The organism is Streptomyces sp. NPDC001532 (genome assembly GCF_040298625.1).
GTDB lineage: Bacteria > Actinomycetota > Actinomycetes > Streptomycetales > Streptomycetaceae > Streptomyces.
Map to the genome: position 1 here is coordinate 57672 of NZ_JBEPAL010000024.1, position 56083 is coordinate 113754.

General features: G+C 73.5%; 51 protein-coding genes and 1 pseudogene (2 of these 52 only partly in view). 26 read left to right on the forward strand and 26 right to left on the reverse strand.

Annotated features, from left to right (window positions below; genetic code table 11):
* A protein-coding gene (locus tag ABT232_RS22220) for a PP2C family protein-serine/threonine phosphatase (RefSeq protein ID WP_351842502.1) crosses the window boundary here: on the reverse strand, positions 1–1220 show its 5' portion. 211 nt of this gene lie to the left of the window's left edge; 1220 of the gene's 1431 nt are visible here — the first part of the coding sequence; it begins with the start codon at positions 1218–1220; its stop codon lies beyond the left edge, outside the window.
* Positions 1221–1629: 409 nt separating this feature from the next.
* Between ABT232_RS22220 and ABT232_RS22225 the strand changes: the two genes are divergently transcribed.
* Entirely contained in the window at positions 1630–2043 is a 414-nt protein-coding gene (locus ABT232_RS22225) for an SsgA family sporulation/cell division regulator (protein WP_351842504.1), read from the forward strand.
* Between the two features lie 24 nt (positions 2044–2067).
* On the opposite strand, the gene ABT232_RS22230 is transcribed toward ABT232_RS22225, so the two are convergent.
* From ABT232_RS22230 to ABT232_RS22240, 3 genes are all read right to left on the reverse strand, one after another.
* Positions 2068–3093, reverse strand: coding sequence for a Gfo/Idh/MocA family protein (locus ABT232_RS22230; protein ID WP_351842506.1), 1026 nt, complete (start codon positions 3091–3093; stop codon positions 2068–2070).
* 61 nt (positions 3094–3154) lie between these two features.
* Positions 3155–4249, reverse strand: coding sequence for a baeRF3 domain-containing protein (locus ABT232_RS22235; protein ID WP_351842508.1), 1095 nt, complete (start codon positions 4247–4249; stop codon positions 3155–3157).
* 110 nt (positions 4250–4359) lie between these two features.
* Positions 4360–5970, reverse strand: a complete 1611-nt coding sequence (locus ABT232_RS22240; RefSeq protein WP_351842510.1) for an alpha/beta hydrolase — start codon at positions 5968–5970, stop codon at positions 4360–4362.
* 270 nt (positions 5971–6240) lie between these two features.
* Between ABT232_RS22240 and ABT232_RS22245 the strand changes: the two genes are divergently transcribed.
* Positions 6241–6987 carry a chaplin gene (locus ABT232_RS22245; RefSeq protein ID WP_351842512.1) on the forward strand — a complete coding sequence of 249 codons (747 nt, stop codon included), beginning with the start codon at positions 6241–6243 and terminating at the stop codon, positions 6985–6987.
* A gap of 86 nt (positions 6988–7073) precedes the next feature.
* On the opposite strand, the gene ABT232_RS22250 is transcribed toward ABT232_RS22245, so the two are convergent.
* From ABT232_RS22250 to ABT232_RS22265, 4 genes are all read right to left on the reverse strand, one after another.
* Positions 7074–7817 (reverse strand): class I SAM-dependent methyltransferase, encoded by a 744-nt coding sequence (locus ABT232_RS22250; protein WP_351842514.1) that lies wholly within the window; start codon positions 7815–7817, stop codon positions 7074–7076.
* Between the two features lie 7 nt (positions 7818–7824).
* On the reverse strand, positions 7825–12363 hold the full coding sequence (locus ABT232_RS22255; RefSeq protein WP_351842622.1) for an aminotransferase class I/II-fold pyridoxal phosphate-dependent enzyme: 4539 nt from the start codon (positions 12361–12363) through the stop codon (positions 7825–7827).
* Positions 12364–12650: 287 nt separating this feature from the next.
* Entirely contained in the window at positions 12651–13748 is a 1098-nt protein-coding gene (gene galE, locus ABT232_RS22260) for a UDP-glucose 4-epimerase GalE (RefSeq protein WP_351842516.1), read from the reverse strand.
* The gene (locus ABT232_RS22265) at positions 13745–14311 is read right to left on the reverse strand and encodes a hypothetical protein (protein WP_351842518.1); all 567 of its coding nucleotides are present in this window, start codon (positions 14309–14311) and stop codon (positions 13745–13747) included. The genes galE and ABT232_RS22265 overlap by 4 nt, the downstream gene beginning before the upstream one ends.
* Before the next feature lie 117 nt (positions 14312–14428).
* Between ABT232_RS22265 and ABT232_RS22270 the strand changes: the two genes are divergently transcribed.
* Complete coding sequence (locus ABT232_RS22270) at positions 14429–15265, forward strand: TetR/AcrR family transcriptional regulator C-terminal domain-containing protein (RefSeq protein WP_351842520.1); 837 nt, start codon at positions 14429–14431, stop codon at positions 15263–15265.
* Positions 15266–15325: 60 nt separating this feature from the next.
* On the opposite strand, the gene ABT232_RS22275 is transcribed toward ABT232_RS22270, so the two are convergent.
* From ABT232_RS22275 to ABT232_RS22295, 5 genes are all read right to left on the reverse strand, one after another.
* On the reverse strand, positions 15326–15805 hold the full coding sequence (locus ABT232_RS22275) for a nucleoside deaminase (protein WP_351842522.1): 480 nt from the start codon (positions 15803–15805) through the stop codon (positions 15326–15328).
* Between the two features lie 202 nt (positions 15806–16007).
* On the reverse strand, positions 16008–16277 hold the full coding sequence (locus tag ABT232_RS22280) for a GlsB/YeaQ/YmgE family stress response membrane protein (RefSeq protein ID WP_351842524.1): 270 nt from the start codon (positions 16275–16277) through the stop codon (positions 16008–16010).
* Positions 16278–16527: 250 nt separating this feature from the next.
* The gene (locus tag ABT232_RS22285) at positions 16528–16968 is read right to left on the reverse strand and encodes an SPW repeat protein (protein ID WP_351842526.1); all 441 of its coding nucleotides are present in this window, start codon (positions 16966–16968) and stop codon (positions 16528–16530) included.
* A gap of 102 nt (positions 16969–17070) precedes the next feature.
* On the reverse strand, positions 17071–18150 hold the full coding sequence (locus ABT232_RS22290; RefSeq protein ID WP_351842528.1) for an acyl-CoA dehydrogenase family protein: 1080 nt from the start codon (positions 18148–18150) through the stop codon (positions 17071–17073).
* Positions 18151–18467: 317 nt separating this feature from the next.
* Positions 18468–19055: a sigma-70 family RNA polymerase sigma factor gene (locus ABT232_RS22295; protein ID WP_351842530.1), complete on the reverse strand. Its 588-nt coding sequence runs from the start codon at positions 19053–19055 to the stop codon at positions 18468–18470.
* 169 nt (positions 19056–19224) lie between these two features.
* On the opposite strand from ABT232_RS22295, the gene ABT232_RS22300 reads away from it, so the two are divergent.
* Positions 19225–20346, forward strand: a complete 1122-nt coding sequence (locus ABT232_RS22300; RefSeq protein ID WP_351842532.1) for a MerR family transcriptional regulator — start codon at positions 19225–19227, stop codon at positions 20344–20346.
* Between the two features lie 81 nt (positions 20347–20427).
* Here ABT232_RS22300 and ABT232_RS22305 read toward each other — a convergent pair whose 3' ends face one another.
* Positions 20428–21798 (reverse strand): cryptochrome/photolyase family protein, encoded by a 1371-nt coding sequence (locus tag ABT232_RS22305; RefSeq protein ID WP_351842534.1) that lies wholly within the window; start codon positions 21796–21798, stop codon positions 20428–20430.
* Positions 21799–21935: 137 nt separating this feature from the next.
* Positions 21936–23486, reverse strand: coding sequence for an SDR family oxidoreductase (locus ABT232_RS22310; RefSeq protein WP_351842536.1), 1551 nt, complete (start codon positions 23484–23486; stop codon positions 21936–21938).
* A gap of 213 nt (positions 23487–23699) precedes the next feature.
* Between ABT232_RS22310 and ABT232_RS22315 the strand changes: the two genes are divergently transcribed.
* From ABT232_RS22315 to ABT232_RS22340, 6 genes are all read left to right on the forward strand, one after another.
* On the forward strand, positions 23700–24206 hold the full coding sequence (locus ABT232_RS22315) for a MarR family winged helix-turn-helix transcriptional regulator (protein WP_450871672.1): 507 nt from the start codon (positions 23700–23702) through the stop codon (positions 24204–24206).
* Positions 24207–24754: 548 nt separating this feature from the next.
* Positions 24755–26869, forward strand: a complete 2115-nt coding sequence (locus ABT232_RS22320; protein ID WP_351842538.1) for an MMPL family transporter — start codon at positions 24755–24757, stop codon at positions 26867–26869.
* 92 nt (positions 26870–26961) lie between these two features.
* The gene (locus ABT232_RS22325) at positions 26962–27750 is read left to right on the forward strand and encodes a SigB/SigF/SigG family RNA polymerase sigma factor (protein WP_351842540.1); all 789 of its coding nucleotides are present in this window, start codon (positions 26962–26964) and stop codon (positions 27748–27750) included.
* A 162-nt stretch (positions 27751–27912) separates the two neighbouring features.
* Positions 27913–29235 carry an aldehyde dehydrogenase family protein gene (locus ABT232_RS22330; protein WP_351842542.1) on the forward strand — a complete coding sequence of 441 codons (1323 nt, stop codon included), beginning with the start codon at positions 27913–27915 and terminating at the stop codon, positions 29233–29235.
* Between the two features lie 53 nt (positions 29236–29288).
* The gene (gene polX / locus ABT232_RS22335; protein WP_351842544.1) at positions 29289–31049 is read left to right on the forward strand and encodes a DNA polymerase/3'-5' exonuclease PolX; all 1761 of its coding nucleotides are present in this window, start codon (positions 29289–29291) and stop codon (positions 31047–31049) included.
* Between the two features lie 37 nt (positions 31050–31086).
* A complete protein-coding gene (locus tag ABT232_RS22340) occupies positions 31087–32499 on the forward strand; it encodes an RtcB family protein (RefSeq protein ID WP_351842546.1) in 1413 nt (470 codons plus the stop codon).
* 93 nt (positions 32500–32592) lie between these two features.
* Here ABT232_RS22340 and ABT232_RS22345 read toward each other — a convergent pair whose 3' ends face one another.
* Positions 32593–33048 carry an archease gene (locus ABT232_RS22345; RefSeq protein WP_351842548.1) on the reverse strand — a complete coding sequence of 152 codons (456 nt, stop codon included), beginning with the start codon at positions 33046–33048 and terminating at the stop codon, positions 32593–32595.
* Positions 33049–33159: 111 nt separating this feature from the next.
* Between ABT232_RS22345 and ABT232_RS22350 the strand changes: the two genes are divergently transcribed.
* Positions 33160–34074: an aldo/keto reductase gene (locus ABT232_RS22350; protein ID WP_351842550.1), complete on the forward strand. Its 915-nt coding sequence runs from the start codon at positions 33160–33162 to the stop codon at positions 34072–34074.
* Here ABT232_RS22350 and sph read toward each other — a convergent pair.
* The 3 genes from sph to ABT232_RS22365 form a co-directional block, all read right to left on the reverse strand.
* Complete coding sequence (gene sph, locus ABT232_RS22355) at positions 34062–35090, reverse strand: sphingomyelin phosphodiesterase (RefSeq protein WP_351842552.1); 1029 nt, start codon at positions 35088–35090, stop codon at positions 34062–34064. The genes ABT232_RS22350 and sph overlap by 13 nt on opposite strands.
* 98 nt (positions 35091–35188) lie before the next feature.
* Positions 35189–35647, reverse strand: coding sequence for a pyridoxamine 5'-phosphate oxidase family protein (locus tag ABT232_RS22360; protein ID WP_351842554.1), 459 nt, complete (start codon positions 35645–35647; stop codon positions 35189–35191).
* A gap of 72 nt (positions 35648–35719) precedes the next feature.
* Positions 35720–36037: a hypothetical protein gene (locus ABT232_RS22365; RefSeq protein ID WP_351842556.1), complete on the reverse strand. Its 318-nt coding sequence runs from the start codon at positions 36035–36037 to the stop codon at positions 35720–35722.
* 350 nt (positions 36038–36387) lie between these two features.
* Here ABT232_RS22365 and ABT232_RS22370 point away from each other — a divergent pair, with 350 nt between their 5' ends.
* From ABT232_RS22370 to ABT232_RS22385, 4 genes are all read left to right on the forward strand, one after another.
* The gene (locus ABT232_RS22370) at positions 36388–38133 is read left to right on the forward strand and encodes an RNA polymerase sigma factor (protein ID WP_351842558.1); all 1746 of its coding nucleotides are present in this window, start codon (positions 36388–36390) and stop codon (positions 38131–38133) included.
* Between the two features lie 122 nt (positions 38134–38255).
* On the forward strand, positions 38256–38417 hold the full coding sequence (locus ABT232_RS22375) for a hypothetical protein (protein WP_351842560.1): 162 nt from the start codon (positions 38256–38258) through the stop codon (positions 38415–38417).
* A 211-nt stretch (positions 38418–38628) separates the two neighbouring features.
* The gene (locus ABT232_RS22380) at positions 38629–39027 is read left to right on the forward strand and encodes a VOC family protein (RefSeq protein ID WP_351842562.1); all 399 of its coding nucleotides are present in this window, start codon (positions 38629–38631) and stop codon (positions 39025–39027) included.
* A 59-nt stretch (positions 39028–39086) separates the two neighbouring features.
* Entirely contained in the window at positions 39087–40157 is a 1071-nt protein-coding gene (locus ABT232_RS22385) for an adenosine deaminase (RefSeq protein WP_351842564.1), read from the forward strand.
* Here ABT232_RS22385 and ABT232_RS22390 read toward each other — a convergent pair.
* On the reverse strand, positions 40139–40654 hold the full coding sequence (locus ABT232_RS22390) for a mycothiol transferase (protein WP_351842566.1): 516 nt from the start codon (positions 40652–40654) through the stop codon (positions 40139–40141). The genes ABT232_RS22385 and ABT232_RS22390 overlap by 19 nt on opposite strands.
* Positions 40655–40679: 25 nt before the next feature.
* Positions 40680–41564, reverse strand: a complete 885-nt coding sequence (locus tag ABT232_RS22395; protein ID WP_351842568.1) for a LysR family transcriptional regulator — start codon at positions 41562–41564, stop codon at positions 40680–40682.
* Positions 41565–41695: 131 nt separating this feature from the next.
* Here ABT232_RS22395 and mgrA point away from each other — a divergent pair, with 131 nt between their 5' ends.
* Positions 41696–42688 carry an L-glyceraldehyde 3-phosphate reductase gene (gene mgrA / locus ABT232_RS22400; protein ID WP_351842570.1) on the forward strand — a complete coding sequence of 331 codons (993 nt, stop codon included), beginning with the start codon at positions 41696–41698 and terminating at the stop codon, positions 42686–42688.
* Positions 42689–42783: 95 nt separating this feature from the next.
* Here mgrA and ABT232_RS22405 read toward each other — a convergent pair whose 3' ends face one another.
* Entirely contained in the window at positions 42784–43065 is a 282-nt protein-coding gene (locus tag ABT232_RS22405) for a DUF1905 domain-containing protein (protein ID WP_351842572.1), read from the reverse strand.
* A 213-nt stretch (positions 43066–43278) separates the two neighbouring features.
* Between ABT232_RS22405 and ABT232_RS22410 the strand changes: the two genes are divergently transcribed.
* From ABT232_RS22410 to ABT232_RS22425, 4 genes and pseudogenes are all read left to right on the forward strand, one after another.
* Positions 43279–43689, forward strand: coding sequence for a hypothetical protein (locus tag ABT232_RS22410; protein ID WP_351842574.1), 411 nt, complete (start codon positions 43279–43281; stop codon positions 43687–43689).
* Between the two features lie 86 nt (positions 43690–43775).
* A complete protein-coding gene (locus ABT232_RS22415; protein ID WP_351842576.1) occupies positions 43776–46115 on the forward strand; it encodes an FHA domain-containing protein in 2340 nt (779 codons plus the stop codon).
* A gap of 9 nt (positions 46116–46124) precedes the next feature.
* Positions 46125–46631, forward strand: a pseudogene (locus ABT232_RS22420) (SH3 domain-containing protein); the annotation flags it as partial.
* A 530-nt stretch (positions 46632–47161) separates the two neighbouring features.
* Positions 47162–48154, forward strand: a complete 993-nt coding sequence (locus ABT232_RS22425) for a serine/threonine-protein kinase (RefSeq protein WP_351842578.1) — start codon at positions 47162–47164, stop codon at positions 48152–48154.
* Between the two features lie 91 nt (positions 48155–48245).
* On the opposite strand, the gene ABT232_RS22430 is transcribed toward ABT232_RS22425, so the two are convergent.
* Positions 48246–49523: a streptophobe family protein gene (locus ABT232_RS22430; protein WP_450871674.1), complete on the reverse strand. Its 1278-nt coding sequence runs from the start codon at positions 49521–49523 to the stop codon at positions 48246–48248.
* A gap of 172 nt (positions 49524–49695) precedes the next feature.
* Between ABT232_RS22430 and ABT232_RS22435 the strand changes: the two genes are divergently transcribed.
* On the forward strand, positions 49696–50886 hold the full coding sequence (locus ABT232_RS22435; protein ID WP_351842580.1) for a DUF6777 domain-containing protein: 1191 nt from the start codon (positions 49696–49698) through the stop codon (positions 50884–50886).
* Positions 50887–50977: 91 nt separating this feature from the next.
* Positions 50978–51433, forward strand: a complete 456-nt coding sequence (locus ABT232_RS22440; protein WP_351842582.1) for an ATP-binding protein — start codon at positions 50978–50980, stop codon at positions 51431–51433.
* A gap of 108 nt (positions 51434–51541) precedes the next feature.
* Here ABT232_RS22440 and ABT232_RS22445 read toward each other — a convergent pair whose 3' ends face one another.
* Positions 51542–52429 (reverse strand): RNA polymerase sigma factor SigF, encoded by an 888-nt coding sequence (locus tag ABT232_RS22445; protein WP_351842628.1) that lies wholly within the window; start codon positions 52427–52429, stop codon positions 51542–51544.
* A gap of 221 nt (positions 52430–52650) precedes the next feature.
* Here ABT232_RS22445 and ABT232_RS22450 point away from each other — a divergent pair, with 221 nt between their 5' ends.
* The 3 genes from ABT232_RS22450 to ABT232_RS22460 all read left to right on the forward strand — a co-directional run bounded on the left by ABT232_RS22450 (position 52651) and on the right by ABT232_RS22460 (position 54127).
* On the forward strand, positions 52651–52938 hold the full coding sequence (locus tag ABT232_RS22450) for a hypothetical protein (RefSeq protein WP_351842584.1): 288 nt from the start codon (positions 52651–52653) through the stop codon (positions 52936–52938).
* A gap of 495 nt (positions 52939–53433) precedes the next feature.
* Complete coding sequence (locus ABT232_RS22455) at positions 53434–53643, forward strand: hypothetical protein (protein WP_351842586.1); 210 nt, start codon at positions 53434–53436, stop codon at positions 53641–53643.
* A gap of 82 nt (positions 53644–53725) precedes the next feature.
* Positions 53726–54127 carry a helix-turn-helix domain-containing protein gene (locus ABT232_RS22460; RefSeq protein ID WP_351842588.1) on the forward strand — a complete coding sequence of 134 codons (402 nt, stop codon included), beginning with the start codon at positions 53726–53728 and terminating at the stop codon, positions 54125–54127.
* Between the two features lie 21 nt (positions 54128–54148).
* On the opposite strand, the gene ABT232_RS22465 is transcribed toward ABT232_RS22460, so the two are convergent.
* Entirely contained in the window at positions 54149–54751 is a 603-nt protein-coding gene (locus ABT232_RS22465; protein WP_351842590.1) for a ClpP family protease, read from the reverse strand.
* Positions 54752–54753: 2 nt separating this feature from the next.
* A complete protein-coding gene (locus ABT232_RS22470) occupies positions 54754–55392 on the reverse strand; it encodes an ATP-dependent Clp protease proteolytic subunit (RefSeq protein WP_351842592.1) in 639 nt (212 codons plus the stop codon).
* A gap of 233 nt (positions 55393–55625) precedes the next feature.
* On the opposite strand from ABT232_RS22470, the gene ABT232_RS22475 reads away from it, so the two are divergent.
* A protein-coding gene (locus ABT232_RS22475) for a VOC family protein (protein ID WP_351842594.1) crosses the window boundary here: on the forward strand, positions 55626–56083 show its 5' portion. It continues 25 nt past the right edge of the window; 458 of the gene's 483 nt are visible here — the first part of the coding sequence; it begins with the start codon at positions 55626–55628; its stop codon lies off the right edge, out of view.

Below are 56083 nucleotides of genomic sequence, written 5' to 3' on the forward strand. Positions count from 1 at the left end.
GTCTCCTCGGCCTCGCCGTAGACGGCTCCGGAGGTGGCGCCGAGCAGCACGCCGTCGGGCGCGCCCAGCCTGCGCCCCGTCCCGTCACGGAACAGCAGCGGGGCGGGGTGTCCGGCCTGGGACCACCGCAGGGTGCGGGTCCGCGGCCGGTAGCGGCAGCAGACGGCGCTGCCGAGGGCCGGCTGGACGGTGGTGTCCAGTAGCTGGTTGAGCCAGGCCATCAGCTGTCCCGGCCGGGTGCCGGCCATCGCCATGCCGCGCAGCGCGCCCAGCAGCATCGCCATGCCCGAGGTGACCGCGGGGCCGTGCCCGGTGAGGTCGCCGACGCTCAACAGCGTCTCGCCGTCGGGGAGTTCGAGTGCGTCGTACCAGTCGCCGCCGATCAGGGTGCTCGTGGTGGCGGGCAGATAGCGGCCCGCCAGGTCCAGGCTGCGCGGGCCCTGGTGCGGGAGCCGCAGGGTGCCGTGCCACGGCGGCAGCACGGCCTCCTGCGCCTCTACCGCAAGCCGGTGCTCGGTCTGCGCGCGGTGCCGGTGGTGCTGGAGCGAGTCACGGGTCTCGCTCACCTCCTGCTGGCTGCGGCGCAGGGCGCTGACATCGCGCAGCACGGCCCACATGGAGGCGGTGCCGCCGTCGGCGTCGAGCACGGGCTCGCCCATCATGTGCACCGTGCGCACCGTGCCGTCCGGACGGACGATCCGGAACTCGCCGTCGATGCGCTGGGCGTCGACGAGGCAGTCCGTGACCATCGCGGTCAGCCTGGGCCGGTCCTCGTCGAGGACGACGGACGGCAGTTCGTCGAGGGTGAGCGGGGGAGAGGCGGCGTCGCGGCCCAGGATCTCGTACAGCTCGCCGGACCAGGTCGCCTCGTCGGTGAGCAGGTTCCACTCGGCGCTGCCGACCCGGCTGAGCAGGGAGCCGCGCCCGGGTCCGTCGGGCGCGGTCCGGGGTGCCGGGACCGGTTCGGCCGGAACGGCCACGGGCGGCGGACCGTCCCGCAGCTGGGCCAAGTGCTCGTCCAGATCGTTGAGTTGGTGCAGCGCCAGGTCGTACAGGGCGCGCTGCCAGCGGTCCTGCGGGTCCGTGCCGTCGCCTCCGGTGTCCCGCCGGACGGCGTCCACGTCGCCCTTGAGCCGCCGCGCCTGGGTGATGAGGGCATCGACCTGACCGCCTTCCGGCGGCTGGGCGGCTGGGCGGTCCGCAGAGAGAGGGGACGGCATGACGCACTCCGATGAGGGGACGAAACGGCCAGGGCGGACGGTGGGACCGTAATGACTGTGGCACAGCCCAAGACGCCCCGTAAGAGATTTGGCAACACACGTTACGGTGGTGCTTCTGACATATGCCAGGGTCTTCCCGGAGTGGTTGCGGCGTACTCGCGCCCTACGTCCGCAGCGTTGCAAGTCGTAGAGAGCGTACGCGAGTTGACGGACCGTCGGGCGTCCGAAATCGCGCTCATTCGCTTGTTCGACGCGCCTCTGTTCTAGGGGTGGACAGCCGTACGTCGGTGCCGGGCCGCCCGGTCGCTCGGCGACGGCGAATCGAGTGACGCAGATCACAGTATGTGGGAGGCCTCCCCGTGCTCGTACTGGCACAACGGCCCGCTCTCGCACCGCAGGGAGACCGACCATGGACCTCACGTTCCGGCAGTCCGTCCACGCCCGTCTGATCACGGTGGAGGAGCAGGACAAGCCCGTGCCCGCCGTGCTCCGGTACCTCGCCGACGATCCGTTCGCCGTGTACGTGGACTTCCCGCCGCAGGCGGCCCTCGACGGGGAGCCGGTCAGCTGGACCTTCGCCCGCAGCCTCCTGGAGGACGGGCTACGTGGTCCCGCCGGCACCGGTGACGTGCATCTGTGGCCGTGCGGACGGGAGTGCACCGTCGTGGAGTTCCACTCGCCCCACGGGATGGCGCTGCTCCAGTTCGACACGGCCGCCCTGCGCCGGTTCCTGCTGCGCAGCTACGCCCTGGTGGCGGCCGGCCACGAGGACGTCGGCGCGGCCGTCGACCAGGGCCTCAGCGCCCTCTTCGACGAGGTCTAGGGGGTGTCTCGTCGATCAGGCCGGTCAGCGGCCGGTGCCGGCGTACAGCGCCGGACGCGGGGCCAGCTCCACGGTCACCCGGCCGCCGCCCTCCAGCGAGCGGACCCCGGCCTCGGCGACCGCGGACGCCGCGTACCCGTCCCAGGCGCTGGGCCCCGTCACCCGCCCGCGCCGGGTGGCGTCCACCCAGGCCTGCACCTCGCGGTCGTAGGCGTCCGCGAACCGGACGAGATAGTCCTGCGGCACCTCTGCGCGGGCCTCGCCGCCGGAGGTGACGACCACCGCGTGCTCCTCACCGATCCGCGCGCTGCCCGACTCGCCCACCGCCTCGCAACGGACCTGATAGCCGAAGCCGCAGTTGACGAAGACCTCCACGTCGACCAGCGCGCCACCGGCCGTCTCGAACAGCACGAACTGCGGGTCCAGCAGGCCCTCGGGGGCGAGGGCGGACGGGCGGGGCCGCAGCACGGTCACCGCCGTCAGCTCCTGCCCCAGCAGCCAGCGGGCCGCGTCGATCTCGTGCGACACCGAGCTGTTGACGACCATGGCGCTGGTGAAATCCGGCGGGGAGGAGACATTGCGGTGCACGCAGTGCAGCATCAGCGGCCGGCCCAGCCGGCCGGCGTCCAGCAGCCGCTTCAGCCGCAGGTACTCGGTGTCGTAGCGGCGCATGAACCCGATCTGCGCCAGCCGCCGGCCGAGGCGCGCCTCCGCCTCGACCACCCGCAGCGCCCCCTCGGACTCCGGCACCATCGGCTTCTCGCACAGCACCGGCAGCCCGCGCGCGAACGCCGCGCGCAGCGCCTCCTCGTGCGCCGGGCCGGGCGAGGCGATCAGTACGGCGTCCACACCGGGCGCGTCCAGCGCGGCCTCGGTCTCCGTGCGCACCGCCACCCCGTCCAGCCCGGCCACCGCCCGCGCGGCACGGTCGGGGTCGGGATCGGCCACGGCGGCCACTCTGGCACCGCTCACCACCGTGTCGAGGCGCCGCACGTGATCGGCCCCCATGTGTCCCGCACCCAGCACCGCCACGCCCAGCAGGTCGCCCACGCCCGCACTCCCTTGTCGCCGACTGTCCCGGCGTAGCGTACGGGCAGCGACGCGGGCGCCGTCAGTAGCGCAGCACCCCGGCGATGCCGCCAGCCTCGCCGAGCGTGCCGTCGGGGACGAAACGCACCTCGGCGCCGGTCTCCAGGCACTGCTCCACGATCTCGTCCACGATGTCCTCGCGGGCGTCCAGATCGCCGCTCTCGGCCGGGATCAGATGCTCGCCGTCGTCGCGCACGGTCACCCGGTAGTTCTCCTCCACGGCGAGCAGCCGCACCCGGGCCTGCATGGCGTTCTGCCAGATCTCGTCGACGCCGGCGGCGAACTCCCGCTGGCCGCGCGCCGACTCCAGCTGCTCGGCCACGCTGTCCACACCGCGCGCCTCCTCGGCCTCCAGCAGGGGTCGCAGAGCCTGCCACACCGCGTCCGGGCCGGCGTGGGCCAGGCCTCCGCGCGATACCTGCTCGGCCGCCTTCGTGGCCTCGCCGGCATCGGTCAGCGCGGCGAGCGCGGCGGGCTCCCCGGTCAGGTACAGCGGACGGGGGGTGTCCCGCAGGACGGCGCCCATCATGCGGTCCGCCTCGCGCAGGAAGTGGCGGGTGCCCTCGTCGTTGAAGGTGCTCGGCATGTCGCCGAGCCGTTCCATCCGCTCCGGGTCGAAGTTGTCGTTCTCCCTCAGCAGCGGGAAGCCGCCGGAGCGCTCCTCGACCACCCGGTCCGCGCCGCCGTTCCACAGGGTGACGCGGTCGGCCGCGACCGACAGCGCCCAGAACGGGCGCTCGGCGGCCTGCGCGGAGACCAGATTGCGGGTGAGGAAGGTGTCCGAGAGCACCACGCGCTCGGGCACGGTCCGGGCCAGCGACCACACCTGGTGCTCACCCGGCGCCGCGAAGATCACCAGACCGTCCTCGGTGTGGGTCAGATCCACCTCGGTGAGTGCCTGGTCGAGCTGCGCCACGACATCGGCGCGCCGGTCGCGGGGGACCGCGGGGTCCTGCTCCAGTTGTCTCTTCGCCTCCGCGACCACGTTCCGCAGCCGGACCGGATCCTGGGTCTTCTCCGGCTCGCGGCGGTGCGTCGGCGTCAGCACGGAGACCGCGGGATAGGGGCGCGTGCGGCGCAGCTCGGCAAGGGTCGTGGGACTCAGTGCGTGCTCCATGACAGCACCATAGGTCTGAATCCCAACTCGGGCATTCGGGGAGGAAAGGCCCCTGCTCACACGCCTTTTCCGAGCCCGTCCCGGACCTTGCGGGAACCCGTCGCCCGCCGCTACTCCCGGTCCTCCGCGCCGCACGAACTCCCGTTCGCCGGCAGCGTGCCGTACAGCAGGAAGTCGTCGACCTTGCGGTGCACGCACTTCGACGAGCCGTATCCGGTGTGCCCCCCACCCTTGTTGTCGAGGACGACGGCCGACGGACCGAGCCGCCGCGCGGTCTCCACGGTCCAGCTGTACGGCGTCGCGGGGTCGCCTCGGGTGCCCACCAGCAGCAGCTTCGGGGTGTCGACGTTCTTCACCTCGTCGCGGATGAAGTCGGTGCCCGCGGGGCGGCCGTAGCACATCAGCACCTCGGTGAGCCGGTACCGGCCGAAGACCGGCGAGGCCTGCTCGTACACGGCGCGCAGCCGGCCGAGGTCACGGGTGACCTCGGCGGCCGTGGGGCGATCGGGATCGTCCGCGCAGTTGATCGCCATCAGCGCCGCGGCGAGGTTGTCGAGGGGAATCTCCTCCTCGTCGGCCAGATCGCCGCCGGTCTCCGGTCCGGTCGTCTCGCGGCCCGCGCCCGCCAGACGGTGCGGGAGGGTGTAGCCGCCCATGGCGAACGCCTCGATGCGCCGGGTGTCGCCGTCCTCGACCAGCGAGGCCAGCGCCCGCTCCAGCGAGGGCCACAACTCCTCGCTGTAGAGCGCCTGTCCGAGAGCGCCCACCAGGTCCTGGCCGGTGAACTCCTGGCCGAAGTCGGTCGGCACCGGATCCTCGTCCAGCGAGCGGACCAGCCGCAGCATGTCCTCCCGCGCGGTGCGTGCGTCGTGCCCGAACGGACAGGCGATGTCCTCCTCTACACACCAGTCGAGGAACTCCTCCAGCGCCCTCTGCTGTCCCCGCGCGCCCGTCACGCCCTGCTCGGCGAGCGGTTCGGTCAGGGTGTCGACGCCGTCCAGGGCCAGCCGGCCCACCCGGTCCGGGAACTGCGCCGCGTACACCGCGCCGAGCCGGGTCCCGTAGGAGAAGCCCAGGTAGTTGAGCTTCTTGTCGCCGAGCGCCTGGCGGATGACATCGAGGTCGCGGGAGGCGTTCACGGTCCCGATGTGCGGCAGCACCGGACCCGAGTGCTCCTCGCAGGCGTCGGCCTCCTTCTGCAACTGCCGCAGCAGGGCCTGCGGATCCCGCAGCATCTCGTCGGTGTCGTCGATGCTCTCGTCCGTCTCCCAGGCGTCGCCGCAGCTCACCGGGGAGGAGCGGCCGACGCCGCGGGGATCGAAGGCGACCACGTCGTAGCCGTCGGTCAGCTCCATGAAGTCCTTGCCGCCGACGGCGAGCTCGGCCACGCCCGAGGCGCCCGGACCGCCGAAGTTCAGCACGACCGAGCCGTGTCTGTCGCCGGTGGCCCGGTAGCGGGCGACGGCCAGGTCGAGGGTGCCGGCCTTCGGCCGGTCGTAGTCGAGGGGGACCGTGACCTTGCCGCACTGGAGGTCCGTGGGCATCTCCGTGCCCACGCATCTGCCCCAGTCGACCTTCTGGCCGTAGAAACGGCTCAGGTCGGGCCGGTCGTCGTCGCCCGCGGCCGTGGCCGGAAGGCCCGTGCACAGCAGCGTCACGCAGACGGCTCCGATGAGTGCGCAGCGCCGCAGGGCGGGCCGCGTCGACGGCTTTACCTGCATCGATGCCTCCAGGACGCCTGGCTGCGGACCGGTGGACGGCGCCCTCGCTCACGATAAGCGGCCGTCGCGGGGGCCGCCTCCGGGCGGGTGGGAGCGGCGCGATGGCGTACCCTGCGCGCGCTTCTGTCCCCGTGTGCGGGTTTTGCCGTCGGTTCGAGTGCTTGGTCACCCGATGGGGTGAAAGGGCGACAAGCCATAACTCGAACGGGTCGCCCGCGTTTTATCCGGTGCGGGTGAGTGCCCGCGACCATGTCTGGAAGGCAGGGACCCATGAGACGGGTTACCCGAAACGGTGTGATCGCCGTCGCCGCCGCGTCCGGCGCGATGGCCCTGACGATGCCCGCGTACGCCGACTCCGAGGCCGACGGCGGCACGGCCGGCTCCCCCGGGGCGATCTCCGGGAACTCCATCCAGCTCCCGGTGCACGTGCCGGTGAACGTGTGCGGCAACACCGTGAACGTGGTGGGGCTGCTCAATCCCGCCGCCGGCAACACCTGCGTCAACGAGGGCGGCGACGGCAAGGCCGGCTCCTCGGGCACCAACGGCACCTCGGGCAGCAACGGCACCTCGGGCAGCAACGGCACCTCCGGTGGCGGGGCGTCGGCGGACGGGGGTGCGCAGGGCTCCCCCGGCGTGATCTCCGGCAACGGGGTGCAGCTCCCGGTGGACCTCCCCGTCAACATCAGCGGCAACACCGCCAATGTCGTCGGCATCGGCAACCCGGCCTTCGGCAACCAGTCCGTGAACACCTCGGGCGAGAAGCCGGACGTCCCGCGCACCCCGGACCGGCCGGACACCCCGGACGAGCCGAAGGAGCCGGAGCCCCGGCCCGAGGTGAGGACCCCGCCCGCCGCGGAGGAGCCGGGCCCCGCCCCGCACGCCGCGGAGCCGCCCGCTTTCGCCTCCCTCGCCGACACCGGCATGGACGCGGCCCTGCCCGCCGCCGCCGGTGCGGCGGCCCTGCTCGTCGGCGGCGCCACCCTGTACCGCCGGTTCCGGCCGGGCGACACCCGCTGACCAGCACACCGACGACGGAAGGCCCGCCGGCCCGAGCCTGGCAGGGCCTTCCGCCGCTTCCGCCGTGTCCGTCCCGTCCCTGACGCTCACTCCGCGGCGCCCGGCGCCGCCCGCGCCGTGAGCAGCACCATCCCGGTGTCGCCGTAGTCCGGCAGTGTCGGGTCGGCGTCGATCCTCGTCACCTCCAGGTGCCGGGTGAGCGGGCCGAAGACCTCGCGCACCAGCTCGGTGTCCACCGGACAGCCGGGCCAGCGCGACGCCGGCCCGACGCGGTAGGACGGCATGTTCTCCATGAACGCGGCCACCAGATGCCCGCCCGGCGCCACGCACCGTACGAAGACCTGGCAGAACGCCGCGAACTCGGCGTAGTCCTCGGTGGCGCCCTCGGCGACGAAGTGCATGGACGCCAGGTCGTACGTCCCGGGCGGCAGGGCGCGCACATCGGCGTGCACCACTTCCACCGGCGCCAGCGCGGCCGCCAGGGTGGGCGGCACGGCCGGGTTCAGCCGTCGGCACAGCGCGTGGAACGGCAGCCAGCTCGCGTCGGGCGTGTCGAGGATCTGGCGGTGCAGATAGGCCACGTTGCCCGCGCCCGCCTCGACCGCGTCGACCCGGCGGCTCACCGCCGAGGCGAGGAGCAGCGGATACAGATTGGGCCCGGCGCCCAGCTCCACGCTGCGGGCCAGCCCGCGCGGCGGCAGCCGGCGGTAGTAGGCGGAGTGGTGGGCGATGACCGCGACGTCCGCCGGGTGCAGGTCGCGGTAGTTCTCGGCGAGGTAGTCCGCCACCGGCCAGCGGTCCCAGTCCACGTCGTCGTTGTGCCTGCGCATGGGCGGTTCAGCTCCTCGTCTCCCGGGCGGCCCGGCTCCGGCTCCGCGTCCGCAGCGGGAAGCGGGCGGCCAGCCGGGCCAGCACGGTGTTGAGCCGGTCGATGTCCTCGTCCGAGTTGAGCGCGGTGACCTGCACGCGGAAACCGACCCGGTCGCGCGGGACCAGCGGATAGGCCGCGAGCGTCACATAGATGCCCTCGCGCCACAGGAACGCGGCCACCGCGTCCAGGTCGCCCGGATCGGCCAGCGGGATCTCCACGATCGGCAGACCGTCGGTGTTGAGCGTGTCCACGTCCAGCGCGGCGAGCTGGTCCAGCACCCGGGCCGTCTTGCGGTACAGCTCGGCCCGGACGGAATCGCCGCGCCGGTCGTTGACCTCCAGCCCGGCCAGCGCCGTCGCCAGCGACGCGGTCGGGGACGGACCCGAGTACAGATAGGGGCCGGCGGCCGTCTTCAGCCGATTCTTCAGCGGCGTCGGCAGCGCCACGAAGGCCAGCAGCGACGAGTACGCCTTGGAGAACCCGCCGACCAGCACGATCCCGTCGTACGACTCCCCGGTGTGCCGCACCACGCTGTTGCCGCGCGACCCGTACGGGCACGGCTCGCCCGGGCCGCGTTCCCCGATCACGCCGAAGCCGTGTGCGTCGTCCACGTACAGCGTGGCTCCGTGGGCCCGGCAGACCGCGGCCAGCGCCGGCAGGCCGGGCACGTTGCCGCTCATGCTGTCGACGCCGTCCATGCACACCAGCCGGGCCGACCCGGCGGGCACCGCGGCGAGCAGACGGTCCAGTTCGTCGGGCCGGTCGGCGTGGAAGCGGCGCACGGTGGCGCCCTGGCCGCGCGCCACCGCGCAGCCGTCGTACACCGTGCGGTGCGCGGTCGCCTCGACGAACACATGCCCGCGGTCGGCCAGCACCGGGATCACCGAGGCGTGGATCAGCGTCGCCGTCGGCAGCAGCAGGGTGTCGGGGGCGCCGAGCAGTGCCGCCAGCCGCTCCTCGATCCGCGGGTACAGGCGCGGGCTGCCCAGCAGCCGGGACCAGCTGGGGTGCGTGCCCCACCGGCGCAGCGCGGGCTCCACCGCGGCGGTGATCTCCGGGTCCCAGTCGAAGCCCAGGTAGTTGCAGGAGGCGTAGTCGATCAGCCAGTGGTCGCCGCTGCGGATGTGCCGGCCGCGCACCTCGTCGAGCACCGCGTCGCTCATCGGACTGGTGGCGCGCAGGCGTTCGAGGTCGGCCCGGCGGGTGTCGCGCCGGGCGGGAGCGCGGGTGCCGGTGATGCTGGGGGTGCTGGTGGCGCTGGGGGTGCCCGTCCTGGTGGCCGCTCGTCGGGTGCCGTCGGTGCGGCGCAGTACCCGCGCGCTCTGCTCCACCGTCATCGGCCTCGCGAACAGGTACCCCTGCCCGAACCGGCAGCCCATCCCGGCCAGCGCGTCCCGCTGCGCCGGGGCCTCGATGCCCTCGGCGATCACCTGGAGCCCCAGGGTGTCGGCGATCCGCACGATGCCCTCGACCAGCGCGACCTGCCGGGCGTCGGCGGGCAGATCGTCGATGAAGGACTTGTCGATCTTCAGTACGTCGATGGGGAAGTCCCGCAGATAGCGGAGCGAGGAGAAGCCGGTGCCGAAGTCGTCGACGGCGATCTGCACGCCCATCTCCTTGAGCGCGTGCAGCACCGCCTGGATCCGGTCGTCCTGGCGCAGCAGCACCGTCTCGGTCAGCTCCAGCTGGAGCGAGCCCGGCGCCAGCCCCGGCGTGCCCAGCGCCCGCCCGACCTGGTCGAGGAACCCGGCGTCACGGAACTGCCGGGCGGAGACGTTCACACTGACGTACGGCCGACCGGGCCGGCCGTTCCCCCGGCGCCGTGCGTGCGCGTTCTGGAGCTCCGCCATGTCCCGCACCGCGTGTTCCAGCACCCAGCCGCCGAGCGCCGCGATCTGTCCGGTCTCCTCGGCCAGGGCGATGAACTGCTGGGGAGCGACCTGCGGGTGCGGCGGACGGGGCCAGCGCACCAGCGCCTCGAACCCGACGACGTCACCCGCGGTGATGTCCACCACCGGCTGGTAGCGCAGCGCGAACTCCTTCCCGGCGACCGCCCGGGCGAGCCGGCTCTGCAGGTCGTGCCGCTCCACCATCCGGGTGTGCAGCATCGGCCGGAAGCGCCGCCACTGGCGTTTCCCGGCCGCCTTCGCCGCGTACAGGGCGAGGTCGGCGTGGCGCAGCAGTTCCTCGGCGTCGCGGCTGTCGCGGGCGGTGGCCACTCCGACGCTGGCGGAGACCGTCACCGTCCCGTCGCCGAGGACGAAGGGCCGGGTGAGGGTCTGGATCACCTGCGCGGCCAGCAGTTCGGCGTCGACGGGCCGGCGGGCGTCCTCCATCAGCACCGCGAACTCGTCCCCGCCGAGCCGGGCCGCGGTGTCGCTGCGCCGCAGGGTCCTCGTCAGCCGGTCGCCGACCGCGACCAGCAGCCGGTCGCCCGCGGAGTGCCCCATGGTGTCGTTGACCAGCTTGAAGTCGTCCAGGTCCACGAAGAGCAGACAGGTCAGGGACGATCCGCGGCGCCCGCGCAGCAGGGCGCGTTCGACCCGCTCCAGCAGCAGCGTCCGGTTGGGCAGACCCGTCAGCGAGTCGTGGAAGGCCCGCTGGGTCAGCTCGTGCTCCAGCCGCCGCTGCTCGGTCACGTCGCGCAGGGTGACCACCAGTCCGGCGACGGTCGGCTCGTCCCGGAAGTCGCTGCACCGCACCTCGACCTCGACCCGGCCGCCCGGCCGGGGCACCCACCAGTGGTCGTGGCTGTCCCGCGGCCCGCGCTCGCGCACCGCCGTCAGCTCCCGCGCCGCCCGCTCCCGGTCCGCCGGCGCCAGCAGCCCGGGCAGCGACCGGCCGGTCAGCTCAGCGGTGCCGAAGACGCTCGCCGCGGACGGGCTGGCGTACCGGACGGTGTCGTCGTCCTCCAGGATCAGGATGACGTCCGAGGCGTTGCGGACCAGGGTGCGGAAGTAGGCCTCGCTCTCGCGGCGGACGACCTCCTGCCGCAGCACCACACGCTCCATGGCCAGCCCCGCGTGGGAGGCCAGGATGTCCAGCGACCGCCGGCTCTCGGTGAGCCGCCGGGCCGGTCCCGCCACCAGCAGCACACCCGGCAGCTCACCGGGCGGCCCGTCGGGCGGTGTCATCGGGCAGACCAGCACGGCGGGCAGCCGGGGCGTGCCGGGGCGCCCGGCCGGGTCGGCGGGGTCGGCCGGGTCGACGGGGTCGGCCGGGTCAACGGGGTCGGCCGGGTCGGTCGAGTCGGCCGGACTAAGCGGATCAGCCGCGTCGGCCGGATCAGCCAGGTAGGCCGGATCAGCCGACCCGGCCGGATCAGCCGCGACGGCCGGGTCGGCCTGCCCGGTCAGCTCGGCGGCCAGGTCGGGGCCGAGGTCGGCCGGGCTGACCAGGCGGGCCGGCGGCAGGGTGAGGCCGGCGCAGCGCTCGGCGGGCAGCAGCAGGGTGCGGTGCGGGGTGGCGGGGCCCAGCAGGGTGTCCACGGCCGCTTCGCAGGAGCGGCAGACCTCCTCCCGGCGGACCGCCGACATCAGGGAGGCGGCGGCCCGGCGCAGCGCGAGTTCCCGGGCGACGGCCCGGCGGTGGGCCACGACCATGCCGGCCAGCCGCAGGATCACCAGCAGGAACAGCAGCCCGGAGAACACGGCGATCACCGGTGCGTGGTCGGCGGCGCCCGCCAGCCCCTCGTACAGCAGGATGGCCGGGGCGATCAGGGTGGCCAGGGCGAGCAGGACCAGGCGGTGGCGCGGCGGCAGCAGGGTCTCCGGCCGGGGCGCGGGGGCGGTCAGGCGGACCATCGAGGGGTGCAGCGCGGCCAGCCCCCAGGCCGTGTAGAAGACGATCCAGCCGGAGTCGGTCAGCGTGCCGGCCTGCCACATCCCGTTGAGCTGGAGGATGCCGTACGCGATGTCGAAGCCGAGCAGGGTCACCGTGCCGAGCACCAGCAGCTGCACCGAGCGGTTGCCGGCGTCCGCCGCACTCGGTGTCAGCAGCCGGGCCAGCAGGGCGAGGAGCAGGACGTCGCCGAGCGGGTAGGCGATGCTGATGGCGCGTTGCTCCCAGGTCAGCCCCTCCACCTCGGTCAGCGGCTGCACCAGGTACACCCACACGGGCAGGGCCAGTCCGGCGGTGAGGATCAGCGCGTCCAGCAGGCTGGGCAGGTCGCGGCCCGCCCACCGGTGGCGCAGCAGGCCGGACAGGCCGATCGCGAACAGCGGGTAGGTGGCGAGGTAGCAAGCGTCCGCGGGCGACGGGAACGGGTTGGAGGCGTCGAAGTACTCCTCCATGACGTTGTAGTAGGTGTCGCCGCCGACGAAGGCGACCAGCCCGGCCGCCAGCACCCACCAGGGCCAGGGACGGGCGGGGCGGTGCAGGCGGGCTCCGGTGAGGATCGCGCCGGCGCCCGCGAGGCCGATCACGGCCCACAGCGGGGTGCGGGTCGCCGGGACCGTCATGTAGACGACGGCGCAGACCGCGACCAGCGCGACATGAGCGGCCATCAGCCGCCGGGCCGGCAGCAAGGACAAGCGCCTCCCCGCACCGGAGGAGACCGGGCCGTCGGCCAGGTCAGGGTCCTTCCCGATCGTAGGCATCGCCGGCCGGCCCCTGCATCTCGGACGGGCGACGGCGGTCCGGGCGGCCCTGGTGCGCGGTGGCGGGGGAGGGTGCCTGCGGGGCGTGACGCCGGTGTGCCTGGTCCCGTGTGGTGGGGGTGGCGGGTGCCTGCGGGGCGTGACGCCGGTGTGCCTGGTCCCGTGCGGTGGGGGCGGAGGGTGTCCGCGGGGCGTCACGCCGGTGTGCCCGGCCGGCGGGCGGACCCGGCGTAGCCGTCCGGGTTGAGCCGCTGGAACCGCCAGGCGTCCCGGCACATCGCGGCGAGGTCGCGGGCGGGCCGCCAGCCCCAGGCACGGTGCACCGCGCCCGCGTCCGCGACCAGCTCGGGAACGTCGTCCGGGCGGCGCCCGACGATCTCGTACGGGACGGCCCGGCCGCAGACCGCGCCGAACGCGGAGACCACGTCGAGCACCGAACTGCCCCTGCCGGTGCCGAGGTTGAACACCTGCATGCCGGGCCGGTCGGTCAGGTGGTCCAGGGCCAGCCGGTGCGCCTCGGCGGTGTCCATGACGTGCAGATAGTCCCGGACCGGGGTGCCGTCAGGTGTCGGATGGTCGCCGCCGAACACCCGCAGCCGCTCGCGGCGGCCGACGGCGACCTGGGCGACGCGGGGCATCAGATGGCCGGGTTCGCCGCCGGGGTCCTCGCCGAGCAGCCCGCTGGGGTGGGCGCCGGCCTGGTCGGAGTGGCGCAGGCACAGCACGCTCAGGCCGGGCCAGTCGCGGCAGACGCCCGCGAGGATCTGTTCGCACAGCCATTTGGAGGCGGCGTACGGATGGAGCGGGCGGGCCGGCGTCGACTCGTCGAGCGGGCCGCGGCCGGCGGGGCCGTAGAGGGAGCAGGAGGAGGAGAACACCAGCCGGCGCACATCGTGTTCGTGCATCGCCGACAGCAGGGAGGTGGTGCCTCCGACGTTGGTGTCGTAGCACCGCACGGGCGCCCGCGCGGACCCGCCCACGGCCTTGTGCGTGGCGAGGTGCAGCACGGCGTCCACGGGGTGCCGGTCGAAGACGGCCGAGAGGGCTCGCCGGTCACGGACGTCGAGCTCGTAGACGGCACCGACGAAGCGGCCCGCGAGGCGTTCGACCCGGGTGAGCACCTGCGGTGTGCTGTGGGAGAAGTCGTCGACGACGATCACTTCGTAGCCGTGGTCGAGGAGTTCGACGCAGGTGTGGCTGCCGACGAAGCCGGCCCCGCCGGTCACCAGGACCGTCGAGAGCGGATCGGCCCAGGACGCTGCGAAGGCGGTGCCGTCGAGCACCCCGCTCACCCGGCCGCCTGGCGGGAGGGCCGGCCCCGCGCGGCCCGGAGGCCGTGGGCGAAGGCGCCGCATACGCTGGGTGCGGCGCCGTGCCCGGACGCGGGGCCGGCGAACGGGCGGACCGTTCCGGCCGGGTGGTCGTGCCGGGGCACAGGGGCGTACCGCTCGCGCGCCCTGCCCCGGAGCTCGGGGAAGCCGATGGGGGTCCGGTCGAGGATGCGGTCGCCGTCCTCGCAGCGGGGGCGCCGCGGCCGGCCGGCCCGATGCCGGTCCGCGGCTCCGCGCCGCGAGGGCGTCCGCGCGAGATGGGTCCGGCACCGCCGCGCGGTCTCCTCGGTGGGTCCCTCCTCGCACCGCCGTACGCCGTGGTCGTACGGGTGGTCCTGGCGGGCCGCCGTCCGCGGACTGCGGCGGCGGGTGGGCCAGGGCTCCGAGGGTGCGCGGGCCACGACGAAGGCGACCGGCAGCAAGGGGATCGCCAGGCCGGGACTCACCCGGCGCGCCCTCGGCGCGGGGAGGGAGGACTGCGTCGGCTCGACCCGGGACGGGCCGGCCGGACTGCTGTGCGTCATGGGAACGCTCCGACGCTGTACGCTGCGGCCGTATGTTTACGACGTATATGTACGACTTTGCGCCTATCGTTCTGTTGCGTCAAGACGGGCTGAGGAGGGGAAGTGAGGTGACGGTCGATGGCTGAGGGGTCGGCGGGGCGGACCGGCGGTCCGGGGCGCCGGGCCAGTGACCGCGGCCGCTACGGCAGGCTGAGCCGAGAGCGGGTGCTGGCCTCCGCGCTGGAGATCGTCGACCGGGACGGACTGTCCGGGCTGAGCATGCGCCGGCTCGGCGCGGAACTGGGCGTCGAGGCGATGGCGCTCTACCGCTACGCCTCCGGTAAGGACGCGTTGCTCGACGGGCTGGTGGAGGCCTTCTGCCGCGAGCTCGAGCAGGATCTGGGCGAGGAGCCGGAGCGGTCCCCGGCGTCGGGGCGGCGGGCGGAGCCGGCGCGGGCCCCGGACCGGGAGGTGGGGCCGGCGCGGGCCCCGGATCGGGAGGTGGAGGCGGCGGAGGCCCTGGATCGGCGGGTGGAATCGGGGCAGGCCGCCGACTGGCGGGCGGAGCTGCGGCGCATCGCGCTCACCACGCACCGGGTGGCGCTGCGGCATCCCCATGTGGTGCCGCTGCTCGCCACCCGGCTGCTGTCGACGCCGCTCGCCCGTCGTCCGGCGGCCGTACTGCGCAGCGACGAGCGGATCCTCGCGCTGCTCGCCGAGGCGGGGCTGAGTGAGCGTCAGGCGGTCGGACTGCACCGGGCGTTCACCGCCTGGCTGCTCGGCTCGCTGCTGGTGGAACTGCGCGCCATGGACGACGCCCCCGAGGAGCCCGATCCCGCGTTCCGGATCGGCCTGCACCGCATCCCGGCCCGCGAACTGCCCCACCTGCGCGCCACGGCCCTCGCGATGGCCGAGCCGGGCGGACCGGGGTTCCTGGTGGACGGGCTGGACGCGCTGCTGGAGCGGTTCGGTTAGGCCGATCGGTCCCGGCCGTGCCCAGTGGCCGCGCTCCGCGGCTGTGACCGGCGGCAGTGCTCAGCGGTTGTGGAAGCGCTGGTGCAACCGCTTCACCGCGTCTGTCAGTTCGGGCACCGGGCCGTCCACGGGCACGCCGGGCGCGACCTCGTCGATCGGCAGGGTGCGCACCGGGGGAGCGGGGACGCCGAGTTCGCCGAGCCAGTCGGCGAGCTGCTGCGAGGACGCGACGTACACGATCCGGCCGAGGCCCACCCAGGCGTGCGCGGCCGCGCACATCGGGCAGTGCTCGCCGGAGGTGTACACGGTGGCCGCCGCCCGCTCCTCGGGCGACAGATGCGCGGCCGACCAGCGGGCCAGTTCGAACTCCGGGTGCCGGGTGCGGTCGCCGGACGCCACCCGGTTGTGGTCCTCGGCGAGCACCGTGCCGTCCGCGCCGACCAGCACCGAACCGAACGGCTCGTCACCGGCCTCCAGCGCCTGCTCCGCCAGTTCCACGCAGCGCCGCAGGTACGGCAGTTCGGCGTCCCGCACGGCCATCGCGGCCTCCTCTTTCGCGTCGTGATCTTCGCCGACGCCAGCCTACGCGCCCCCGCGCCGGGCATGGCGAAGGGCGGCCGACGGACCGTCGCCGGGCACGGCGAAGGCGGAGCGCCGGCCCGGCACCGGCCGGACATCCGTCCGCCGGTTCGCCCCGCAGGGCTCGCCGTGCTGCGCTCCGCCTTCGACCCGCCGCTGTCCGTCAGTGCCGCGCGCCCACCTTGGACCGGTCGAGCGCGGCCACGCCCAGGGCGGCCAGGGCGATCTGGATGAGCCATTCGACCCAGTCGACGCCGTCCGTGTCGCCCACGCCCATGGCCGAGGCGAGCGCCGAACCGATCAGCGCGGCCACGATGCCGACCAGGATGGTCCACAGGATGCCGATGCGCTGACGGCCGGGTATCACGAGCCGTCCCAGAACGCCGATCACGATACCGATGACAAGGGCACTGATGATGCCCGAGATCTCCATGCCGACCCCTTCCGCCGAGTGCCGTCCTACGGCTTCTTCCGACCTCTTCGAGAATTCGTTGAGGGAGTTGTGAAGAATCCCTCGCTGCCGTGCGTGTGCCCCGTGGATGCCGGACCAGTCCGCTTCGGTGCCGCATTGATCAACAGGGCCCGTGGACGGGTGGGGCCGGGCATGGGTGAGGCCGGTCCGCGCGGGCCGGCCTCACCGTTTCTCCTTGTCGGTCTTGACGTGTCGTCGGTCCGGACTGTCGCTAGCGCCTGGGAGAGGCCTTCGCCGCCGTGCCGGCGCAGACCATTCCCAGTGCGAGGGCGAGGACGCCGATGATGATGTTGTTCCACACGACGCCCGCGTCCGGATTGTCGCCGACGATCCAGGGCGCGATGATCATCCAGGCGCCCAGCGCGCAGCAGGCCCAGCTCAGGCCGTACATGCGTTCCGGAGCCCGAGTGAAGCCGAGGGCCAGCATGCCGATCGCGATGCCGATGATCAGATTGTGCGGAACGAGGGCGGGCTGGCTGGTCGTGTAGTGGACGATCCACGGGGACACGGCGCAGTACAGACCCAGCAGGAACACCGGTCCGTCCACGAGCGCCACATCGCGACCGCCGAGCACGCGGGCGTACCGCTCCCGCATTTCCGGTGCGTCCGGGTGGCTGGTCATGTCACCTCGGGTGGGCGAGACATTGGCCATGATGCGTCTCCTTTGACTCTCAGGCCCGACCGCGTCTGACGCGGCATGCGGTGAGCGCCGCTTATGTCCATTCTGCTCTTATTTCACCCTTATGTGTAGAGGTCAGGGGTGTGCGGCAGTGTCCGGTTCGGCGGTCCCGCCGAGCGCGGCGAGATGCGCCTCCCGGACCGGTGCCGTCTGGCCCTGTACCAGCAGGAACATCGCCTCGCGCGCCAGCCGCTGCGCCGGGGAGTCCAGCCCCATCGTCCGGCCGCCCCCGGCCACCACCGCCGCGGTCGTCACCGCGCGCATCAGGTCGTACGCCAGGGTCCGCAGCGCCAGCCGCTCCTCGATCCGCTCGTGCGGTACGGGATGGTCGGCGAGTGCGTACGCTTGCCGGCGCACCTCGTCGAGCCGGGCGCGCAGCGCGGCCGCCGTCTCCTCGGTGCCGGGCGCGCCGTCCAGCAGCCGCAGCGCCGCGTACGCCACACCGAAGACGGCCGGAGAGGTGTTGGTGCTGCGTGGCACATCGGTGCGGGCGAACCGCTCCTGCGGCGTGCGCAGCACCACCGCCTCCTCGGGCACCCACAGGCCGTCCAGCTCCAGGGCCACCGTCCGCGCGGCCGTCAGCGCGGCGAGCCGCATCGGCGCGGAGGCGACCAGCCCCGGCTGCTCGCGGGCCTCGGTGAACGCGAACACCACCTCGGCAGCGTCGGTGACGCCCGCGAGCAGCATCACGTCGTTCAGGCCCCAGCCGGTGTACCAGGGCACCCGCCCGTCGAACCGCCAGCCGCCCCGCTCGGCCGCCGCCCGCACCGGGACCCGCGGGAAGGCGCGGACATGGGCGTACGCGATGCCCGCCAGCAACTCGCCGGTCGCCAGCGGGCGCAGCAGCCGCTCCCTCACCGGCAGCTCGGAGCGGGCCAGCATCCGCACCGGCGTGTGGTGCTGGGTCTGGACGAACCAGGTCGAGCCGCACGCCCCGGCCAGCACCTCCTGGATCTCCCGGGCCACCCCGTCCGGCGCGCCCGCCCCGCCGTACTCCGGCGGCGCGCTCACCCCGAGCACCCCGGACTCCCGTACGGCGGCCAGGTGGCTCGCGGGCACGCCGCCCTCCTGGTCGACGCGTTCGGCGTGCGGCACGAGCAGGTCCTCGGCGAGCCGGCGGGCACGGGCGACGAGCGGGTGCGGTGTGGTGGTCATGCGGTCATTGTTCCGGGGCGGTGCGTTCCCGGACGGTGGGTTTCGGGGCGGTGGGTTCTGGGGCGGTGGCTCCGGCGTTGGCTCCGGCGTTGGGTTCCGGGGCGCCTGCTCCGGCGTTGCCGTCCCCGGCCGCGGGCGGTCGCCCCCGGGGAGCACCGACCCTCCCCGGGGGCGCGCGGGGAGCAGTGCCCGGCTCCCCGGTCACGGCGGCCGGTCGTCCGGCGCCGTGTGACTCACTTCCGCCGGTGCGGGCCGTACGGATGCACCCGGACGCGCCGGATCGGCCGGGTTCGGAAGGGAGGGTCTCTCACCCCGAGTCAGTGGCCCTGTTCCTGCTGGAGGCAGTCGCGCAGGCGGTGCAGGCCGCGCCGGGCGTGGCTCTTGACCGTGCCCAGCGGCCAGCCGGTGCGCTCGGCGATCTCGACCTGGGTCAGATCCTCGTAGAACGCCAGCCGCAGCACCCGCTGCTGCGGCGCCGGGAGCCGGGACAGCTCGTGCCGGACGAGCACCCGGTCCAGCGCGGCCTCGGGGCGTTCGGCGCCGGGGTCCGCGAGCAGCAGCGCCGAGCCCGCCGAGGCGAGCAGATCGAGGCGGCGGGTCCGCGCGGACAGCGCGTCGGCGATCCTGCGGCGGGTGATCCCGACGATCCACCCGGCGACCGTGCCGCGCTCCGGCCGATAGGTGCGGCGCCCGCGCCACACCCCGAGGAAGACCTGCTGGGTGACGTCCTCCGCCTCCTTGGCGTCCCCGAGCGAGCGCCAGGCCAACGCGTGCACCAGCGGCGACCACCGGCGGTAGGCGACGGCGAGGCTCGCCGCGTCCCCCGCGGCCAGCCCACGGGCCAGCTCCGCCTCGTCGTCAGCCGCCGAGCCGGCCGGCGGCTCCGCCTCGTCGACCGGGCTCATCTCGGCGACTCCTCACCTGGGCGCGAGCCGCCCGGCGCCGGCGCTGCGGGACGCCTGCCACCAGGGCGGATTCCGGAACGTCTGCCGGGGCGCGCCCCGGTGCCGCCATCGTCCGAGCCGCCCCGTGCACGCCTCAAATCGCATCGTTTGTGCGTCGTATAGTCGGCGCATGGGCGACCCCGGGCAGAACGAACAGCGGCGACCCGTTCCCGCGGCGGCTCCGCCGCCCGGCGAGACGGGCCTGACCACGGGGGCGGTGGCACGCCGCCTCGGGGTGTCGCCCACGACCCTGCGCTCCTGGGACCGCAGATACGGCATCGGCCCCGCTGCCCGTGTCGACGGCCGGCACCGCCGCTGGTCGCCCGCGGACGTGGCGATGCTGGAGACCATGTGCCGGCTGACGTCGGCGGGCGTGCCGCCGGGGGAGGCGGCCCGCGCCGTGCGGCAGGGCGGCGTCACGCCTTCCGTCCAGCCCGGGAACGGCGGTCGCCCGGTGGGCGGTTTCGCGCCGGAGCACTTCGCCCCGGTGGACGAGCCGAGCCGTCACCGGGCGCGCGGCACCGCGCCGGACCACTTGCCCGAGGTGGACCAGCCGGGCCGGTCGCGAGCGGCCGGATCCCTTCCTCTCGGGGACGTGCGCCAGGAGTGCCGGGGTCTCGCCCGCGCCGCGGTGCGGCTGGACGCGCCGGCGGTCGAGGAGCAGCTGGCCGCGGCGGTGGCGGAGCACGGACTCACCGTCGCCTGGCAGGAGGTGATGGTGCCGACGCTGCACGCCGTGGGGCGCAAGTGGGCGTCGTCCGGCGACCGGTACGTCGAGGTCGAGCACCTGCTGTCCTGGCACGTGTCCACCACCCTGCGCCGCTGCACCCGGCCACCGCTGCCGCGGTACGGGGCCGTCGCCGGGCCGGTGCTGCTGGCCTGCGTCCCCGGTGAGCAGCACACCCTGCCGCTGGAGGCGCTGAACGCCGGACTGAGCGAACGGGGCCTGCCGGCCAGGATGTTCGGCGCGGCCGTCCCGGCGGAGGCGCTGGCCGCGGCGGTGCGACGGATCGGCCCGGCGGCCGTCGTGCTGTGGGCCCAGGCCCGCTCCACCGCGAGCCTGCCGCTGGCCCGGCACGTCGCGGAGACCCGGTGGGGCGTACAGGGCGCTCGCCGGCAGCCGCTGATGGTCCTGGGCGGCCCCGGCTGGGCCGGCCGCTCGGCACGCGGCATGCTGCGGCCGACGTGCCTGGCGGATGCGTTGGACATGCTGGCGGGGGCGTACGGGGCGCATGCTGTCGCGCCGGGCTGAGGGTTGAGGGTTGAGCGCTGAGGGCTGTCGCAGCGGTGTGCCGCGGTGCCCTCTCGGTCGTCGGCTGTGCTGCCCTGTCCCTCAGTCCCGCTCCCGTGCCCGCTTGAAGCGGGACAGGCCCTCGGCGAGGTCGATGATCGGGTCCGGGTAGTCGATCGAGGCGCGTTCGCGGCCCAGTTTCCACGGTTCGTGCACCGCCGGGCCCGTCACCTCCCGCAGTTCCGGCACCCAGCGGCGGACGTACGTGCCGTCCGGGTCGTACCGCTTCGCCTGGATGACGGGGTTGAGCACCCGGTTCGGCCGGGTGTCGGTGCCGGTGCCGGCCATCCACTGCCAGTTGAGCTGGTTGTTGGCGAGGTCGCCGTCCACCAGCAGGTCCAGGAAGTGGCGGGCGCCGATGCGCCAGTCGACGTACAGCGTCTTGGTCAGGAAACTCGCCGTCAGCAGGCGTCCCCGGTTGTGCATCCAGCCCTCGTGGCGCAGCTGGCGCATCGCCGCGTCGACGATGGGGTAGCCGGTCAGGCCCTCGCGCCATGCCTCGATGTCGCCGTGCGCGGTGCGTTCGGTGCGCCAGCGGTCGTGCTTGGTGCGGTAGTCGTCGGCCGACGCTGTCGGGCGGGCGGCCAGCACCTGGCGGTGGAAGTCCCGCCAGGCGAGCTGCCGTACGAACGCCTCGGCGCCCGCACCGCCGGTCCGGCGGGCCCGGTGGACCAGCTCGACGGGGGAGAGGGTGCCGAAGTGCAGGTGCGGGGAGAGGCGCGAGGTGGAGTCGCCCGCCAGGTCGTCCTGGCTGTCGGTGTACGCGGCGAGGCCGGAGCGCAGCCAGGCCGTGAGCCGCTGCCTGCCCTCCTTCTCGCCGCCGGCGGCCAGCCCCTCCGACCGCCCGGCCACCTCCTCACGCGTGGGCAGGTCCTCCGACGCGATGCCGTCGGGGACCCGCACCACCCGCGGCGCGGCGAGCGCTTCGCGCAGCCGGTACTGCGACCAGTGCCGGAAGTACGGCGTGAACACCGCGAAGTGGTCGGAGGTGGACGGGGTCAGCGTGCCCGGGGTGACCGCCCAGCTCACCGTGTCGTGGACGTGCAGCCGGCGCCCCTCCGCCTCCAGTGCCCGGCGCAGCCGCTCCTCGCGGCGGTGCGCGAACGCGCTGACGTCGGCCGCCAGATGGACCTCGTCGGCGTCGGTCTCGGCGGCCACCCGGCAGACCTCCTCCACCACGTCGCCCGAGCGCACGACGAGCCGTCCGCCCCGTTCGCGCAGCCCCGCGTCGAGGTCGCGCAGGCAGTCCGCGAGGAACGCCAGCCGGTTCGGCGCGTCGAACCCGGCGGCGGACACGGACCGGTCGCGTACGAACAGCGGGACCACCTCACGGGCGTCGTCCAAGGCGGCGCGCAGCGGCGGATGGTCGTGCAGCCGCAGATCGCAGGTGAACAGGACGACCGAGACGTTCATGTGAGGGCTCCGAGGCGACGGACGGGGAGAGGGGGAGAGGGGGCGAGGGGCGGGGGAGGCGGGCGAGGGGCAGGGGGGCGGGCGAGGGGGTGTCGGGGCAGCGGGCGCGGAGGGTCGGCGGCGCCTGGGGTTCAGGGTCAGCGGGCGCCCGAGCGCGGGCGGCCTGCGGGGGCCGGTTGCGCGGCGGTGGACGGCTGGGCGGCGGCGGCCCGCGCGATGTTGCGGGCCATCCCGCCGAACACCACGGCGTGGAACGGCGACACGCCCCACCAGTACGCCTGGCCGAGCAGCCCGTGCGGATGGAACAGCGCGCGCTGCCGGTACCGGGTGCGGCCGGACGGGTCGGTCTCGCAGTACATCTCCAGCCAGGCCAGGCCCGGCAGCCGCATCTCGGCACGCAGCCGCAGCAGCCGCCCGCGGTCGATCTCCTCCACCCGCCAGAAGTCCAGCGAGTCACCGGCCCGCAGCCGCTGCGCGTCCCGGCGCCCGCGCCGCAGGCCCACGCCGCCGACGAGCCGGTCCAGCCAGCCGCGCAGCGCCCAGGCGACCGGGAAGGAGTACCAGCCGTTGTCGCCGCCGATGCCCTCGATGACCTGCCACAGCGCCTCGGAGGAGGCGTCCATGGTGATCTCCCGCTCGTCGGTGTAGAGGCTGCCGCCCGCCCAGTTGGGGTCGGTGGGCAGCGGGTCGCTGGGTGCGCCGGGGAGCGAGGCATTGGTCCAGCGGGTGGTGACCTGGGCGTTCTTCACGCGTTGCAGCGCCAGCCGTACCGCCTCGTCGAAGCCGAGCGGATGCCCGGGCGGGTCCGGGACGTAGCGCGCGATGTCGTGTTCGTGGCAGACGACCTCGTGGCGCAGCGACTCGGCGAGCGGGCGGGCGATCGACGCGGGCACCGGGGTGACCAGACCGACCCAGTGGCTCGACAGTCCGGGCGTCAGCACCGGCACCGGGACGACGAAGCGCCGCGGCAGGCCGGCGACCTGCGCGTACCGCAGCATCATGTCGCGGTAGGTCAGCACCTCCGGGCCGCCGAGGTCGAAGGTCCGGTTCACCTCCGGGGGCATGTCCGCGCTGCCGACCAGGGCGCGCAGCACGTCCCGTACGGCGACCGGCTGGATGCGGGTGTGCACCCAGCTCGGGGTGACCATCACGGGCAGCCGCTCGGTGAGGTAGCGCAGCATCTCGAAGGAGGCCGAGCCCGAGCCGAGGATCACCGCGGCCCGCAGCACGGTGGTGGGGACGCCGGAGTCCAGCAGGATGCGGCCGACCTCGGCGCGGGAGCGCAGATGCGGTGAGAGCTCCCGCTCGGGGACGCCCGCCGGGGTGAGGCCGCCCAGGTAGACGATGCGCCGCACGCCCGCGGCGCGCGCCTGCCGGGCGAAGATCCGTGCGGCCCGCCGGTCGGTGTCCTCGAAGTCCTTGCCCGTGCCCAGGGCGTGCACCAGGTAGTAGGCGACGTCCACGTCCCGCAGCGCGGCGGCGACCGACGCGTCGTCGGTGACGTCGCCGCGGACGATCTCCGCCTCGCCCGCCCAGGGGTGGTCCCGCAGTTTGTCGGGGGAGCGGGCCAGACAGCGCACCCGGAGTCCGGCCGCGAGCAGCTCCGGGACCAGCCGGCCGCCGATGTAGCCGCTCGCGCCGGTCACCAGGGCGCGTGGGCCCTCTCCTGCCGTCGCGTCACCGTTCATCGGCTCGGATCCCTTTCGTGTCCTGCGCACTGGCCCGCGGGTCTTCGTGCGCGCGGGTTTCTCAGATGACTTCCACCAACGGCGCGGTTCCGGATGCGGTGACGCCCGGGTGGCGGGTCGGCCGTCTGTGCCCCCGGCCGGCCCCGGTGGGCGCCCGGCCCGTCCCCGGCACCGGTTTCCCCAGGCCGGGGCGGGGTTCTATAGGCTGCTCGCGTGGCCACAGCAGACGACCGGGAACAGCCCGCACGGCGGACGGAACCCCCCGTGGGCGCCGTGCCCGACCTGCCGTCCTTCGCCGTGCACCTGCGAAGGCTCAACGGTGAGCTCAACCGGCTGATGCAGGGCTTCGCCGGTGACCACGGTCTGCACGCCACGGACGTCCACGCCCTCGCCGCGATCCTGGACGCGGAGGAACCGATGACTCCGGGGCGGTTGCGCGAGCACCTGGGGCTGACCTCCGGCGCGGTCACGGCCTGCGTGGACCGGCTGGAGCGCGCCGGGCACATCCGGCGGGTCCGGGAGAGCGCCGACCGCCGGGTGGTGCACCTGCGCTACGCGGCCGACGCCCGCCCGGCCGCGCGGCTCTACTTCCGTCCGCTGGCGGAGGCGACGCGGGCCGCCACCGATCAGTTCAGCACCGACGAGCTGGTCGTCGTGCTGCGCTTCCTCGCGGCGATGAACGAGCAACTGGGCGGCCTCAAGCCGCACCCGGGGGCGTGACGCGGCTCCCGCCTCAACAGGGGGCCTGAGGAGGCTCCCGCCTTACTAGGGGTCCTGAGGGGGCTGCCGCCTTGCCAGGGGTCCTGAGGGGGCTGCCGCCGTACCGGGGTTCTGGGCGGCTCTTGCACACCTGGATGTCGGAGGCGGCGGCCCCCGCGGCCCCCGACGTCCGAGGCGGCGGCCCCCGCGATCCCCGGCCTCCGAGCCCGGCCCCCGCGATCCCCGGCCTCCGAGGCCGGCCCCCGCGATCCCCGGTGTCCGAGGCCGGCCCCCGCGGCCCCCGGCGTCCGAGGCGCCCCCCGCGACCCCGGTGCCCGAGGCGGCTCTCGCCGCACCCCATGGTCCGCCTCCGCCATAGCCGGGAACCCGCTTCCAGAGAACGAGGGCCGGCTTCCGCATCCGGGGGCCGGTCGACGACGGAAGAGTGGGCGTCCTTTAGGATCGCCGAGCCGACAGATACTTCAATGATTGAGATTCTTTTCCGTTGAGTCTTTTTCGCTGAGTCATCACTCGACCACCCCCTCACACCCCCGCGGAGCTGGAGAACGATGTCCCCTAGCCCCCGACGAGCCCGTGTGCTCGTCCCGCTGCTGCTGCTCGCCGTCTGGCTGGGCATCGGCGCCACTCTCGGACCCTTCGCCGGACGGCTCGGCGAGGTCGCGACCAACGACCAGGCCGCCTTCCTTCCGCGCAGCGCCGAGTCCACCGAGGTCATCGACGAGCAGCGGGCCTTCCGCCAGGAGGAGACGCTGCCCGCGATCGTCGTGTGGACCGACGCCGAGGACGGGAGCGTGACGGACCGGCGTGCCGAGGCCGGCCGCGCCCTCGCCGGCCTCGCCGGCACGCCCGGCGTCGTAGGCCAGGTCTCCCCGGCCGTGCCCTCCGAGGACGCCAAGGCCCTCCAAGGCGTCGTCCAGCTGCGGCCCGACCTCGGCGACGGCCTGCCCGACGCGCTGGAACGGATAAGGGCCGCCGCCGAACGCGTGCCCGGCACCACGGTCCAGCTGGCCGGGCCCGCCGCGAGCCAGGCGGACCTCTCCGACGCCTTCGCCGGCATCGACGGCCTGCTGCTCGGCGTCGCGCTGATCACCGTCCTCGTCATCCTGCTGCTGGTCTACCGCAGCCTGCTGCTGCCCCTGGTGATCATCCTGGGCTCGGTGTTCGCGCTCGGCCTGGCCTGCGCGGTCGTCTACGCGCTCGCCGACCGCGACGTGCTGCGCGTCGACGGCCAGGTGCAGGGCATCCTCTCCATCCTCGTCATCGGCGCGGCCACCGACTACGCCCTCCTGGTCACCGCCCGCTACCGCGAGGAACTCGCCGCCCGCACCGACCGCTACGCGGCCGTCGTCGCCGCCCTGCGGCGGTCCTGGGGCGCCGTCGTGGCCAGCGCCGCCACCGTCGCCCTCGGCCTGCTGGCGCTGCTGCTCAGCGACCTGACCAACAACCGGGCGCTCGGCCCGGTCGGTGCCATCGGCATCGTCTGCGCCGTCGTCAGCTCGCTGACCTTCCTGCCCGCCGTGCTGGTCCTGCTCGGCAGGGCCGCCTACTGGCCCGCCAAGCCGCGCCCCGCCCAGGACCCGAGCGGCGGCACCGGCATCTGGCAGCGGATCGCCGGCCTGGTCGACCGGGCGCCGCGCCGGGTCTGGGCGGTGTCGCTCGCGGCCCTGCTGGCCTGCGCCGCGTTCGCGCCCACCCTCACCTCCAGGGGCGTACCGCTCGACGAGACCTTCGTGAACGACGCGCCCTCCGTCGCCGCGCAGGCCACCCTCGGCCGCCACTTCCCCGGTGGCTCAGGCAACCCCACCGTGGTCGTCGCGGACGCCGACCGGCTGCCCCAGGTCCTCACCGCGGCCAAGGCCACCGAGGGTGTCGCCGCGGCCGCCGGCGTCACCGAGAGCGGCCGCCCCGGCGGCGACCCCCTCGTCGTCGACGGCCGCGTCCGCGTCGACGTCACCCTGCGCGCCGCCGCCGACAGCGACGCCGCCAAGGACACCGTCGCCCGGCTGCGCACCGCCCTGCACGCCGTGCCCGGCGCCGACGCCAAGGTCGGCGGCTACACCGCGCAGCAGTACGACACCCTGCGGACCGCCGAGCGGGACCGCTCGCTCATCGTGCCCGTGGTGCTGGCGATCATCTTCGTCATCCTCACGCTGCTGCTCCGCTCGCTGCTGATGCCGGCTCTGCTGGTCGCGACGGTGGCCCTCAACTTCCTCGCCACGCTCGGCGTCTCGTCGCTGGTCTTCCGCCACGTGTTCGGCTTCGACGGCACCGACCCGTCCGTACCGCTGTACGGGTTCGTCTTCCTGGTCGCCCTCGGCGTCGACTACAACATCTTCCTGATGGACCGGGTCCGCGAGGAGTCCCTGCGGCACGGCGTCCGCCGGGGTGTGCTGCGCGGTCTGGTGAGCACCGGCGGGGTGATCACCTCCGCCGGAGTGGTGCTCGCGGCGACCTTCGCCGCGCTCGGGGTGATCCCGCTGGCGTTCCTGGCGCAGATCGCCTTCATCGTCGCCTTCGGCGTGCTGCTCGACACGCTCGTGGTCCGCTCCCTGCTGGTGCCCGCCCTGGTCCGGGACATCGGGCCGCGCGCGTGGTGGCCCGGACGCCTCTCCCGCACCCGGGACGGCGACGACGGCGCACCGGCGGGCGAAGCTCCGCGCTGAGGTGCGCATCCGGCGGCGCGGTCGGGACGGAAACAGAGGCGAGAGCGGCCCGCGACGGCCGCCGAGCCGACGCCCTGACCGAGGAGGCAACGGTGCCCGCACCGACCGAAGCGCTGACCCCGGCCGAGGCCAGGGACCGGTCCCGGCCGCTCTTCCTACGGCTCGGCGCGCTGCCGCAGGGCAGCGCGGAGCGCGCCGCCGTGCGCAACCGCCTCGTGGAGCTCAACCTCTGGATCGTCCGGCACGCGGTGCGCCGCATGCCGACCCGGCAGGAGCTCCACGAGGACGTCGTCCAGGTGGGGACCATCGGCCTGATCAAGGCCATCAACCGGTTCGACCCCTCGCTGGGCACGGAGTTCGCCGCCTTCGCGCTGCCCACCATCAGCGGCGAGATCAAGCGGTTCTACCGGGACACCACCTGGGCCGTGCACGTCCCCCGCCGCCTCCAGGACCGCCGGCTGACGCTCCGGGCGGCGGCGGAGGCCTTCGAGCAGACGCGGGGCCGCCCGCCGACCACGCAGGAACTCGCCCGCCGGACCGGCCTCGGCGAGAGCGAGATCCGTGACGCCCAGCGGGCGGCGGACGGCTACGACGCCCTGTCGCTGGACGCCCCGAGGCCGGACGACGACGGCTCGGACGGCTACGCCGACCGCCTCGGGGCGGAGGACCCCGCGCTCGCCCGCACCGACGACCTGCTCTCGCTGAAGCCGCTGATCGCCGCGCTGCCGGCGCGCGACCGCAGGATCCTGGCGCTGCGCTTCACCCATGAGATGACCCAGCAGCAGATCGGCCGGGAGCTGGGCGTCTCCCAGATGCAGGTCTCCCGGCTGCTGAGCCGCACCCTCACCCGGCTGCGCGCCGAGCTCCTGGCCGGGACCTGAGCGTCGCACGGCGGGCCCGCGCCCGCGGGAATGTATTTTGGTGCATGAAAGGTTGGCATACACATCGAGTCGTCGGCCGGCTTGTGTGCCGAGACACCCGAACCACCGGCGCACCACCCGCCCGGGCCCGCCCGGCCCGCCCTCCCACCCCAGTGAGGCACCGTGAACCACCCCGCCCCCGAGCAGCCCGCCGCCACCGTCGCCCGCCTGCGGGAGACCTTCCGCGGTGGCCGCACCAAGCCCGTCGAGTGGCGCACCGACCAGCTGCGCAGGCTGCGGGACATGCTCACGCAGAACGGCCCCGATCTGGCCGCCGCCCTCCACGCCGACCTCGGCAAGAGCACCACCGAGGCCTACCGCACCGAGATCGACTTCACGGTCCGCGAGATCGACCACACCCTCACCCACCTCGCCGACTGGCTGCGCCCCGAACCCGCCCCGGTCCCCGCCCACCTCGGCGCCGACGCCCGGGCCTGGACGCAGTACGACCCGCTCGGCGTCGTCCTGGTGATCGCCCCCTGGAACTATCCGGTCCAGCTGCTGCTCACCCCCGTGATCGGCGCCCTCGCCGCCGGCAACGCCGTGGTCGCCAAGCCCAGCGAGCTGGCCCCCGCCACCTCCGCCGCCCTGGCCCGGCTGCTCCCCGCCCACCTCGACACCGACGCCGTGGCCGTCGTCGAGGGCGGCGTCCCGGAGACCACCGCTCTGCTCGCCGAGCGCTTCGACCACATCTTCTACACCGGCAACGGCACCGTCGGCCGGATCGTCATGCGCGCCGCCGCCGAGCACCTCACCCCGGTCACCCTGGAGCTCGGCGGCAAGTCCCCGGCGTTCGTCGACCGCGACACCGACCTCGGCGTCGTCGCCGACCGGCTGGTCCGCGGCAAGTTCCTGAACGCCGGCCAGACCTGCGTCGCCCCCGACTACGTCCTGACCGACCCGGCGACCGCCGCGGCCCTCGAACCCGCGCTGGTCCGGGCCGTCGAAGCCCTGTTCGGCACCGACCCGGCGACCTCCACCGAGTTCGGCCGCATCGTCAACGAACGCCACTTCGACCGGCTCACCGGGCTGCTCGGCTCCGGCCGCGTCGTGGTCGGTGGCGAGAGCGACCGCACCGCCAAGTACCTCGCGCCCACCGTCCTCGCCGACGTCGACCCCGCCTCGCCCGTGATGCGGGAGGAGATCTTCGGGCCGATCCTGCCGATCGTCACCGTGCCCGGCCTGGACGAGGCGATCGGCTTCGTCAACGACCGCGACAAGCCCCTCGCCCTGTACGTCTTCACCGAGTCCGACGACACCCGGCGCCGCATCGCCGCCGAGACCTCCTCCGGCGGCCTCGGCTACGGCCTTCCGCTCGCCCATCTGACCGTCTCCGACCTGCCGTTCGGCGGGGTCGGGGAGAGCGGCATGGGCAACTACCACGGCCGCTGGTCCCTCGACACCTTCAGCCACCGCAAGGCGCTGCTGGAGAAGCCGCTCGGCTGAACCGGCGGGAACGCCCGGCCGCGCCCGGAGCGGCCCGTGCCTACCCTGGAGGAGTGGCTCGTTCCAACGACGAGGTCGCCGCGCTCTTCTCCGAGTACGCGGACCTGATCTCGATCACCGGAGGAGACGCGTTCAAGGCACGCGCCTACGAGAAGGCCGCCCGCGCGATCGGCGGCCACCACAGCGATGTCTCCGGCCTGGACGTCAAAGGGCTCCAGGAGATCCCCGGCGTCGGCAGGTCGGTCGCCGAGAAGGTCGCCGAGTACTTCCGCACCGGCCGGGTGACCGCCGTCGAGGAACTGCGGGCGAAGATCCCCGCGGGCGTCCGGCGCCTCACGGCGATCCCCACGCTCGGCCCGAAGAAAGCCCACCTGCTCCACGAGGAACTGGGCGTCGCCTCGGTCGACGAGCTCGTCGACGCCGTCCACGCCGAACGCCTGCGTGACCTGAAGGGCTTCGGGCCGAAGACCGAGGAGAACATCCTGCACGGCGTCGACCTGCTCCGGTCCGCCGGCGGCCGGGTCCTCGTGGACGTCGCCATGGACGCCGCCGAGACGGTCGTCGAGGCACTGTCCCAGGCCGACGGCTGCCGCCGCTGCGCCTACGCCGGCTCGCTGCGCCGGGTCCGCGAGACGATCCGCGACATCGACGTGCTGGTCGCCGCCGAGGACTCGGCGCCAATCATGCGCGCGTTCACCGAACTGCCCGACGTCACCGAGACCGTCGCCCGCGGCCGGACCAAGACGTCGGTGCGCACCACCCGGGGCCTCGCCGTCGACCTGCGGGTCGTCCCGCCGGACTCCTGGGGAGCGGCCCTTCAGTACTTCACCGGGTCCAAGGCCCACAACATCCGCACCCGCGAGCTCGCCGTCCGGCAGGGCCTCAAACTCTCCGAGTACGGCCTCTTCGACGCCGAGAGCGGCGAACGGATCGTCTCCGAGACGGAGGAGGACGTCTACGCCCGGCTCGGCCTGCCGTGGATCCCGCCCACCCTGCGCGAGGACCGCGGCGAGATCGAGGCCGGGCAGCGCGGCGAACTGCCCGAGCTGATCACCGAGGCGGACATCCGCGGCGACCTGCACACCCACACCGACCTCACCGACGGCCTCGCCCCGCTCGAGGACATGGTCGCCGCGGCCGCCGCGCGCGGCTACGCCTACTACGCCGTCACCGACCACGGCCCCGACATGGCCATGCAGCGCATGACCGACGAACGGATGCTCGCCCAGCGCGCACGCCTGAGGGAACTCGACGCCCACGGCAGGCAAGGAGGGCGGGCGGCCCACGGCGGGCGCGGCGGAATGCGGCTGCTGCACGGCGCGGAGCTGAACATCGGCCCCGACGGCGAGGTCGACTGGCCGGCGGAGTTCCTGGCCGGCTTCGACCTGTGCGTGGCCTCCGTGCACTCCCACTTCCACCAGGACCGCCAGGCACTGACCCACCGGATCGTCCGGGCCTGCGAGAACCCGTACGTCCACATCATCGGCCACCCCACCACCCGCGTCATCGGCAGGCGGCCCGGCATCGACGCCGACCTCGACGCGGTCTTCGCCGCCTGCGCCCGCACCGGCACCGCCCTGGAGATCAACGCCCACCCCGACCGGCTCGACCTGCGCGACGAGGACATCCTGCGGGCCAGGCGGCACGGTGTGAAGTTCGCCGTCGACAGCGACGCCCACGCCGTCCCCCACCTCGCCAACATGCGCTACGGCGTCGGCACCGCCCAGCGCGGCTGGCTCACCCCGGACGACGTGATCAACACCTGGCCGCTCACCCGACTGCGCCGCTTCCTCCGCGCCGGACGGCGGACCTGACCCGGCGCCCCCGGCGCCGCAGACCGCGAGGGAACCCATGGAACTCGTCGAGGAAACCCCGCACCGCTTCCGCCTCGACCGGCACGGCGCCATGCGGGTGCCCGGCGTGGTCTTCGCCTCCCGCGACCTGCTCGCCGACGCCGAACAGTCCCTGCGGCAGGTCGCCAACGTGGCCACCCTGCCCGGCATCGTCTCCGCCTCGTACGCCATGCCCGACATCCACTGGGGCTACGGCTTCCCCATCGGCGGCGTCGCCGCGACCGCCGTCGACGAGGGCGGCGTGATCTCACCCGGCGGAGTCGGCTTCGACATCTCGTGCGGAGTGCGGCTGCTGGCCGCCGACTGCGACCGCGCCGCACTGGCACCCGCCCTCGGCGCCGTCATGGACGGCCTGGACCGGGCCATCCCGCGCGGCGCCGGACCCGGCGGCGTCTGGCACCCCGCCGGCTCTGGCGAACTGGAGCACATCCTCGAGGGCGGCGCCCGGTACGCCGTACGGCAGGGCTACGGCGAGGAACGCGACCTGCTCCGCTGCGAGGACGGCGGCGCGGTCTCCGACGCCGACGTGCGCGAGGTCGGCGAACGGGCGCGCGAGCGCGGCCTCGGCCAGGTCGGCAGCCTTGGCTCCGCCAACCACTTCCTGGAGGTGCAGGAGGTCGCCGAGGTCTACGACGAGGCCGCCGCCGCGGCCTTCGGCATCGCCGCAGGACAGGTCTGCGTGATGATCCACTGCGGTTCGCGCGGGCTCGGCCACCAGATCTGCACCGACCACGTCCGCGCGATGGACCGCGCCATGGCCCGCTACCGCATCACCGTGCCCGACCGGCAGCTGGCCTGCACCCCCGTCGACTCGCCCGAGGGACGCGCCTACCTGGGCGCGATGGCCGCCGCCGCCAACTACGGCCGCGCCAACAGGCAGCTGCTCTCCCACGCCGCCCGCCGGATCTTCCGCCGGGCCGCGGGCGTCCACCTCTCCCTGGTGTACGACGTCTCCCACAACCTCGCCAAGCTGGAGACCCACGAGGTCGACGGCCGCCGCCGCCCGCTGTGCGTGCACCGCAAGGGCGCCACCCGCGCCTTCCCGCCCGGCCACCCCGACCTCCCCGCCGACCTGCGCGAGGCCGGGCAGCCCGTGCTGATCCCCGGCACCATGGGCACCGCCTCCTACGTCCTCGCCGGCGTCCCCGGCGGCGACGCCTTCGCCTCCACCTGCCACGGGGCCGGCCGCCGGATGAGCCGCCACGAGGCCGCCCGCACGGTCACCGGCAGAGAGCTGCGGGCCCGCCTGGAACGCGCCGGCATCGCCGTGCGGCCCCGCTCGTGGCGCGGCCTGTCCGAGGAGACACCGGAGGCGTACAAGGACGTCGGCGCGGTGGTGGCCGCGAGCGAGGGCGCGGGGCTGTGCCGGACGGTGGCACGGCTGGTGCCGCTGGGAGTGGTCAAGGGCTGACGCGCGCCGCACCCGGCCGGAACCGGCCGCCGTCCGCACGTCGTACGGCGTCCATGAGACGTCGGTGAGACGTCGCCTGTCGGACGTCCCTTGTCATACGTCGATGGTCACCGCGCACGACCATCCGTACGCGTCCGGCCGGATGCGCAGCTCGTGCCAGGCCACCGCCTTCGGCACCGCCCCGGTGATCTCCACCCGCCCCAGCTCGGCCATCGCGAACCGCACGTCCAGCGCGTCCTCGCGGACCCCGGCCGCCACATCGACCGGGATCTCGCCGCGCACCTCCATGCGGTACACCACCTCGTCGAGCAGAGCCGCCAGCAGCTCCTCGTCGCCCTCCTCGGGCAGCCGTACGTGCGCCACCGAGGAGGGCCGCACCCCGGACACGTCCGCGAAGCACTCGACCATGCCCCGGACCGCCTCCAGCAAGCAGCTCTCCCGGTCGGCACCCCACGCCTCGACGCGGATGTCGGCGGTGTGCTCGGAAGCCCGGTGCCCGCTCGTGCCGCGTCGTCGCACCGCGATGTCGTCGTCCGTGTCACCGACCATGTGCCCCCGAGTTCCCCGGTCGCGCCGCCCGCACACGACCCCGGGAACGGGGCCGCGCCGACCCCGCGCGACCCGGTCGGACAGGCGCGTGGAGCGTGCGAGACTCCTTCGATGACCTCCGAAACGATCACCGCGGACGCCGCGGGCACCTGGACCCTCGGCCACCTCTCCGTCGGTCGCGTCGGCTTCGGCGCGATGCGGCTCACCGGCACCGCCGCCTTCCACCTCGGCACGCCCCGCGACCGCGCCGGGTCGATCGCCGTCCTGCGCCGGGCCGTCGACCTCGGGGTCCGTCACATCGACACGGCCGCCTTCTACTTCTCCGCCCTGCGCTCCGCCAACGAACTGATCAACAGCGCGCTGGCGCCGTACTCCGACGACCTGCTGATCGCCACCAAGGTCGGCCCGCACCGCGAGTTCGACGGAACCTGGGGCACCGCGGCGAGCCCCGACCGGCTGCGCGGACAGGTCGAGGAGAACCTGCGCCAGCTCGGCCGCGACCACCTCGACCTGGTCTACCTGCGGCGGATGCGGCAGGAGTCGATAGCCGAGCACTTCGGGGCGCTGGCCGAGCTGCGCGACGCCGGCCTCGTCCGGCACCTGGGCCTGTCCGCCGTCGAGCCCCGGCACCTGGCCGAGGCGCAGGCCATCGCACCGGTGGTGAGCGTGCAGAACCGGTACGGGCTCGACGCCCCGGACCCGGCTTCCGACGAACTGCTGCGCCGCTGCGGCGAACAGGGCATCGCCTTCGTGCCGTTCTACGCCGTCGCCGGTCAGGGCGGAGAGCGGGGCGCGCCCGCGGCCCAGGACGAGGAGGTGCCGGCCGTCGCCCGCGCCCACGGCGCCAGCCCCGCGCAGGTCCGGATCGCCTGGACGCTGCACCAGGGCCCGCACGTCCTCGCCATTCCCGGCACCGGCGATCCCGCCCACCTCGCCGAGAACGTGGCGGCGGGCGCGCTGCGCCTCACCGACGCCGAACTGGCCCGCCTCGACGCCCGCCGGAAGGAGTCGGCTCAGCCCGCGTGACCGATCACGGGGTAGTGGTCCGACAGGTTGGTGTACGTGTACGCGGTGCCCCAGCTCGACACCGTCCAGGGCGCCGAGGTCTCCTTCACCACGTCGTTCTTCCACACCGCCGGCCGGGCGTGGCCGGCGCGGTACAGGACGTGGTCCAGGTCCTCGCGCGGGTCGTCCGGGTAGCGGTCACGGGCGATGGAGTTCTCCTCGGTGTCGAAGGAGTACGGATGCCCGGTACGGGCCTGCGGGCCCACCAGGCTGCCGTCGGCGAGCATCGAGTCGTACTCGGCGCCGCGCGAGTCCACGTTCAGATCACCGGCGACCAGGACCTGCTCGGCCGCCGGGATGTTCTTGGCGTCAAGGAACGCGTCGATCGCCTTGAACTGGCGGCTGCGCATCGCCGCGGCCTCGCCCGCGTCGCAGCCGGGGTCCGTCGACTGGGCGTGGGTGCCCACGATGTGCACGCGGGCGCCGGACACGTTCAGCACCACGTAGGCGAAGCCCTTGGCGGACCACCAGTCGGACCCGCAGGCGTCCCGGTAGACGTACTGCTCCTTGCGCAGGACCGGCCACTTGCTGAGCACGGTGACACCGCCGTCCTCAGGCGTCGTCGCCGAGTAGGCACCGCCCGTCGCGTCCCAGCCGTCCTTGCTCCGCCCGACCACCGGCGTCTGGTACGGGTAGGCGGTCGAGGCGGCCCGCTTCAGCGCGTCCGAGGAGGAGTTGTCGAAGGCCTCCTGAAGCACCACCACGTCGTTGCCCTGGAAGAAGGACGCCTTCGCGATCTCCGCCGCGCGATGGTCCTGCCCCCAGTTCGGATACAGGCTCCTGCTGAAAAGGAACACGTTGTACGACAGGACCCGCACCTGCGGCACCTGCTCGGCGGCGCCGGCGGCGGGCGCCGTGCCCGCGAGCCCCGCGCCGGCGAGGGCGAGGACGAGCACGGCTGCGCCGGTGGTGCGGCGCGTGGCGAAGAGCGTCACTGGATCTCCCTGTGGAGGAAGGGGCTGAGTGGCGCCGCACATCAAACCACCGGGGATTACTCTCAGGTAACTACCGTGCGATCAAAGAACGTCGCCGGGACGAATGCCGACGGGACCCCGGTGTGTTGAGACGAGTGTGTTCAGACGACCCACACGCCGTCCCGCATCAGGTACCGCCCCGGCATCTCGTGCACCCCGTGCATGGCCTGCACGGCCAGCGGACGCACCCGGAACCAGGCGTACGAAGGGCTGTCCGCGCCCGGATCCCAGCCGTACTTGGCGATGTACGCCCGCGCGGTCGCCGCCGGTACCTCGTCGCGGGTGAGGACCTCCGCCTCGCCGTCGATCAGCACCACGTCCTGGGTGTCGCCGAGCGCCAGCCGGGCGCGCAGCCCGTCGCGCAGATTGCGTCCGGTCGGATTGGTCGTCCGCGTCGCCAGCCACACCGCCTCCCCGTCCCACAGGAACCAGAGAGCGACCAGCCAGGGCGTCCCGTCGGCCGCCGCGGACGCCACCCAGACGTCCTCCTCCCGCTCCAGCCGGGCCAGGACGTCCTGCTTGCGCTGCTCGGGGGTGCGGGGAGGCTGAGTGATCTTCATGCGGGGACGGTACCGGCGGTGCCGCTCCCCGCACCTCCGCCGCCGGGCGGACGGCTCGCTCGGCCCTGAGACCTAGGTCGTGTCCGGCGTACCGGAGGTCGGGAGACTGTCCGCCGGCGGCCGCGTTCCGCCTCGGCGTCTCCTCAGCTCGGCGAGCCATGCCCGTACCTGTGCGTCGTCGTGCAGGTGGCCGCCGCTCACGCCCGCGGGGAGATCGATTCCGTGGAGGCGGTCCAGCGCCCACCAGGACAGGTCGTCCCAGTCGATCCCGTCCTCGGTCACCCACCTCGCCGCCCAGCGGTCGGCCTCGTCCCGAGGCAACCGGCCCGCGGCCAGCTCGACGAAGACATCCTCGATCTCGTCGAGGGTCGGCCGGCCACTGGCATCCATGCCCTGACCGTACCGGCAGGACGATCGTGGCCCGAGGGGTGCCGGCCCGGCTCCGGGAATCCGCCGCCCTCCGCCTCGGCCCTCCGGGGGCGCACGCGCTCCCGCCTCGTGCGCTGGGGTACGCCGACGAGGGGGCCGGTGAGGACTCGCGCCGGAGTCAACTCCCCGTCCGCCGGGCACGGTTGACCGCGCGGAGGCTTCGGTGGCGGCCGGTCTCCGGCCGTTCCGTGAGGAGATGTGCCGCGCCGCGGAAGATCTTGACCTCCTCGCGCGACTGGATCGCTGAGAGCACGTCGAAGACCGCGGGCAACGGGCCCGCCGGGCGTGCGGAGAGGCGAGAAGTGGTGGCGATGGACGACAGGGAACTCGTCGAACGGTTCCGCGAGGGAGACGCGGAGGCCGGACGACGGCTGTGGGAACAGCACGGCTCACTGCTGTTCAACCTGGCCTTGCAAAAGCTGAACGGCCACCGGGAGGACGCCGAGGACGCGGTCGTCGAGACCTTCCTCGCGCTGGCGGAGTACCGGAAGCCGATCCGTAACCTCAGGGGATGGCTGAAGACCGTCGTCGAACGGGCGGCGGTGTCCGAGGTCCGGCGGCTGAAGCCCCGGCTGACGGACGAGCAGCACGAGCACCTGCGCGACTCCCGGACCCAGGAGGAGGCGGAGTACCGGGAGGCCCTGCACCAGTGGAACAGCGTCCTGCGGGCCCTCACCGAGGCGGAACAGCGGGTGATGAGGCTGACCGTCCTCGGCGAGGAGTCGGGATGGACCAACGCGGAGCAGGCCCGGGCCCTCGGCATCAGCACCCCCGTGTACTTCCAGCGGCGCACCAGGGCGCGCAAGCGCGTGGAGGACGCGGTGCTCCTGCTGCACCTGGTCCGGCGGAGGCCGGCGTGCCAGGAACTGCGCGACCTCCTCGGCGTCCCCGAGGGCGGTGACGATGCCCGGCTCACCCCGGCATCGCTGGAGGACGGGACGGCCCACCTGCGGACCTGCGGCGTCTGCGGGACCGACCAGGAGAATCTGCGGCACCTGCGCAAGCTGCCCGTGGCGCTGCTCGCGCCGTCGCCCGAGCTGTACGACCGGGTGCGCACCGTCTGCGACGCACGGCGCCCGGAGAACGATCCGGGGGAGGCGCGCCGCGAAACCTCTCGGAGCGACGCTCGGACCGCGCGCCGGGACGCGCCCCCGTCGGCCCCCCGGCTCGCCCGACCGCAGCGACCGCGGCGACGGCAGGTGCGCCGGCGACCGCGGCGAGCGCTGGGCCGCGCGGCGACGACGCTCGGGGCCGGTGCGCTGGCCTCGATCGTCGCCCTCACCGTCATCGACAAGAGCGGAGCGGACATCGCGCTGCCCGACTTCGGGACCCTGCCCGGTATCGGCGCCACCGCCGAACCGGGCACACCGGGCGGCGGCACCGACGGGGGCGGCGCGAACGGCGGCGGCAACGGGGGCAGCTCCAGGGGTGGCACGAACGGCGGGGGCTCCGACGGAGGCGGCGGGAACGGAGGCGGCACCAGCGAGGGCAACACCAGCCAAGGCACCAGCGAGGGCAACACGAGCGAGGGGAACACCAACGAGGGCACCAGCGACGGCGGCACGAGCGAGGGCAACACCAACGAGGGCAACACCAACGAGGGCAACACCAACGAAGGCAACACCAACGAAGGCACCGGCAACGGCGGGGTCGTGGAACCGCCCCCGGACACCACCGGCCCCAGCGTCTCCCTCACCGGCCTCAGTGCCGACGCGGTCGGGCAGGAGGTGGTCGACACCCACGGTTCGCTGATGCAGACGTGCGGTCCGGACGGCACGCCCACCACCTACAGCGTGTGGCTGTCGGCGTCCGACCCCTCGGGCATCCTCCGCCTGACGCTGTACATCGAGCACCCCACCGACGGGACGTACGAGAGCAGTGACTGGATCGCCGACGGCGACACCGCGCGGTTCGACATCCCGGCGTACCGGACGGGCCCGAAGGCCCTGGAGACGGTGCCGCTGCACCTCTACGCCACGGCGAAGGACATGAACGGCAACCGCACCGACGCCGATCTCGGGACGCTGCCGCTGTACGAGTGCGGCGAGCCCGGCTGACCCTCGGCGACGAGCCGCCACCCGGCCCTGCGGCCCCGTCCTCACCCCCGGAGGAACACATGACGTCCGCACCCCGCCCCGGACCACCGACCCCCTGCCACCGCTTTCCGACCGGCCCCCTCATGAGCCTGCACGCCGCCGTCGTCCTGCTGGCGGCGCTCGTCTTCGGCATGGTCGTCGGAGGCCTCACCTTCCTCGGCGGCACCCCGACCGCCGGCGCGGTCCTCGTGGGCGTGCTGGGCGGCAGCGGCAGCGTGCCCGCCCTGCACACGCTCATCGGCTGACGAACGAGGACACGACGAGCGACATCTCGCGGTGAGGTGCGGGCCACCCCGGCGTGGCCCGCACCCCCACGCGCCCCACCGGCCCCCGACCCCACCGGCCCCGACCCCACCGCCATCCGCAAGCCCTCAAGGTCAAGGCGACTGGCATCCGTCAGGTTTTACGTATAACCTCTTCCGTCAACCCCTGGCTCCCACCCGCCGAAAGGTCCCCATGAGACGCGTCGCCCTGGTCACCCTCGTCGTCGACGACTACGACGAGGCGATCCGCTTCTACACCGAGGCCCTGGGCTTCCATCTGGCCGAGGACGCGCCGCGGCCGGACGGGTCCCGCTGGGTCGTGGTCGAGCCCTCGGCCGCCGGCGCCGGCGCCGGTACCGCCCTGCTCCTCGCCCGGGCCAAGGACGACGCGCAGCGCGGCCGGGTCGGGGACCAGACCGGCGGACGGGTCGGGTTCTTCCTGCACACCGACGACTTCGCCCGCGACCACGCCCGGATGACCGCCGCGGGCGTGACCTTCCTGGAGGAGCCCCGGCACGAGCCGTACGGCACGGTCGCCGTCTTCCAGGACCTCTACGGCAACCGCTGGGACCTGCTCCAGCCCGCCTCCTGATCCACCCCGCCTGATCCACCCCGCACTTCTCCCACCGACCCGCCGAGGAACGACCGCACATGTCATCTACGCGCATAGACGCCGACGTACTCCGCCGACTGCCGAAGGCCGTCCTGCACGACCACCTGGACGGAGGCCTGCGCCCCGCGACCGTGGTGGAGCTTGCCCGCGAGGTCGGCCACACCCTGCCCACCACCGACCCGGACGAGCTGGCCGCCTGGTTCTACGAGGCGGCCAACTCCGGTGACCTGGTCCGCTACATCGCCACCTTCGAGCACACCCTGGCCGTGATGCAGACCCGCGAGGGCCTGCTGCGCACCGCCGAGGAGTACGTCCTCGACCTGGCGGCCGACGGCGTGGTCTACGGCGAGGTCCGCTACGCCCCCGAGCTGAACACCAGCGGCGGCCTGACGATGCGCGAGGTCGTCGAGACGGTGCAGGAGGGCCTGGCCGCCGGTATGGCCAAGGCCGCGGCGGCCGGCACCCCGGTGCGCGTCGGCACCCTGCTGTGCGGCATGCGGATGTTCGACCGCGTCCAGGAGGCCGCCGAGCTGGCCGTCGCCTACCGCGACGCGGGCGTCGTCGGCTTCGACATCGCCGGCGCCGAGGACGGCTTCCCGCCCGCCGACCACCTCGCCGCCTTCGAGCACCTGCGCCGCGAGAGCGTGCCGTTCACCATCCACGCCGGTGAGGCGCACGGCCTGCCCAGCATCCACCAGGCCCTCCAGGTGTGCGGCGCCCAGCGCGTCGGCCACGGCGTGCGGATCACCGAGGACATCGTCGACGGCAAGCTCGGCCGTCTGGCCGGCTGGGTCCGCGACCGCCGGATCGCCCTGGAGATGTGCCCGACCTCCAACCTCCAGACGGGCGCCGCCACCTCCATCGCCGAGCACCCGATCACCGCTCTGAAGGACCTCGGCTTCCGGGTCACCCTGAACACCGACAACCGTCTGGTGTCGGGCACCACCATGACCCGCGAGATGTCCCTGCTGGTCGAGCAGGCCGGCTGGACCGTCGAGGACCTGCGCACGGTCACCGTGAACGCCGTGAAGAGCGCGTTCATCCCGTTCGACGAGCGCAAGGCCCTCATCGAGGACGTCGTCCTGCCGGGTTACGCCGCGGCGCTCTGAACCAGCCCGCGCGCATAGGCGGCCTGTCCGACGTGCTGGAGATCGTCGGACAGGACGCTGACCAGCCGTACGCCGAGGGTGACCGGTGGGTCCCAGCGCTCGTCCACGACGCGTTCGAGGTCCTTGGCGGCCAGACCGCGCACGAACCCCAGCGTCTGCTCGTGGACGGCGTCGTAGTACCCGGTCAGCAGGTCGGGTGAGTCCACCCGTACCTTGGCGACCTTCGCGGAGGTGTGCCCGTAGCCGGTGTCCCGGCGCGGCAGGTCCAGGCCGAAGCGCTTCTCCCAGCCGCCGGCCAGCCACACCTGGTCGAGGCCCGAGGCGTCGGCGAGGTGGTCGTCCTGGACCCGGGTGAGATGCCAGACCAGCCAGGCGACGGAGTTGGCGTCGGGGCCGGGCCGGGCGTTCAGCTCGTCGGCCGTCAGCCCTTCGACGGCGGCATGGACTTCTTCCCGGATGCGGCCGTAGCCGTCGATGAGGATGTCCTTGGCGTGCATGGGTCCACCATGGCCCGGCGGCCGCTCACTCGCCCCTCGTCTCCAGAAGTGCCATCAGGGCGCGCGCGGCCGGACTGGTGGCCTCCGGCGGCGGCAGCAGGGCCACCGTCTCGTACGCGGCCTCGCCCGTGCCCTTCAGCGGCAGCGCGGCGAGCGACGGCCGCTTGTGCCGGAAGTGGTGCGGCACCACGGCGATGCCCAGGTCCTCGTCGAGCAGGTCGAGCAGGCTGTGCACGTCGTTGACCTCCAGCGCCACCGTCCGCCGCACGCCCGCGGCGGCGAACACCGCGTCCGTGGTGCGGCGCGGCCCCCAGTCCGGGTGGAAGTCGACGAACACCTCGTCGCCGATGTCGTCGGGGGTGACGGCCGCTCCGGCGGCCGCCAGCGGATGGCTGGGATGGCACAGCACGGTCATCGGCTCGGCGGTCAGCGCCTCGGAGCGCAGCTGCTCGGTCTCCGCCTCGGTGCCGACCGCGAACGCCAGGTCCAGGCGTCCGGCGGCCACCTCCTCCGCCAGCGCCCCGGAGCCCGCCTGCCGCAGCCGGATCTCCACGTCCGGATGGCGCCGCCGGAACGCGGCGAGCAGCCCGGCCACCGGCACCCCGGCGATGCACTGCTCGGTGCCCAGGGCGAGCGTGCCGCGCAGCACGCCCTGCACGGCGGCGACCGCCTCGTGCGCCGCCCGTACCTGCGCGAGGACGCGCTCCGCCTCGACCAGCAGCGCCCGGCCCGCCTCGGTGAGGGTCACCCGGCGGGTGGTGCGCACGAACAGCGGGGTCTGCAGCTCCCGTTCCAGGGCCCGGATCGAGGCGGACAGGCCCGACTGGGACACCATCAGCCGTTCGGCCGCCCGGGTGAAATGCTGGTCCTCGGCGACCGCGAGGAAGTGCCTGAGCTGGCGGAGTTCCATGACTGAGAAGCGTAGCCGCTGAATTCCATCGGATTCTTCTGTTGGACCACTGGCCGCAGGTCACGACAGAGTAGGGGGCGGTTTCGGTCCCCCGGAGCCACCTCCCGTGTGCCAACCCCTCAGGAGTCGCGTTGTACACCGCACACCCCGACCGCTACGCCGAGATGCCCTACCGGCGCACCGGCCGCAGCGGCCTCAAGCTCCCCGCGCTGTCGCTCGGCCTGTGGCACAACTTCGGCCCCGACCGGCCCGTCGAGACCCAGCGCGCCATCCTGCGCCGCGCCTTCGACCTCGGCGTCACCCACTTCGACCTCGCCAACAACTACGGTCCGCCGCCCGGCGCCGCCGAGTCCGCGCTCGGCGAGGCGCTGAAGGCCGACTTCGCGCCGTACCGCGACGAGCTGGTGATCTCCACCAAGGCCGGCTATCTGATGTGGCCGGGCCCGTACGGCGAGTGGGGTTCGCGGAAGTACCTGCTGTCGTCGCTGGACCAGAGCCTGAAGCGGATGGGCCTGGATCATGTCGACATCTTCTACTCGCACCGCCCGGACCCGGAGACTCCGCTGGAGGAGACGATGGGCGCCCTGCACTCCGCCGTGCAGCAGGGCAAGGCGCTGTACGTCGGTGTCTCGAACTACTCCCCGGAGCAGACCCGGGAGGCCGCCCGCATCCTCGGCGAGCTGGGCACCCCGCTGCTGATCCACCAGCCGCGCTACTCGATGCTCGACCGGCGCCCCGAGGAGGAGGGCCTGCTGGACACGCTGGACGAGCTGGCGGTCGGTTCCATCGCCTACTCGCCGCTCGAGCAGGGCGTGCTCACCGCCCGCTACCTCGACGGCATCCCCGAGGACTCGCGGGCCGCGAGCGACAGCCCGTTCCTGAACTCGGACGCGCTGACCGAGGAACTGGTCGGCAAGCTGCGCGCGCTCGACGAGATCGCCAAGTCGCGCGGCCAGTCGCTGGCCCAGATGGCGCTCGCCTGGGTGCTGCGCGGCGGCCGGGTCACCTCCGCCCTGGTCGGCGCGAGCAGCCCGCGGCAGCTGGAGGACAGCGTCGCCGCGATCGGCAATCTGGACTTCGACACGGACGAGCTGGCCCGCATCGACGAGATCGTCACGGCGTAGCACCTCGCCGGATCACCCGAGTTCCGGCATTCCAGGATTCCCGGATGCCCGGAGGCGACGGCCGCCTCCGGGCATCCGGCATGTCCGCCGAAGACTCAGAGGCGCTCCTCCAGACGCACCGTCACCGTGTCGCCCTCGCCCTTGCCGATCGCCCGGCGCACCTCCGCCTTGACGGGCAGTTTGTGGGTTCCGTCGCCCAGTGCCATGAAAGAGCCGCGGAATGGGTGCCCGTCGATCTTTCCGCTTATCTTGATCAATCCACGGGTGCCGAAATACGCGACCGATTCCGGCCACACGACATAGGTCCAGCCACCCTTCTCAGGGCTCCTGCGCAGGACCGCGGTGAATTCCACGTCCACTTTTCCGGTCTTATCCATACCCCTGTAGACCGAGGCCCGAGGTCAAACTCATCGCGCCCGTCGCATTCCGGCCAATCGCCGTGCGGAATATGCCAGGAGACTGGCCAAAAAGCCATGGTGACAGTGGTTCAAGAGTGAAGATACTCGACAGTCAGGGGCACTTCACCGCACAGGAGCCGCACGAAAGCGAGGCACGCCCGGCAGGCGAGCAAGGGAACGGGGGAGGCGAACGTGCACGACGAATTCCTGTGCCATGTCACCGCGTACGGCACCTGCGGTGGGCAGCGCATCGGAGTACCTCTGGGCACCTATCGGGCGCCCACCCTGGCACTCGCGCTGTGGTGGCTGCGGGACCGCGCCACCTGGATCGCCGAACGGCTCGACCCCCTGCCCGGCGGCGAGCCCTACCCGCCCAACGCGCTCGTCCCGGTCGCCGACACCGTCACCGACGTACCCGCCGTACTGCGCACCTGGTGTGCGGACACCGAACGGCAGGAACTGATCGCCGACGAACTGGCGGCCGGACGGCTGGTCCGCATCGCCGTCAGCGACGACACCACCGAGTACGAGCTGATGGCCGAGTCCATCGACGCCCTGCGGATGCAGCGGACCCTCCCGGGGCTCGTCATGCCGGTCGCCTGACCGCCGCGCGGGCCGGTCGCGGGCGTGCGGGATCCGGCCCGCCGGCGATCAAGCGCGCAAATGGACGAATCGGTAGACTTTTGGGCATGACGGAGCGGCCTGCCGCATCGACGGCGCCCGAACTCGTCCTGGAGACCGACACGGGCTCCACGGTGATCACGCCCGCCCGCGACTACCACGTCGGACGGGACCCCCTCAGCGACATCGTCCTCGACGACTCCCGCGTCTCCTGGCACCACGCGGTGCTCCATCCCGACAGCGACCACTGGACGCTCCAGGACGCGCACAGCACCAACGGCACCTACGCCGACGGCCGGCGCGTCCACGAACGCGGCGTCGGCCCCGGCAGCGTCATCCGCTTCGGCAACCCCGACGACGGCCCCCGCGCCGTGCTGACCGGCCTGATGACCCGCGCCCGCGAGCGCCCCTCGGCGGTCTCCCGGCCCGCCGTCACCGGCACCTTCCGGCAGCCGACCAGCGTACGGCCGCTGCCCACCAGGACTGTCCGCATCGGCCGCGCCGCCGACAACGACCTGGTCGTGGACGACCTGATCGTCTCCCGCCACCACGCCGAACTGCGCACGCACACCGACGGCACCTTCGAGATCGTCGACCTCGGCAGCCACAACGGCACGTATCTCAACGGTCTGCTCGTCACCAGCGCCGAGATCGGCCCGGGCGACATCGTGGGCGTCGGCCACTCCGACTTCTGCCTCGTCGGCGACCAGCTCCAGCAGTACGTCGACACCGGCGAGATCTCCCTCGACGTCCAGGACCTCACCGTCGCCGTCGACCGCGGCCGCAAACAGCTCCTCGGCCACGTCTCCTTCCCGGTGGCGGAGAAGTCCCTGCTCGCGGTCGTCGGCCCGAGCGGCGCCGGCAAGTCCACCCTGATGAACGCGCTCACCGGCCAGCGACCCGCCGACCACGGCACCGTCCTCTACGACGGCCGCGACCTCTACCACGACTACGCCGAGCTGCGCCAGCGCATCGGCCTCGTCCCGCAGGACGACATCCTGCACGCCCAGCTGACCGTCCAGGCCGCCCTCAACTACGCCGCGGACCTGCGCTTCCCGCAGGACACCGCCAAGGACGAGCGCCGCGCCCGGGTCGACGAGGTGATCCGCGAACTCGGCCTGGAGGCACGCACCCGGCAGCCCGTGCACAGCCTCTCCGGCGGTCAGCGCAAGCGGGTCAGCGTGGCGCTGGAGCTGCTGACCAAGCCGTCGCTGCTCTTCCTCGACGAGCCGACCTCCGGCCTCGACCCCGGCATGGAGCGCTCGGTGATGCACATGCTGCGCGGCCTCGCCGACGACGGCCACACCGTCATCGTCGTCACCCACAGCGTGCTCAGCCTGGACGTCTGCGACCGCCTGCTGTTCCTGGCCCCCGGCGGCAAGGTGGCCTACTACGGGCCGCCCGGCGACGCCCTCGCCTTCTTCGGCGCCGAGCACTGGCCGGAGGCCTTCGAGGCGTTCGAACGGGACAAGGAGCGCGACTGGGCGGGGGAGTACCTCGACTCGCCCTACCACCGGCGGTACATCGCCGACGCCACCGCCCAACCCCAGCTGCCCCGCAAGGCACCCGTCGCCCCGGGGCCGCCCCCGCAGCCCCGCGGCTGGTTCGCCCAGCTCGGCACCCTGATCCGCCGCTACGCCGCGGTGCTCTCCGCCGACCGCACCTTCCTCGCCATCATGATCGCGCTGCCGTTCGTGATGGGCGCCATGGCCCGCGCCCTGGCGGGCGGCGAGCTGACCCGCAAGAGCGCACTGAACGCGCTGCTCATCCTGTGCGTCGGCGGCGTGCTGACCGGCGCCGCCAACGCCGTGCGCGAACTCGTCAAGGAACGTGTCATCTACCAGCGGGAGAGAGCCGTGGGCCTGTCCAGATCGGCCTACCTGATGTCCAAGGTCGTCGTGCTCGGCACGATCACCGTGGCGCAGGCCGTGGTGCTCACCCTCGTCGCCCTGCTCGGCGTCGACCTCAGGGCCCCCGGCGGCCAGGGCGTGCTGATGCCGCCCCTTGTCGAGATCACGGTCGCCGTGGCCCTGCTCGCCTTCACCGCGATGATGCTCGGCCTGGTGGTCTCCGCGCTGGTGCGCAAGGAGGAGGTGACGATGCCGCTGCTGGTGCTGCTCGCCATCGTCCAGGTCGTCTTCTGCGGCGCCCTGCTGTCGCTCGACGGCGTCCTCGTCCTGGAACAGCTGGCCTGGCTGGTGCCCTCCCGCTGGGCGTTCGCCGCGATGGCCGGCACCGTCGACCTGGCCCGGCTCTCGCCCGGCAGCCTGACCGGCGATCCGCTCTTCGCGCACACGGCGGACGTGTGGCTGCTCAACGTGGGCATGCTGGTGGTCCTCTCGCTGGTCTTCGGCTGGCTGGTGTCCCGCCTGCTGCGCCGCCATGAACCCGTCGTGATGCGGAAGTAGGCGCCGATGATGACGCGTTCCGGTTTCCGGCCCACCCACGTCGTCCCCCGGCGCGGCATGTCCGCCTGGGAGACCCCGGACCTCGACCGGCCGACAGCAGCCCTCGATCCGCTGCTGCCGGTGCAACTGGTCGAGCGGCGCGGCGACTGGGGCCGCATCCTGTGCTCCAACGGCTGGTCGGCCTGGGTCGACGGCCGCCATCTGGTGGCCGTACCGACCGACCCGCCCACCGAGCAGCACCGGCTCGCACCCGGCGGCGACCCGCGACCGCTGCTCGCCCGCGCCGAACGGGCCCTGGCCGGCTACCGGGCCGCCGTGGAGGAACTGACGGACGGCCACCTCGACGGCGAGTCCTTCCGCGACCGCACCCGCGGACTGCGGATCGGCGTGGTCGTCGAAGGCGAGGACGTCTGGCTGTACGACGCCGAACGCGAGCGCTGGGCGTACAGCGACGGCACCCGTCTGAGCACCTACGCCCCCGACGAGGCCCCCCGTGCCGAGGAGGACCGCGGACACCGCGACCGCCACGCCGCCGAGGTACGCGGCCACCCGCGCCGCGACACGGAGGACGCGAGCCACGCGTCGGACCGTGGCTACACGACGGACGGCGGCTACACGACGGACCTCGGCCACCCGACGGACCGCGGGTACACCACGGACCGCGGCTATACCGAGGCCCGGAGCCGCCCGCCGGACCGGGACCACTCCGAGGACCGGGACCACACCGACGACCGGGACCACTCCGAGGACCGGGGCTACACCGATCACGGCTACACCGAGGGCCGGGGCTTCACGGAGGACCGCCGCCTCACCAGGGACCGAGGCTTCACCGACGAGCGCGGTTACACCGACGAGCGGGGCTTCACGGACGAACGCGGCTTCACGGAGGAGCGGGGGCACCGGCCGCACCGGGGCCACACCGAGGAGCGGCGCTATCCGAAGGGCCGAGGCCGCCAGGAGCGTGGGAAACGTCCGCAGGACCGGGACCGCGCCGAGGACCCCTCGGAGGCGCCGACCCGCCTGGTGTCCGGCGACGGTGAGTGGTGATGACGGGGGACACCGCCGCGTTCTCCGGCCGGTCGACGGAGATGATCGGCCGGCGGATCGCCGGCTACCGCATCGAGCAGGAGGTCGGCCGCGGCGGAATGGCCGTCGTCTACCGGGCCCAGGACCTGCACCTCGACCGCACGGTCGCGCTCAAGCTGCTCGCCCCCGAACTGGCCCGCAACGACACCTTCCGCAAACGCTTCACCCGCGAGTCCCAGGTGGCCGCCGCCCTCGACCACCCCAACATCGTGCCGGTCTACGACGCGGGCGAGACGGACGGCGTGCTCTACATCGCCATGCGCTACGTCGCCGGCCGCGACCTGCGCCGGATGCTCGACCGGGAGGGCCCGCTGCCACCCGCCACCGCCCTGCGCATCGGCGCGCAGGTGGCCTCCGCGCTGGACGCCGCCCACGATCACGGACTGGTCCACCGGGACGTCAAACCCGGCAACATCCTGATCGCCCGCGGCACCGACAGCGAACACCCCGAGCACGCCTACCTCACCGACTTCGGCCTGACCAAGAAGTCGCTGTCCCTCACCGGCCTCACCACGGTCGGCCAGTTCGTCGGCACCCTCGACTACGTCGCCCCGGAGCAGATCTCCGGCCGCCCCGTCGACGGCCGCTGCGACGTCTACGGCCTGGCCTGCGTGGTCTACGAGACCCTGGCGGCCCGGCCGCCGTTCCTCCGCGACGACGACATGGCGCTGCTCTGGGCCCACCAGCACGACGAGCCGCCCCCGCTCACCGAGTCCCGCCCGGACCTCGCCCCGCGCCTCGACACCGTGTTCGCCCGCGCCCTCGCCAAGAGCCCCGACCAGCGGTACGACTCCTGCCTGGCCTTCGTCGCCGCCCTGCGCGAGGCGCTCAGCGCCCGCACCCAGAACCGGCACCCGCCGACGGAGCTGGACGTGCCGGTCGTACCGGAACGGGGAGAGCGGCCGAAGCCGCCGCCGCGCTGGGCCGAGCCGGTCTTCGGCCGGCACGGCTAGGGCCCGTGGCGCGGGCCACCCGCCGTGAGAGCTGAGAGAGCTGAGAGAGCTGAAAGAGCTGACAGAGCTGGGCTGAGACAGCGCAGAGAGCTCAGGGCGCGTACGTGTCGGGCACCTCGCCCGGCCGCCGCACCTTCCAGGCGAGCAGCGCGCCCAGGAAGCCGGTCACCAGTCCCCACAGCAGGGCGATGCCCAGCGCGCTCCACAGGCGCGGGCGCAGGAACAGATCGGCGGAGAGCTGGCCACCGAGGTCGCCGATGCCGAACAGGGACAGCCCGAAGGCGGCGGAGATCCGGCCGACGAGGCAGATCACGAGCACCGTGACGGCGAGCGCGACCGCCATGTGCAGGGCGTGCTGCCAGAGCCGCACCCGGGCCGGTGAGCGGGCCGCCATCACGAACGCCGCCGCCAGCAGCAGCACCGCGTCGACGGCCACCAGCCACCACACCCGGCCGTCGTAGTCGGACAGCGTGCTCAGATTGAGGGCGCTCACGTCCTCGGTGCGCAGCACCTGGTCCAGGACATGCGGCATCGGCAGCCCGAACGGCCCCTCCACCCGGCCGTCCCAGGTGGCCCCGAGCCCGATGGTGAACGCCAGCCACACCAGGTTCGGCAGGCCGAGCAGGACCACCGCCAGCGTCTCCACGGCATGGCCGCGCGTCGCCGCGACCACCAGAGCGACGGCGACACCGAGCACGACACAGGCCAGCAGCAGGGCGACCATCGCGTACGCCGCCGGGCGCACCGACTCCTGGAACCGCAGCAGCCGCCGCGGCAGCGGGGCCCCGCGCGACACCAGCAGCGCCAGCGCCAGCATGCCGAGCAGCCAGAGCATCCCGAAGAACAGGGTCTCCGGCACATCGGTGGTGAAGCCCACTTTCGGTTCCAGGCCGAACAGATCGCCCAGATCCTCGAGCACGCCCTCGCCCAGCGAGACGCTGAAGGTGTGCCGGGCGGTCAGGGCCAGCCCGATCAGCGCCGGCAGCCACAGCAGGGCGATCCGCCCGGCCCAGCCGGCCAGCTCCCCGGCCCCCGCCACCGCCCGGTGCCGCAGCGGCCGCAGGAAACCGGCCGCGAACACCAGCGCGCCGACGAGCGTCACGGACAGCGGGACGACCGTCAGATCCCCCTCGGCCCCGGCCAGGTCACCGGCGTCGCCCGACAGCTCGACCGTGCCGCCCACGGCGGTGACGACCGTCGCGGCGACCACCTTCCCGTAGGCGCCGTCCGGCAGGTCCGTCGCCCCGGCCGCCCACAGTCCCAGCGCGGCGACGACGCCCATGGCGAGCACACCGGCCAGGGTCACGGCCAGTGCCTGAAGCCATCCGTGGCGGGCGACGGCCCGGTCGTCGGAGATATGCAGGCTCACACGGCCACGCTAAGCAGCCTCCGGCGGGCGCGCCCCTCGGGAGGGCCGTCCGGTCGGCTTGCGGGGCGTCCGGGGCAAGAGCACACAATAGTGATGAGGGGCTAGAGAAGCGGATGAACGGAACGTCTCTCCACAGTTCCGTCCGCTGCACTTCACGACGGGAGCACAGCTCGTGAGCGCCCAACCTCCGAACTCCGGTCGCCCCACCGGGCCGCCGTCCGGCCCGCTGAACCCCGGCCGCGCGCAGCCGCCACCCGGCCCGCCTCCCGCGCCGCCACCCACTCCGGCGGACGAACCGCCCGAACCCGGCCGCCCCTGGTGGAAGTCCGTCCCCCGGGTGGCCACGGTCGCCGTCGTCGTGGCCGCGCTCGCGACCGTCGGCGTCGTGCTCCTCGGCGGTGGCGGAGGTTCGGGGTCGGAGAAGGAGGTCTTCCTCCAGGCCGCCTCGAAGCAGGGCCCCGATCCCTACACCGCGTCCACGGCGAACAAGTCCACCACCGAGCCGGTCACCCCGTCCCCCGTCACTTCCTCCCCGGCGGGCACGACGACGGCCGGCAACCGGGTGCAGGCCGTCCCGGGCGGCGAGCCCGGCCTGTACGGCGGCACCCAGAAGGTCGCCGCCTGTGACGTGGAGAAGCAGATCAGGTACCTGACCGAGAACGCCGCCAAGAACAAGGCGTTCGCCTCGGTGCTGGGGATCCAGCCGTCCGACGTCCCCGCCCGTCTGCGCTCCTACACCCCGGTCCAGCTGCTCATGGACACCCGGGTCACCAACCACGGCTACCGTGACGGAGAGGCCACCGAGTACCAGGCCATCCTCCAGTCCGGTACGGCGGTGCTGGTCGACGACCGCGGAGTGCCGCGCGTGCGATGCGCCTGCGGCAACCCGCTGACCGAGCCCGTCCAGCAGCAGAGCGGGTACAAGCGGACCGGGGACTCCTGGCCGTCGTTCAACCCCTCCCAGGTCGTCGTGGTCCAGCCCGCCGAACAGGTCGTGAAGGTCTTCGTCCTCCACGACACCGAGAACGACGAGTGGATCGCCCGCCCCCGCGGCGACGACGGCGACAAGGACAAGCCCACCAAGCCCCCGGCCACCCCGACCCCGTCGGCGAGCGTGACGACTCTCACTCCGTCCGACGGCACCACCCCGCCGAGCAGCAGCTCCGAGCCCGAGGACCCGTCGACCACGGTGACGCCCACGCCCGATTCGTCCCCGCCGCCGCCGGACACCTCCACCTCGTCGCAACCGCCGGCCCCCGACACGTCGTCCTCACTGGAGCCCCCGCTCGTCTCGGAGTCGCTGCCCTCGTCGGCGTCCTCGGAGAGCGTGCTGGAGCCGGGCAGCTCCTCGCCGCCGGTGTGACGACCGCTGCAGTGGGGACTGCGCGGCGCGGCTCGGGGTACGAGCACTCCAGCAGCAGTATCCGGCCAGGCCGGCGGGGAGAGAGAAACGCATGATCGAGCACCGGGACGGGGCCGCCGTACGCTCCGCTTTCGACGTGCCCGTGGAACCGCTGCGGCGGGCCGCGCACTACACCGGGGAACCCGGGTGCATAGCGGATGCGCGGGCGTTCGCCGCACAGTTCCTCAACCAGTTGCGGACCGAATGGTGCGCCGAGATCGCCGAGCGCGCCGAACAGGCGCTGCTCCTGGTGGTCAGCGAACTGGTCACCAACGCGGACCGGCACAGCGACGGGCCGTACATCCTCGACCTCGAGGGCAACGACGGCGAGGTCACGGTCTCCGTGTACGACAGCAGCGACGCCCTGCCCCGGCGCTTCCCGCGCGATCCCGAGCGCATCGGCCGGCACGGTCTGGAGATCGTGCACGCGCTGGCGCGGAGCGTCGCGGTCGAGCGGGTGCCCGTGGGCAAGCGGGTCTGGGCGCTGGTGGAGCTGAACGGCGGGTGAGCCGCCCGGACGGCGTGTGCGCCGGCCGACTGTCAGGCGCGGCCTCGCATCCATGAGCCGCCCGGACGGCAAGGGCCCCGGGGACGCCGGGGCCTCGTAGGTGGTGCCTCAGACGCGGTCCAGCTCGCCGAGCATCCCCTCGCGCAGCCGCACGATGATCCGCTTGAGCAGCCGGGACACATGCATCTGCGAGCAGCCGAGCTGTTCGCCGATCTCGGCCTGGGTGGCCTCCTCCACGAACCGCATGTGCAGGATGCGCCGGTCGCGCTCGTTCAGCTCCGCCATCAGCGGAGCCAGCGACTGGAAGTCCTCGACGAGCGCCAGCCCGTGCTCCTCGACGCCGATGAAGTCCGCCAGCACGGCCTCGCCGTTCTCGGGGCCGTCACCGGTGAGGGCGGCGTCCAGCGAGGAGGAGTTGTAGCCGTTGGCGGCGATCTGGCCCTCGACGACCTCGCGCTCGGAGATGTTCATCAGCGTGGCCAGCTCCGCCACGGTCGGCTCGCGGTCCAGCCGGCTCGCCAGCTCCTCGCGGGCCTTGGCCAGCTCCACCCGCAGCTCCTGAAGCCGCCGCGGGACGTGCACCGCCCAGGTGGTGTCCCGGAAGAACCGCTTGATCTCGCCGACGATGTACGGCAGCGCGAACGAGGTGAACTCGACCTCGCGGGACAGGTCGAACCGGTCGATCGCCTTGATCAGACCGATCATGCCGGTCTGGACGATGTCCTCCATGTCGTCGCCGCGGCCACGGAAGCGGCCGGCGGCGAACCGCACCAGCGACATGTTCATCTCGATGAGGGTGTTGCGCGCGTACTGGTACTCGTGCGTGCCCTCCTCCAGCTCCGTCAGCCGGCGGAAGAACTGCCGGGACAGCTCCCGGGCGTCGCGCGGTGCCACGGTCCGCGGGTCCACGACTGCCGGCTCCGACTCCGTCCCGCCCCGCGCCCCGCTCTCGACGAACGGTGCCTCAGACCCGGTCACAGCGGTGGCGGTGTCCATTGTCTCTCCCACGGATCTCATGGTGCGACGAATGCCTCTTTCGGGTGTTGCCGTCCTGGTGCGTGCGTGCTGCGTCATGACGACGCCTCTCTGCGGGTACCCGCGCTGTCGCCGACCATGCGCTCTTGGTACCGAGGCGGCGCGAAACATCCGGTGCGCGCGCCCTGCCGGCCCTCCACCCCGAGCGCTGCGTGCGCGGCACTCGTCCGGGGGAGCGCCGCATGGGGGAACGCCCGGGAGCGGGGCCGCGCCGGCTGGGCGCGGTCGGACCGGCCCTGTTGTGCCTCGTCGGAGTGAACGCCGCGGCGGGCCGGCCGGGGCCCTCGGAGCGGGCCGCGGACCCCCGCGCCGCCACCCCCGACCTGCCCTGGGAGAGCGAGGCACACGACCCCCACCCGCCGCGCACGCTCACCACCCGGGTGGACTTCACCGCCGAGGCCGGTGCCTGGCGGGCCCGCGTCCGGCACACCCTGGAGCCGCGCCCGAGCGACGGCCTGCTCGACCGATGACGGCAGGGCGGCACCACGGACACCGCCGAGCACCTGGACGACCGACTGGCCGGAGACGTGCGCTACGCCGACGGCACTCCGTCCCGGGCCGGCGGCATGCAGCGGAGGCCGGCCGCCCCGGCCGTCAGCCAGGCCGGGCCACGGGCCGGCGCCGTCGTCACCCGGACGCTGGAAGAGACCTGCCGGGCCTCTGCGCAGGGGACGGCAGGACGGCACCTTCCGCTTCGCCTTCCGCCCGGGCACGGACCCGGCCCCGCGGCGCACCACCTGGACCGTCGACGTCCGGGCGCACGGCACCGACCTGGCCGTCACCGGGGTACGGGGGACGGCGCCGGTGCGGCAGACCGAGGGCTTCGCGCGACTGCGGTCGCTGTCCGCGGGCCCCGCGGAGACCACCGTGACGCTCACCGCGGTGGACGCCGAGGCCCTGGGCCTCGCCCGGCTCGGCCTTCCTCCGCCGAGACCGGGCCCCGCTCACCGCTTCGGGAGTGGCACTTGGTGCGGCTCGCCGGGCTCCAGTGGCGGCTCGTGCGCTCCTTCCGCACGCTCGCCGCCCTGAGCGCGGCGGTGACGGCGGTGGTGGTGGCCGCGCTGACCGCCGTCGCGACGGGACTCGCCGGGACGGCCTCCGTCGCCGTCACCCGGCAGCCGACGCACGGCACGCTCCTGGTGGAGACGACGTACGGCGTCTCCACCGGCCCCTGACCGCACGGGCGTTTCGCCCCATTCCACCGAGGGCGGAACGCCGCCCCCTTCCCGTGCGGCCTGACGCTCCTAGGCTGGGAAGGTGACCAACCACGCCCCGGACGAAGCCCGTGTCATCCCTCTCCGCCCCCGTCCCGCCGCCCCGCCCCACCGCGGGCCGGCGCCCGAACGGACCGCGAAGGAGCCGCTGTTGCGCGACCTCGTCGGTGACGTCCTGCGCCGCGAACGCCTCGCGCAGGAGCGGACGCTGAAGGACGTCGCCGACGCGGCCCGCATCTCCATGCCGTACCTGTCGGAGGTGGAGCGGGGCCGCAAGGAGGCCTCCTCGGAGGTGCTGGCGGCCGCCGCCGGCGCCTTGGGCCTCGGCCTCGGCGACCTGCTGGCGCTGGCCCAGCGGGAGCTGGTCCGGCTCACCTCCCGCCGGGCCGGCCCGACGCGTGCGACGACGACCTCGTCGTACGACGGGCTCTGCCTGGCCGCCTGAGGCCGCTGCCCGGCCGGCGTCTCAGACCGTCGTGAGACGCCGGCTCAGCACCTCGTCGGCCAGCCCGTACGCCACCGCCTCCGACGCGGTGAACACCTTGTCGCGGTCCATGTCCGCGCGCAGCGTGGGGATGTCGTGCCCGGTGTGCCGGGCCAGCACCTCCTCCACCTGGGCGCGGACCCGGACCATCTCCTTGGCCTGGAGGGCCAGGTCGGACACCGTGCCCTGCCGTCCGCCGCTGGCCGGCTGGCCCAGCAGCACCCGGGAGTGCTCCAGCACGAACCGCCGCCCGGCGTCCCCGCCGGCCAGCAGCACGGCCGCCGTGGACGCCGCCTGGCCGACGCAGAACGTGGAGATCGGCGCCTGTACGAACGTCATGGTGTCGTAGATCGCCATCAGCGAGGTGTACGAGCCGCCGGGCGAGTTGATGTAGACCGCGATCTCGCTCTCCGGCGCCGCCGACTCCAGATGGAGGAGTTGCGCGATGACGACGTTGGCGACGCCGTCGTCGATCTCGGTGCCCAGAAAGATGATCCGCTCCGACAGCAGCCGGCTGAACACGTCGTACGAGCGCTCGCCCTGCGGGGTCCGCTCGACCACGTGCGGAATCGTGTAACTCGCCATGTCTACAGCCCCGTCCGTCGCCGCGTCCTGGCCGGGAGGAGGTCCGTGAGGGACGTCGCCACCCGGTCCACCATCCCGTACTCCCTGGCCTCCTCGGCCGTGAACCAGCGGTCGCGGTCGCCGTCGCGGGAGATGGTCTCCGGGCTCTGGCCGGTGTGCTCGGCGGTGATCCGCTCGATGGTCCGCTTGGTGAACTCCAGGTTGTCCGCCTGGATCTCGATGTCCGCGGTGGTGCCGCCGATGCCCGCCGACGGCTGGTGCATCATGATCCGCGCGTTCGGCAGCGCGTACCGCTTGCCGCGGGCGCCGACGGTGAGCAGGAACTGCCCCATGCTGGCCGCGAATCCCATCGCGAGGGTCGCGACGTCGTTGGGGATCAGCCGCATGGTGTCGTAGATCGCGAGCCCCGCGTGCACCGAGCCGCCCGGGCTGTTGACGAACAGGCAGATGTCGGTGCGCGGGTCCTCGGCGGACAGGATCAGCAACTGGCTGCAGACCCGGTTCGCGGAGACCTCGTCGACCTGGGTGCCGAGCAACACGATCCGCCGATCGAGCAGTTGTGCGGCGAGTTGGTCGTCGAAGCGGGTCCGGGGGGTGTCACCCTCCTCGGACCGCGGTGCGAACGTGGTGGATGGAGTCATCGGTCCTCCTCGTCGTGGCACGGATGCCGTCGACTCCACCCTTGCCCCCGGACCGGGCCCGCCGGGACTTTCTCTGCCCGCGGCAGATTCGCCACGGGCGGAGCGCCCGCCCGGCCGCCCCGCCCGTGGGGGTGCGGTACGGCCGTCCGGATCGATGACCGGCGCACCGATGAGTTTCGCGGCCGGTGGCGGTCGACAGTGATGACCGCGTTTTCCGCACCGAGGAGGCAGCCATGACCACCGACGGTTTCACCACGTGTCTCTGGTTCGACGACCAGGCCGAGGAAGCCGCCCACCACTACGTCTCGATCTTCGAGAACTCCGAGGTCGGCACCGTCACCCGCTACCCGGAAGGCGCCCTGCGACCCGCCGGGACGGTGCTGACCGTCGAGTTCACCGCCAACGGCCAGAAGTTCGTCGCGCTCAACGGCGGCCCGGAGTTCACGTTCAACGAGTCGATCTCCTTCCAGATCTTCTGCGCCGACCAGGACGAGGTCGACCACTACTGGGACAAGCTGACCGAGGGCGGCGGCGAGCCCGGCCCCTGCGGCTGGCTCAAGGACAAGTACGGCGTGTCCTGGCAGGTGGTCCCGGACCGGCTGATCTCGATGGTCGGCGACCCGGACCCCGAGAAGGCCGCCCGCACCACCAAGGCGATGATGTCGATGGGCAAGCTCGACATCGCCGCCCT

What these genes read in the sequence shown, in the direction of transcription:
- ABT232_RS22225 (WP_351842504.1), top strand. Translation starts at nt 1,630, where the DNA reads ATGGACCTCACGTTCCGGCAGTCCGTCCACGCCCGTCTGATCACGGTG.
- ABT232_RS22440 (WP_351842582.1), top strand. Translation starts at nt 50,978, where the DNA reads ATGATCGAGCACCGGGACGGGGCCGCCGTACGCTCCGCTTTCGACGTG.
- ABT232_RS22290 (WP_351842528.1), bottom strand. Translation starts at nt 18,150, where the DNA reads ATGACCACCACACCGCACCCGCTCGTCGCCCGTGCCCGCCGGCTCGCC.
- ABT232_RS22380 (WP_351842562.1), top strand. Translation starts at nt 38,629, where the DNA reads ATGAGACGCGTCGCCCTGGTCACCCTCGTCGTCGACGACTACGACGAG.
- ABT232_RS22235 (WP_351842508.1), bottom strand. Translation starts at nt 4,249, where the DNA reads ATGGAGCACGCACTGAGTCCCACGACCCTTGCCGAGCTGCGCCGCACG.
- ABT232_RS22360 (WP_351842554.1), bottom strand. Translation starts at nt 35,647, where the DNA reads ATGAAGATCACTCAGCCTCCCCGCACCCCCGAGCAGCGCAAGCAGGAC.
- ABT232_RS22415 (WP_351842576.1), top strand. Translation starts at nt 43,776, where the DNA reads ATGACGGAGCGGCCTGCCGCATCGACGGCGCCCGAACTCGTCCTGGAG.
- ABT232_RS22365 (WP_351842556.1), bottom strand. Translation starts at nt 36,037, where the DNA reads ATGGATGCCAGTGGCCGGCCGACCCTCGACGAGATCGAGGATGTCTTC.
- ABT232_RS22345 (WP_351842548.1), bottom strand. Translation starts at nt 33,048, where the DNA reads ATGGTCGGTGACACGGACGACGACATCGCGGTGCGACGACGCGGCACG.
- ABT232_RS22270 (WP_351842520.1), top strand. Translation starts at nt 14,429, where the DNA reads ATGGCTGAGGGGTCGGCGGGGCGGACCGGCGGTCCGGGGCGCCGGGCC.
- ABT232_RS22310 (WP_351842536.1), bottom strand. Translation starts at nt 23,486, where the DNA reads ATGAACGGTGACGCGACGGCAGGAGAGGGCCCACGCGCCCTGGTGACC.
- ABT232_RS22340 (WP_351842546.1), top strand. Translation starts at nt 31,087, where the DNA reads ATGGAACTCGTCGAGGAAACCCCGCACCGCTTCCGCCTCGACCGGCAC.
- ABT232_RS22285 (WP_351842526.1), bottom strand. Translation starts at nt 16,968, where the DNA reads ATGGCCAATGTCTCGCCCACCCGAGGTGACATGACCAGCCACCCGGAC.
- ABT232_RS22300 (WP_351842532.1), top strand. Translation starts at nt 19,225, where the DNA reads ATGGGCGACCCCGGGCAGAACGAACAGCGGCGACCCGTTCCCGCGGCG.
- ABT232_RS22275 (WP_351842522.1), bottom strand. Translation starts at nt 15,805, where the DNA reads ATGGCCGTGCGGGACGCCGAACTGCCGTACCTGCGGCGCTGCGTGGAA.
- ABT232_RS22250 (WP_351842514.1), bottom strand. Translation starts at nt 7,817, where the DNA reads ATGCGCAGGCACAACGACGACGTGGACTGGGACCGCTGGCCGGTGGCG.
- ABT232_RS22450 (WP_351842584.1), top strand. Translation starts at nt 52,651, where the DNA reads ATGGGGGAACGCCCGGGAGCGGGGCCGCGCCGGCTGGGCGCGGTCGGA.
- sph (WP_351842552.1), bottom strand. Translation starts at nt 35,090, where the DNA reads ATGTGCGGCGCCACTCAGCCCCTTCCTCCACAGGGAGATCCAGTGACG.
- ABT232_RS22375 (WP_351842560.1), top strand. Translation starts at nt 38,256, where the DNA reads ATGAGCCTGCACGCCGCCGTCGTCCTGCTGGCGGCGCTCGTCTTCGGC.
- ABT232_RS22305 (WP_351842534.1), bottom strand. Translation starts at nt 21,798, where the DNA reads ATGAACGTCTCGGTCGTCCTGTTCACCTGCGATCTGCGGCTGCACGAC.
- ABT232_RS22445 (WP_351842628.1), bottom strand. Translation starts at nt 52,429, where the DNA reads ATGGACACCGCCACCGCTGTGACCGGGTCTGAGGCACCGTTCGTCGAG.
- ABT232_RS22385 (WP_351842564.1), top strand. Translation starts at nt 39,087, where the DNA reads ATGTCATCTACGCGCATAGACGCCGACGTACTCCGCCGACTGCCGAAG.
- ABT232_RS22295 (WP_351842530.1), bottom strand. Translation starts at nt 19,055, where the DNA reads ATGAGCCCGGTCGACGAGGCGGAGCCGCCGGCCGGCTCGGCGGCTGAC.
- ABT232_RS22470 (WP_351842592.1), bottom strand. Translation starts at nt 55,392, where the DNA reads ATGACTCCATCCACCACGTTCGCACCGCGGTCCGAGGAGGGTGACACC.
- ABT232_RS22245 (WP_351842512.1), top strand. Translation starts at nt 6,241, where the DNA reads ATGAGACGGGTTACCCGAAACGGTGTGATCGCCGTCGCCGCCGCGTCC.
- ABT232_RS22265 (WP_351842518.1), bottom strand. Translation starts at nt 14,311, where the DNA reads ATGACGCACAGCAGTCCGGCCGGCCCGTCCCGGGTCGAGCCGACGCAG.
- ABT232_RS22255 (WP_351842622.1), bottom strand. Translation starts at nt 12,363, where the DNA reads ATGGCCGCTCATGTCGCGCTGGTCGCGGTCTGCGCCGTCGTCTACATG.
- ABT232_RS22370 (WP_351842558.1), top strand. Translation starts at nt 36,388, where the DNA reads ATGGACGACAGGGAACTCGTCGAACGGTTCCGCGAGGGAGACGCGGAG.
- ABT232_RS22425 (WP_351842578.1), top strand. Translation starts at nt 47,162, where the DNA reads ATGACGGGGGACACCGCCGCGTTCTCCGGCCGGTCGACGGAGATGATC.
- ABT232_RS22405 (WP_351842572.1), bottom strand. Translation starts at nt 43,065, where the DNA reads ATGGATAAGACCGGAAAAGTGGACGTGGAATTCACCGCGGTCCTGCGC.
- ABT232_RS22320 (WP_351842538.1), top strand. Translation starts at nt 24,755, where the DNA reads ATGTCCCCTAGCCCCCGACGAGCCCGTGTGCTCGTCCCGCTGCTGCTG.
- ABT232_RS22465 (WP_351842590.1), bottom strand. Translation starts at nt 54,751, where the DNA reads ATGGCGAGTTACACGATTCCGCACGTGGTCGAGCGGACCCCGCAGGGC.
- ABT232_RS22240 (WP_351842510.1), bottom strand. Translation starts at nt 5,970, where the DNA reads ATGCAGGTAAAGCCGTCGACGCGGCCCGCCCTGCGGCGCTGCGCACTC.
- ABT232_RS22390 (WP_351842566.1), bottom strand. Translation starts at nt 40,654, where the DNA reads ATGCACGCCAAGGACATCCTCATCGACGGCTACGGCCGCATCCGGGAA.
- ABT232_RS22350 (WP_351842550.1), top strand. Translation starts at nt 33,160, where the DNA reads ATGACCTCCGAAACGATCACCGCGGACGCCGCGGGCACCTGGACCCTC.
- ABT232_RS22395 (WP_351842568.1), bottom strand. Translation starts at nt 41,564, where the DNA reads ATGGAACTCCGCCAGCTCAGGCACTTCCTCGCGGTCGCCGAGGACCAG.
- ABT232_RS22280 (WP_351842524.1), bottom strand. Translation starts at nt 16,277, where the DNA reads ATGGAGATCTCGGGCATCATCAGTGCCCTTGTCATCGGTATCGTGATC.